Origin of the sequence: Guptibacillus spartinae, from assembly GCF_028610625.1 — a bacterium.
Lineage (GTDB): Bacteria > Bacillota > Bacilli > Bacillales > Guptibacillaceae > Guptibacillus > Guptibacillus spartinae.
Map to the genome: position 1 here is coordinate 115,343 of NZ_JAQQWU010000009.1, position 55,472 is coordinate 170,814.

66 protein-coding genes and 1 pseudogene (2 of these 67 running past the window's edge) are annotated in these 55,472 nt (G+C 39.8%); 40 read left to right on the forward strand and 27 right to left on the reverse strand.

Annotated elements, in window-relative coordinates:
* The 4 genes and pseudogenes from PQ511_RS15710 to PQ511_RS15725 all read left to right on the forward strand — a co-directional run.
* Positions 1-935: the 3' portion of a YjiH family protein gene (locus tag PQ511_RS15710; RefSeq protein WP_273852847.1), read on the forward strand. The gene continues 463 nt to the left of window position 1, outside the view; 935 of the gene's 1,398 nt are visible here — the last part of the coding sequence; its start codon lies off the left edge, out of view; it ends in the stop codon at positions 933-935.
* A 27-nt stretch (positions 936-962) separates the two neighbouring features.
* The gene (locus PQ511_RS15715) at positions 963-2,288 is read left to right on the forward strand and encodes an aspartate aminotransferase family protein (RefSeq protein ID WP_273852848.1); all 1,326 of its coding nucleotides are present in this window, start codon (positions 963-965) and stop codon (positions 2,286-2,288) included.
* 237 nt (positions 2,289-2,525) lie between these two features.
* Positions 2,526-3,137, forward strand: a complete 612-nt coding sequence (locus PQ511_RS15720; RefSeq protein WP_273852849.1) for a DedA family protein — start codon at positions 2,526-2,528, stop codon at positions 3,135-3,137.
* Positions 3,138-3,283: 146 nt separating this feature from the next.
* Positions 3,284-3,721: pseudogene (locus tag PQ511_RS15725) on the forward strand (peroxiredoxin-like family protein); the annotation flags it as partial.
* A gap of 66 nt (positions 3,722-3,787) precedes the next feature.
* On the opposite strand, the gene PQ511_RS15730 reads toward PQ511_RS15725, so the two are convergent.
* Positions 3,788-5,137: a globin family protein gene (locus PQ511_RS15730; protein WP_273852850.1), complete on the reverse strand. Its 1,350-nt coding sequence runs from the start codon at positions 5,135-5,137 to the stop codon at positions 3,788-3,790.
* 212 nt (positions 5,138-5,349) lie between these two features.
* Here PQ511_RS15730 and PQ511_RS15735 point away from each other — a divergent pair, with 212 nt between their 5' ends.
* Positions 5,350-7,455 carry a HelD family protein gene (locus PQ511_RS15735; RefSeq protein WP_273852851.1) on the forward strand — a complete coding sequence of 702 codons (2,106 nt, stop codon included), beginning with the start codon at positions 5,350-5,352 and terminating at the stop codon, positions 7,453-7,455.
* A 172-nt stretch (positions 7,456-7,627) separates the two neighbouring features.
* Here PQ511_RS15735 and PQ511_RS15740 read toward each other — a convergent pair whose 3' ends face one another.
* On the reverse strand, positions 7,628-7,819 hold the full coding sequence (locus PQ511_RS15740) for a YwbE family protein (RefSeq protein WP_273852852.1): 192 nt from the start codon (positions 7,817-7,819) through the stop codon (positions 7,628-7,630).
* On the reverse strand, positions 7,797-7,970 hold the full coding sequence (gene ytzI / locus PQ511_RS15745; RefSeq protein ID WP_273852853.1) for a YtzI protein: 174 nt from the start codon (positions 7,968-7,970) through the stop codon (positions 7,797-7,799). Before ytzI ends, PQ511_RS15740 begins: the two co-directional genes overlap by 23 nt.
* Positions 7,971-8,166: 196 nt before the next feature.
* Between ytzI and PQ511_RS15750 the strand changes: the two genes are divergently transcribed.
* The 6 genes from PQ511_RS15750 to PQ511_RS15775 all read left to right on the forward strand — a co-directional run bounded on the left by PQ511_RS15750 (position 8,167) and on the right by PQ511_RS15775 (position 12,734).
* Complete coding sequence (locus PQ511_RS15750) at positions 8,167-8,499, forward strand: lmo0954 family membrane protein (RefSeq protein ID WP_273852854.1); 333 nt, start codon at positions 8,167-8,169, stop codon at positions 8,497-8,499.
* A gap of 21 nt (positions 8,500-8,520) precedes the next feature.
* Positions 8,521-9,159, forward strand: coding sequence for a PspA/IM30 family protein (locus tag PQ511_RS15755; protein WP_273852855.1), 639 nt, complete (start codon positions 8,521-8,523; stop codon positions 9,157-9,159).
* A 90-nt stretch (positions 9,160-9,249) separates the two neighbouring features.
* Positions 9,250-9,975 (forward strand): cell wall-active antibiotics response protein LiaF, encoded by a 726-nt coding sequence (gene liaF, locus PQ511_RS15760; protein ID WP_273852856.1) that lies wholly within the window; start codon positions 9,250-9,252, stop codon positions 9,973-9,975.
* Positions 9,972-11,000 (forward strand): sensor histidine kinase, encoded by a 1,029-nt coding sequence (locus tag PQ511_RS15765; protein ID WP_273852857.1) that lies wholly within the window; start codon positions 9,972-9,974, stop codon positions 10,998-11,000. The genes liaF and PQ511_RS15765 overlap by 4 nt, the downstream gene beginning before the upstream one ends.
* A complete protein-coding gene (locus tag PQ511_RS15770; RefSeq protein ID WP_273852858.1) occupies positions 10,997-11,629 on the forward strand; it encodes a response regulator in 633 nt (210 codons plus the stop codon). Before PQ511_RS15765 ends, PQ511_RS15770 begins: the two co-directional genes overlap by 4 nt.
* 256 nt (positions 11,630-11,885) lie before the next feature.
* Complete coding sequence (locus tag PQ511_RS15775) at positions 11,886-12,734, forward strand: YitT family protein (RefSeq protein ID WP_273852859.1); 849 nt, start codon at positions 11,886-11,888, stop codon at positions 12,732-12,734.
* Positions 12,735-12,782: 48 nt separating this feature from the next.
* Here PQ511_RS15775 and PQ511_RS15780 read toward each other — a convergent pair whose 3' ends face one another.
* Together PQ511_RS15780 and PQ511_RS15785 are read right to left on the reverse strand one after the other, a co-directional pair.
* Positions 12,783-13,514 carry a TspO/MBR family protein gene (locus tag PQ511_RS15780; protein ID WP_273852860.1) on the reverse strand — a complete coding sequence of 244 codons (732 nt, stop codon included), beginning with the start codon at positions 13,512-13,514 and terminating at the stop codon, positions 12,783-12,785.
* Positions 13,515-13,636: 122 nt separating this feature from the next.
* The gene (locus PQ511_RS15785; protein ID WP_273852861.1) at positions 13,637-14,668 is read right to left on the reverse strand and encodes an NADP-dependent oxidoreductase; all 1,032 of its coding nucleotides are present in this window, start codon (positions 14,666-14,668) and stop codon (positions 13,637-13,639) included.
* Between the two features lie 236 nt (positions 14,669-14,904).
* Here PQ511_RS15785 and PQ511_RS15790 point away from each other — a divergent pair, with 236 nt between their 5' ends.
* Positions 14,905-15,621, forward strand: a complete 717-nt coding sequence (locus PQ511_RS15790) for a YqjF family protein (protein ID WP_273852862.1) — start codon at positions 14,905-14,907, stop codon at positions 15,619-15,621.
* 17 nt (positions 15,622-15,638) lie between these two features.
* Here the strand turns inward: PQ511_RS15790 and rarD are convergent, their stop codons facing one another.
* Positions 15,639-16,580 carry an EamA family transporter RarD gene (rarD, locus tag PQ511_RS15795; RefSeq protein ID WP_273852863.1) on the reverse strand — a complete coding sequence of 314 codons (942 nt, stop codon included), beginning with the start codon at positions 16,578-16,580 and terminating at the stop codon, positions 15,639-15,641.
* Between the two features lie 121 nt (positions 16,581-16,701).
* Between rarD and PQ511_RS15800 the strand changes: the two genes are divergently transcribed.
* A complete protein-coding gene (locus PQ511_RS15800; RefSeq protein ID WP_489753153.1) occupies positions 16,702-17,400 on the forward strand; it encodes a VCBS repeat-containing protein in 699 nt (232 codons plus the stop codon).
* Between the two features lie 50 nt (positions 17,401-17,450).
* On the opposite strand, the gene PQ511_RS15805 is transcribed toward PQ511_RS15800, so the two are convergent.
* The gene (locus PQ511_RS15805) at positions 17,451-17,576 is read right to left on the reverse strand and encodes a DUF2639 domain-containing protein (protein WP_084006676.1); all 126 of its coding nucleotides are present in this window, start codon (positions 17,574-17,576) and stop codon (positions 17,451-17,453) included.
* A 185-nt stretch (positions 17,577-17,761) separates the two neighbouring features.
* Here PQ511_RS15805 and PQ511_RS15810 point away from each other — a divergent pair, with 185 nt between their 5' ends.
* From PQ511_RS15810 to PQ511_RS15820, 3 genes are all read left to right on the forward strand, one after another.
* A complete protein-coding gene (locus PQ511_RS15810) occupies positions 17,762-18,130 on the forward strand; it encodes a DnaJ family domain-containing protein (RefSeq protein ID WP_273852866.1) in 369 nt (122 codons plus the stop codon).
* A gap of 138 nt (positions 18,131-18,268) precedes the next feature.
* Positions 18,269-19,213, forward strand: a complete 945-nt coding sequence (locus PQ511_RS15815; protein ID WP_273852867.1) for an ATP-binding cassette domain-containing protein — start codon at positions 18,269-18,271, stop codon at positions 19,211-19,213.
* Positions 19,214-19,217: 4 nt separating this feature from the next.
* A complete protein-coding gene (locus tag PQ511_RS15820) occupies positions 19,218-20,009 on the forward strand; it encodes an ABC transporter permease (protein ID WP_273852869.1) in 792 nt (263 codons plus the stop codon).
* A 42-nt stretch (positions 20,010-20,051) separates the two neighbouring features.
* On the opposite strand, the gene PQ511_RS15825 is transcribed toward PQ511_RS15820, so the two are convergent.
* The gene (locus tag PQ511_RS15825; RefSeq protein WP_273852870.1) at positions 20,052-20,813 is read right to left on the reverse strand and encodes a class I SAM-dependent methyltransferase; all 762 of its coding nucleotides are present in this window, start codon (positions 20,811-20,813) and stop codon (positions 20,052-20,054) included.
* Positions 20,814-20,983: 170 nt separating this feature from the next.
* Between PQ511_RS15825 and PQ511_RS15830 the strand changes: the two genes are divergently transcribed.
* A complete protein-coding gene (locus PQ511_RS15830) occupies positions 20,984-22,294 on the forward strand; it encodes a lysine N(6)-hydroxylase/L-ornithine N(5)-oxygenase family protein (protein WP_273852871.1) in 1,311 nt (436 codons plus the stop codon).
* A 45-nt stretch (positions 22,295-22,339) separates the two neighbouring features.
* Here the strand turns inward: PQ511_RS15830 and PQ511_RS15835 are convergent, their stop codons facing one another.
* From PQ511_RS15835 to ytvA, 4 genes are all read right to left on the reverse strand, one after another.
* The gene (locus PQ511_RS15835) at positions 22,340-23,128 is read right to left on the reverse strand and encodes an STAS domain-containing protein (protein ID WP_273852873.1); all 789 of its coding nucleotides are present in this window, start codon (positions 23,126-23,128) and stop codon (positions 22,340-22,342) included.
* A 65-nt stretch (positions 23,129-23,193) separates the two neighbouring features.
* Entirely contained in the window at positions 23,194-23,466 is a 273-nt protein-coding gene (locus PQ511_RS15840; RefSeq protein ID WP_273852875.1) for an acylphosphatase, read from the reverse strand.
* A gap of 25 nt (positions 23,467-23,491) precedes the next feature.
* The gene (locus PQ511_RS15845) at positions 23,492-24,256 is read right to left on the reverse strand and encodes a YwaF family protein (RefSeq protein ID WP_273852876.1); all 765 of its coding nucleotides are present in this window, start codon (positions 24,254-24,256) and stop codon (positions 23,492-23,494) included.
* A 102-nt stretch (positions 24,257-24,358) separates the two neighbouring features.
* Positions 24,359-25,261 carry a YtvA family blue-light photoreceptor gene (gene ytvA, locus PQ511_RS15850; protein ID WP_273852878.1) on the reverse strand — a complete coding sequence of 301 codons (903 nt, stop codon included), beginning with the start codon at positions 25,259-25,261 and terminating at the stop codon, positions 24,359-24,361.
* Positions 25,262-25,406: 145 nt separating this feature from the next.
* Here ytvA and PQ511_RS15855 point away from each other — a divergent pair, with 145 nt between their 5' ends.
* From PQ511_RS15855 to PQ511_RS15880, 6 genes are all read left to right on the forward strand, one after another.
* Positions 25,407-26,621, forward strand: coding sequence for an EAL domain-containing protein (locus PQ511_RS15855; RefSeq protein WP_273852880.1), 1,215 nt, complete (start codon positions 25,407-25,409; stop codon positions 26,619-26,621).
* An 86-nt stretch (positions 26,622-26,707) separates the two neighbouring features.
* Complete coding sequence (locus PQ511_RS15860; RefSeq protein ID WP_273852881.1) at positions 26,708-27,109, forward strand: secondary thiamine-phosphate synthase enzyme YjbQ; 402 nt, start codon at positions 26,708-26,710, stop codon at positions 27,107-27,109.
* Positions 27,110-27,111: 2 nt separating this feature from the next.
* Complete coding sequence (locus PQ511_RS15865) at positions 27,112-27,582, forward strand: low molecular weight protein-tyrosine-phosphatase (protein WP_273852882.1); 471 nt, start codon at positions 27,112-27,114, stop codon at positions 27,580-27,582.
* Positions 27,579-28,442: a fructosamine kinase family protein gene (locus PQ511_RS15870; RefSeq protein ID WP_273852884.1), complete on the forward strand. Its 864-nt coding sequence runs from the start codon at positions 27,579-27,581 to the stop codon at positions 28,440-28,442. Before PQ511_RS15865 ends, PQ511_RS15870 begins: the two co-directional genes overlap by 4 nt.
* Before the next feature lie 69 nt (positions 28,443-28,511).
* Entirely contained in the window at positions 28,512-28,913 is a 402-nt protein-coding gene (locus tag PQ511_RS15875) for a YtxH domain-containing protein (RefSeq protein ID WP_273852885.1), read from the forward strand.
* 29 nt (positions 28,914-28,942) lie between these two features.
* Positions 28,943-29,767 (forward strand): YihY/virulence factor BrkB family protein, encoded by an 825-nt coding sequence (locus tag PQ511_RS15880; protein ID WP_273852886.1) that lies wholly within the window; start codon positions 28,943-28,945, stop codon positions 29,765-29,767.
* Between the two features lie 119 nt (positions 29,768-29,886).
* On the opposite strand, the gene PQ511_RS15885 is transcribed toward PQ511_RS15880, so the two are convergent.
* The gene (locus PQ511_RS15885; RefSeq protein WP_420541719.1) at positions 29,887-31,800 is read right to left on the reverse strand and encodes a heavy metal translocating P-type ATPase; all 1,914 of its coding nucleotides are present in this window, start codon (positions 31,798-31,800) and stop codon (positions 29,887-29,889) included.
* Between the two features lie 302 nt (positions 31,801-32,102).
* Between PQ511_RS15885 and PQ511_RS15890 the strand changes: the two genes are divergently transcribed.
* Entirely contained in the window at positions 32,103-32,900 is a 798-nt protein-coding gene (locus PQ511_RS15890) for a VLRF1 family aeRF1-type release factor (RefSeq protein WP_224598966.1), read from the forward strand.
* Between the two features lie 29 nt (positions 32,901-32,929).
* Here the strand turns inward: PQ511_RS15890 and PQ511_RS15895 are convergent, their stop codons facing one another.
* On the reverse strand, positions 32,930-34,102 hold the full coding sequence (locus tag PQ511_RS15895; protein WP_273852888.1) for a class I SAM-dependent methyltransferase: 1,173 nt from the start codon (positions 34,100-34,102) through the stop codon (positions 32,930-32,932).
* A gap of 100 nt (positions 34,103-34,202) precedes the next feature.
* Between PQ511_RS15895 and PQ511_RS15900 the strand changes: the two genes are divergently transcribed.
* Positions 34,203-34,664, forward strand: coding sequence for a VanZ family protein (locus tag PQ511_RS15900; RefSeq protein WP_273852889.1), 462 nt, complete (start codon positions 34,203-34,205; stop codon positions 34,662-34,664).
* A gap of 31 nt (positions 34,665-34,695) precedes the next feature.
* Here the strand turns inward: PQ511_RS15900 and PQ511_RS15905 are convergent, their stop codons facing one another.
* Together PQ511_RS15905 and PQ511_RS15910 are read right to left on the reverse strand one after the other, a co-directional pair.
* Positions 34,696-35,154, reverse strand: coding sequence for a TlpA disulfide reductase family protein (locus tag PQ511_RS15905; protein WP_224598958.1), 459 nt, complete (start codon positions 35,152-35,154; stop codon positions 34,696-34,698).
* A gap of 141 nt (positions 35,155-35,295) precedes the next feature.
* Positions 35,296-36,465 (reverse strand): MFS transporter, encoded by a 1,170-nt coding sequence (locus PQ511_RS15910; RefSeq protein ID WP_273852890.1) that lies wholly within the window; start codon positions 36,463-36,465, stop codon positions 35,296-35,298.
* A 142-nt stretch (positions 36,466-36,607) separates the two neighbouring features.
* Between PQ511_RS15910 and PQ511_RS15915 the strand changes: the two genes are divergently transcribed.
* Entirely contained in the window at positions 36,608-36,997 is a 390-nt protein-coding gene (locus PQ511_RS15915; RefSeq protein WP_273852891.1) for an OsmC family protein, read from the forward strand.
* 57 nt (positions 36,998-37,054) lie between these two features.
* On the opposite strand, the gene PQ511_RS15920 is transcribed toward PQ511_RS15915, so the two are convergent.
* Complete coding sequence (locus PQ511_RS15920; RefSeq protein WP_273852939.1) at positions 37,055-37,477, reverse strand: pyridoxamine 5'-phosphate oxidase family protein; 423 nt, start codon at positions 37,475-37,477, stop codon at positions 37,055-37,057.
* A 185-nt stretch (positions 37,478-37,662) separates the two neighbouring features.
* Here PQ511_RS15920 and PQ511_RS15925 point away from each other — a divergent pair, with 185 nt between their 5' ends.
* From PQ511_RS15925 to rlmD, 6 genes are all read left to right on the forward strand, one after another.
* Entirely contained in the window at positions 37,663-39,045 is a 1,383-nt protein-coding gene (locus tag PQ511_RS15925) for an MATE family efflux transporter (RefSeq protein WP_273852892.1), read from the forward strand.
* Positions 39,046-39,137: 92 nt separating this feature from the next.
* Complete coding sequence (locus tag PQ511_RS15930; protein WP_273852940.1) at positions 39,138-39,725, forward strand: YczE/YyaS/YitT family protein; 588 nt, start codon at positions 39,138-39,140, stop codon at positions 39,723-39,725.
* Positions 39,726-39,857: 132 nt separating this feature from the next.
* Positions 39,858-40,652 (forward strand): YfkD famly protein, encoded by a 795-nt coding sequence (locus PQ511_RS15935; RefSeq protein ID WP_273852893.1) that lies wholly within the window; start codon positions 39,858-39,860, stop codon positions 40,650-40,652.
* A gap of 128 nt (positions 40,653-40,780) precedes the next feature.
* Complete coding sequence (pdaA, locus tag PQ511_RS15940; protein WP_420541720.1) at positions 40,781-41,560, forward strand: delta-lactam-biosynthetic de-N-acetylase; 780 nt, start codon at positions 40,781-40,783, stop codon at positions 41,558-41,560.
* A gap of 104 nt (positions 41,561-41,664) precedes the next feature.
* Positions 41,665-42,534, forward strand: a complete 870-nt coding sequence (locus PQ511_RS15945; protein WP_273852894.1) for a DNA-3-methyladenine glycosylase family protein — start codon at positions 41,665-41,667, stop codon at positions 42,532-42,534.
* 15 nt (positions 42,535-42,549) lie between these two features.
* The gene (gene rlmD / locus PQ511_RS15950; RefSeq protein ID WP_420541721.1) at positions 42,550-43,947 is read left to right on the forward strand and encodes a 23S rRNA (uracil(1939)-C(5))-methyltransferase RlmD; all 1,398 of its coding nucleotides are present in this window, start codon (positions 42,550-42,552) and stop codon (positions 43,945-43,947) included.
* A 301-nt stretch (positions 43,948-44,248) separates the two neighbouring features.
* Here rlmD and PQ511_RS15955 read toward each other — a convergent pair whose 3' ends face one another.
* From PQ511_RS15955 to PQ511_RS15975, 5 genes are all read right to left on the reverse strand, one after another.
* Positions 44,249-44,419 (reverse strand): YfhD family protein, encoded by a 171-nt coding sequence (locus PQ511_RS15955; RefSeq protein ID WP_226659753.1) that lies wholly within the window; start codon positions 44,417-44,419, stop codon positions 44,249-44,251.
* 79 nt (positions 44,420-44,498) lie between these two features.
* Positions 44,499-44,612, reverse strand: a complete 114-nt coding sequence (locus PQ511_RS15960; RefSeq protein ID WP_226659751.1) for a YfhE family protein — start codon at positions 44,610-44,612, stop codon at positions 44,499-44,501.
* 104 nt (positions 44,613-44,716) lie between these two features.
* A complete protein-coding gene (locus PQ511_RS15965) occupies positions 44,717-45,271 on the reverse strand; it encodes a GNAT family N-acetyltransferase (protein ID WP_273852896.1) in 555 nt (184 codons plus the stop codon).
* Positions 45,272-45,550: 279 nt separating this feature from the next.
* Positions 45,551-46,666: an amidohydrolase gene (locus PQ511_RS15970; RefSeq protein WP_273852897.1), complete on the reverse strand. Its 1,116-nt coding sequence runs from the start codon at positions 46,664-46,666 to the stop codon at positions 45,551-45,553.
* Between the two features lie 179 nt (positions 46,667-46,845).
* Positions 46,846-47,748, reverse strand: coding sequence for a TIGR01777 family oxidoreductase (locus PQ511_RS15975; protein ID WP_273852898.1), 903 nt, complete (start codon positions 47,746-47,748; stop codon positions 46,846-46,848).
* Between the two features lie 134 nt (positions 47,749-47,882).
* Here PQ511_RS15975 and recX point away from each other — a divergent pair, with 134 nt between their 5' ends.
* Positions 47,883-48,689 (forward strand): recombination regulator RecX, encoded by an 807-nt coding sequence (gene recX / locus PQ511_RS15980; protein WP_273852899.1) that lies wholly within the window; start codon positions 47,883-47,885, stop codon positions 48,687-48,689.
* On the opposite strand, the gene PQ511_RS15985 is transcribed toward recX, so the two are convergent.
* Entirely contained in the window at positions 48,676-49,347 is a 672-nt protein-coding gene (locus PQ511_RS15985) for an SDR family NAD(P)-dependent oxidoreductase (RefSeq protein WP_273852901.1), read from the reverse strand. The two genes, recX and PQ511_RS15985, sit on opposite strands and share 14 nt — an antisense overlap.
* Before the next feature lie 96 nt (positions 49,348-49,443).
* Between PQ511_RS15985 and PQ511_RS15990 the strand changes: the two genes are divergently transcribed.
* On the forward strand, positions 49,444-49,764 hold the full coding sequence (locus tag PQ511_RS15990) for a YfhH family protein (RefSeq protein ID WP_273852902.1): 321 nt from the start codon (positions 49,444-49,446) through the stop codon (positions 49,762-49,764).
* Positions 49,765-49,783: 19 nt separating this feature from the next.
* Here PQ511_RS15990 and PQ511_RS15995 read toward each other — a convergent pair whose 3' ends face one another.
* Together PQ511_RS15995 and sspK are read right to left on the reverse strand one after the other, a co-directional pair.
* Complete coding sequence (locus tag PQ511_RS15995) at positions 49,784-49,942, reverse strand: YpzG family protein (protein WP_273852903.1); 159 nt, start codon at positions 49,940-49,942, stop codon at positions 49,784-49,786.
* A gap of 24 nt (positions 49,943-49,966) precedes the next feature.
* On the reverse strand, positions 49,967-50,122 hold the full coding sequence (gene sspK / locus PQ511_RS16000; protein ID WP_273852904.1) for a small, acid-soluble spore protein K: 156 nt from the start codon (positions 50,120-50,122) through the stop codon (positions 49,967-49,969).
* A 131-nt stretch (positions 50,123-50,253) separates the two neighbouring features.
* Here sspK and PQ511_RS16005 point away from each other — a divergent pair, with 131 nt between their 5' ends.
* Positions 50,254-50,523 carry a YfhJ family protein gene (locus tag PQ511_RS16005; RefSeq protein WP_273852905.1) on the forward strand — a complete coding sequence of 90 codons (270 nt, stop codon included), beginning with the start codon at positions 50,254-50,256 and terminating at the stop codon, positions 50,521-50,523.
* 51 nt (positions 50,524-50,574) lie between these two features.
* Here PQ511_RS16005 and PQ511_RS16010 read toward each other — a convergent pair whose 3' ends face one another.
* Positions 50,575-51,555 carry a metal-dependent hydrolase gene (locus PQ511_RS16010; RefSeq protein WP_273852906.1) on the reverse strand — a complete coding sequence of 327 codons (981 nt, stop codon included), beginning with the start codon at positions 51,553-51,555 and terminating at the stop codon, positions 50,575-50,577.
* Between the two features lie 232 nt (positions 51,556-51,787).
* Between PQ511_RS16010 and mutY the strand changes: the two genes are divergently transcribed.
* Positions 51,788-52,882 carry an A/G-specific adenine glycosylase gene (gene mutY / locus PQ511_RS16015; RefSeq protein ID WP_273852907.1) on the forward strand — a complete coding sequence of 365 codons (1,095 nt, stop codon included), beginning with the start codon at positions 51,788-51,790 and terminating at the stop codon, positions 52,880-52,882.
* Between the two features lie 2 nt (positions 52,883-52,884).
* Entirely contained in the window at positions 52,885-53,646 is a 762-nt protein-coding gene (locus PQ511_RS16020; protein WP_273852908.1) for an SDR family NAD(P)-dependent oxidoreductase, read from the forward strand.
* A gap of 54 nt (positions 53,647-53,700) precedes the next feature.
* Here PQ511_RS16020 and PQ511_RS16025 read toward each other — a convergent pair whose 3' ends face one another.
* Complete coding sequence (locus PQ511_RS16025; protein WP_273852909.1) at positions 53,701-53,892, reverse strand: hypothetical protein; 192 nt, start codon at positions 53,890-53,892, stop codon at positions 53,701-53,703.
* 145 nt (positions 53,893-54,037) lie between these two features.
* On the opposite strand from PQ511_RS16025, the gene PQ511_RS16030 reads away from it, so the two are divergent.
* The 3 genes from PQ511_RS16030 to PQ511_RS16040 form a co-directional block, all read left to right on the forward strand.
* On the forward strand, positions 54,038-54,358 hold the full coding sequence (locus tag PQ511_RS16030) for a gamma-type small acid-soluble spore protein (protein WP_273852910.1): 321 nt from the start codon (positions 54,038-54,040) through the stop codon (positions 54,356-54,358).
* 116 nt (positions 54,359-54,474) lie between these two features.
* On the forward strand, positions 54,475-55,143 hold the full coding sequence (locus tag PQ511_RS16035; protein WP_273852911.1) for an SOS response-associated peptidase: 669 nt from the start codon (positions 54,475-54,477) through the stop codon (positions 55,141-55,143).
* Between the two features lie 146 nt (positions 55,144-55,289).
* Positions 55,290-55,472 carry the 5' portion of a hypothetical protein gene (locus PQ511_RS16040; protein WP_273852913.1) on the forward strand. The gene runs 42 nt beyond the window's last position, so only the first 183 of its 225 coding nucleotides appear in the window; the start codon lies at positions 55,290-55,292; its stop codon lies beyond the right edge, outside the window.

The window sequence follows — 55,472 nt, forward strand, 5'->3', positions numbered from 1 at the left end:
GGTTTCTCTTTGCGGGCCTTCTTATGCCACTCCTTCTGGAATTTGGTTTAATGGATTTCTTTGGAACAGCGCTTCGCCATGTGATGCGTCCTTTGTTTAAATTACCTGGTCGTTCCTCCATCGATGCGCTTGCTTCTTGGATGGGAGCAGGTACAGTAGGAGTATTAATCACAACAAAACAATATGAAGAAGGTTATTACACGAAAAGAGAAGCAGCTGTCATTGCCACAAACTTTTCGATCAATTCAATTGCGTTCAGTCTTGTTGTGATTAGTTTCATAGGTCTAGAAGAGATGTTTGTACCATTTTACTTTACAGTTGTTGTGGCTGGTCTAGTCGCAGCTATAGTTTGCCCACGAATCCCACCTTTATCGCGAAAAGCGGACACATACTATGAAGGGACAGGAAAGCAAATTTCAGAAGAGGTCCCCAAAGGTGTTTCTAGCTTTAAGTGGGGAATGCAAAAATCGCTAGAAAAAGCTTCAGAGGTGAAAGGGGTTAAGTATGTAGCGGGGCAAGGTGTGAATACAGTTCTAGATATTTATTTCGCATTGATTCCGCTTGTAATGGCGCTTGGTACTGTTGCCCTGATCATTGCTGAATTTACTCCTTTCTTTACTTATTTATCTATGCCGATTGTTCCGATACTAGAATTAATGCAAATTCCTGAGGCAGCAGCAGCAGCTCCAGCAATGCTCGTTGGTTTTGCCGATATGTTTTTGCCAGCTGTAATTGGAACAGGAATCGAAAGTGAACTGACGCGCTTTGTGATTGCGGCTGTTTCGTTAACACAGCTGATCTACATGTCTGAGATTGGTATTTTACTAGTGAAATCAAAAATTCCTATTTCCGTTCTTGAATTGGCGATTATTTTCTTGCAGCGTACAGTTATTACACTTCCAATTATTGTTATTATGGCTCATTTCTTTTTATAATAGTTGAACTTAAAGGAGGACATTACAGTGGCTACATCTTTTGAACAGAGATATCACAACATGTCAGACTATCTAGCACCTAGTATGGCGAAGGATCACCCTAACTTGCCTGTTGTGAAAGAAGAAGGGTGCTATTACTACGGTGCAGATGGAAAAACATACCTTGATTTTACATCAGGGATTGCAGTGGCAAACACGGGACATCGTCATCCTAAAGTGGTACAAGCCATTAAAGATGGCGCTGATTCACTTATGCACGGACCTTCAGGAGTTATTATGTATGACTCCATTCTTCAACTAGCTGAGCGGCTTCAAGGCATTATGCCGAAAGATTTGGATTGTTTTTTCTTTGCAAACAGTGGAACAGAAGCAATTGAAGGTGCAATGAAATTAGCAAAATACGTAACGAAGCGGCCTTATGTTATTTCATTCACTGGGTGTTTCCATGGACGTTCACTTGGTGCACTTGGTGTAAGTACATCAAAAAGTAAATATCGCAAATTCTTGCAGCCTAATGGACTAACTTACCAGATTCCATTTGCGGACATGGCTGGTTGTCCAGAGGGGGGAAATGTAGAAGATTACTGCGTTTCTGAGCTCGAGAAAGATTTTGAACGGCTTTTTGATCATCAAGTAACTCCGGAAGAAGTGGCTTGTGTTATCGTGGAACCAGTATTAGGAGAAGGCGGCTATATTATTCCACCGAAAGAATGGCTACAGAAAGTGAGAGAGATTTGTGATCGTCACGGTATGCTACTTATTTTTGATGAAGTTCAAACAGGATTTGGTCGTACAGGAGAGTGGTTTGCTGCCCAGACGTTTGATGTAACCCCAGATATTATGGCGATCGCAAAAGGAATTGCCTCTGGGCTACCGTTAAGTGCGACAGTCGCTTCAAAAGAATTAATGAGTCAGTGGCCAATGGGGACACATGGAACGACATTTGGGGGAAACCCGATTGCTTGTTCTGCAGCCTTAGCTACTCTTGATGTCATTGAAGAGGAAGAATTACTAAGAAATTCTCGGGAAATGGGAGCCTATGCTTTAGAAAAATTAGCGGTTATAAAAGAACGACATCAAGTGATTGGCGATATCCGGGGAGTTGGTCTCATGATTGGAATTGAAATTATTGATCCTGAAACAGGAGCACCGGATGGTAATGGCATGATGCGCATATTAGATTTATCACTTGAAAAGGGCGTTCTCTTTTATCTTTGCGGAAAACATCAGGAAGTTATCCGCATGATTCCTCCACTTATTATAACGAAAGAACAATTGGATGAAGGGCTGCGCATTTTTGAAGAAGCTGTGATTTCATTCGAACTTGAAAAGGCTGTTACTGTAGGTTCCTAATGGGAAATCCCTATCACTGTAATTGTGATAGGGATTTTTTATGATGCTTTCTCAAATATTGACGATAGATTTCAGACTATCTTTTCATTTCCGCGGAAATAGTTTAAATTTCGCGGATGAAAACAGAGGGATTTGTCGAATTGGAAGATTAAAACAGGTCTAATTCGGTTTCATGCTCGGCATTCAGGGAACTTAATAGACAGACATAATTTAAGAGTAAAGGAGATCGGATCCACTATGCTGGAATTTCTGATTCACTTCCTGAAAGAGCTTGGAATTTGGGGGCTTCTGATAAGCAATGCGATTGAAGCATCATCTTTGCCTTTTCCAGGTGGCATGATGACACTAACGTATGGTTACTTATTAAATGCTTCTGTTATCGAAATGATCGGTTTCGCATTTCTGACAAGTGTAATCTATACCATTTTCAGCTTTATTCCTTATGGGATCGGTCTGAAAGTAAAAGATAAAATAGAAAAAAAGCTTAAAAAGAAGAAAGTAGAACGAGTGCAGCGCTGGTTCAGAAAGTGTGGTTCTTGGAGTATTGCGATTACACGACCGCTTGGTGTAGGCAATTATGTATCCTATGTGTCAGGAATGAGCAAGGTAAAAGCATGGGTGTTTGGTGTTCTTACCTTTATAGGAATCTTCCCGTGGACAATCGCGATGTTATGGATCGGGAAAAATGGAAACATTAAATCCGTTCAAGCGATCTTTGGAAGTATTCAAAAATATCTCTTCTTGCTTCTAGTGGTCGCAGTTATTGGATTCCTTGGGTATCACTACTATCAGAAAAAGTGTAAAATTGAACATAAGAAGCAGGTGGTTAACACCGACCAAACGTCATAACAAGCAAGTAAGGAGAGGTTACTTTGAATCAATTAACATATCAGCTTGAAATTCCGGAAAGTACGAACGTTACGCTTGCACAGCTAATCAATCAAAAGAAATCAATGGTTGTATTTGTCCGTCATCTTGGCTGACCAGTCTGTCGAGCTTATCTTACGCAGTTGCGTAAGCGCGTTGATGAAATAGAGAAGGAAGGCTTTCAGATCATTGCCATTGCACCTTCCAATGCTACCTATATCCGTCAGTTTACAAACGCCTTCGGAGAGTTTCCATTTGTGATTGCAGGTGACCCGAAGAGGGACGCCTATCGAGGAATGGGCCACCATACAATGCCGAAATGGAAGCTACTCGGACAAGCAGCAATTGGTTTCGTCACTCGTAAAATGGAAGGGTTTATACCAAAAGAACAAAAGAAAAAAGACTTTGTGCTTAAATCAATGAAAACGCAGGATGTTTACATTCAAGGCGGAACATGGATTTATGATGAAAGAGGGAACTTAGTCTGGCATCATATTGATCAGTCTCCAGAAGACCATGCAAAAATCGATTTGGTCATCGATGTTTTAAAAAAATATAACGCATAGAAAAATCGCTTCTAACGATGTTAGAAGCGATTTTTTGTATCTATGTCGTTTACAGGCATGTACGAATTACTGATTAACGACTTTTCTGCGAATAGCAAATGCTGAACCAGCTACTGCAAGAGAACCTATTGTCATCCAAAGAGCTGATAGGTCAGATGACTGCTCACTTGCACCACCCATACCCGTTTTAGGCATATCGCCAGGCATTGCTTCACCAGCAAACTTATTAGGCATCTGTTTCACAATCGCTCCACCTAGAGATTCTCCTACACCAAACATGAATGCATAGCCTTCACGGAATTGATCTGTCGATGCTTTGAAATCATCAGACATGTACGATTCAAATGTACCTACGACTTGTTTTTCATGAGCCATAAGTGCTTCAGTCGCCGCATCCGTTGGAAGGTTTTCCTCTGTAGCTGTTCCTAGGAATGTACCGAAGTTTTCAGGGAAAGTTTTTAAAAGACGTTCTTTTGCCATTTTCATTGCTTCTTCATCTTCAGAAAGAGAGGCGACAACAAGGTCAGCTTGTGCAGCGATGTGGTCTTCTTGCCAGATCTTTTCAAACTGCGCAGCACCTTCATCTCCGTAAATTGAGCCGATCGCCGTTTTAAAGTCAGCCGTGTTTCTATCCTCTGCCCAGTTTACAAAGTCATAGTCTTCTGATTGATCATAGCCTTTTTCAAGACCAAGTGAAGAAAGAGCAAAATGTTCAGAAGCTAAACTGTTTAGAGTTGATCGTAAATCTGCAGCAGGTGTAATAGCTTTCGTGTTTTCAAATTTGTCGGGCATCTGTGTTACGATCGCACTCGATAATGCTTTACTAATGGCAAACATATGCTTATGTCCTTCGCGGAATGTTGTATAAGCTTGTTCATAATTTCCTTCTGTGTATTCATCAAATGTTGTTAGAACTTGGTCTTCATGGACTTCTAAAACATCTGCAGCAGCTTCTTTTGGAAGATTTCCTTCAGTTGCTGTATCAAGGAAAGTGGAGAATTCATCAACAAATTCATCTACTTCTTTCTCAGCTTCTTTGCGAAGTTCTGCATCATCTTCAGTGGCTGCTTTTACAAAATCAGCTGAATAATCATTATGTCCTCTAAAAATATCTTCAAATTGTTGCGCAGCTTCATCACCATAAACAGATGCGATGGCTGGTGTCATATCGGCTGCGTTCTGATCAAGCGCTTCAGTTACTTCTTTAGCATCTTCAGTGCCATCATACGATTTTGTCATCGACGTAACTGCTAGAACAAAATGTTCGGATAAGAGCTGATCAAGAGTTGCTCTTAGATCTGCTGCTGGTGTACTCACCGTTGGTTCTGGTTCAGCGGCGCCTGCAACTGTCGGGAACAATAGGGTTAGCCCTAGAGCCGGAACCATTAATTTTTTAAATGCTTTTTTCAAGTTCATTTTTTCTTCACGCTCCTTGTTTTTTTTACCGTTGTTTTTGATTACACTTAGCTAACGAGAGGATAAAGAGTTTGGATCATTTTAAGAGAGAATTCTTTCGAAAAAATTTGTTTTTAAATTTTCTAAAAATAACTTGGTTGATGGACTGTCTCTGTGGTAGTATTAAATTTCTGTCTAATTGAATGACAAATCTCATAAGGAGGTAACTGATCTTGGATCATAAGACTCAAAGTGCCTATCGAAAAGAGAAGCAGCAACTCGACCAAATCGCTGCCGAGATTACAAAACAGCAAAGAGCGTTGGAAGGATACCCGCGGTATTCAGGTGAGAATGTAACGGAACAGGTGCTTGAAAGCATTCGAGAGGAAAATCGCCAATCACTAGCTATAGCAGCGAAAGAACCATACTTTGCTCGAATGGATTTTCAAGAAGAAGAAAAGTCATCACATTCCTATTATATTGGGAAGGTTGGTGTAGCCCATGGGGAGTCACAAGATTCTCTTGTAGTTGATTGGCGAGCGCCTGTTGCCAGTATGTTCTATGCTTTTACAGGAGCGGAAAAGGATGTTTATTATTTATCACCAGATGGGGTCATTGAAGGAAATATTGAACTAAAAAGAAACATTGTGATTCGAGATAAAGAACTTCAGCGAGTGGTGGACACTTATGTCGAAGGAAGCGAAGAATTAAGTGGATCAGACGAGTTTCTTCTCTATCGGCTAAGTGAAAATAAAGACAATCGCCTTCGTGATATTGTTTCTACAATACAAGCAAAACAAAATGATATTATACGTGCAGAACGGTCGACCCCGTTAATCATTCAAGGTGCGGCCGGGAGTGGGAAAACAACTGTTGCTCTGCATCGATTAGCTTACTTATTGTACGAATATCGCGATACCATTCAGGCAGGAAGAATGATTATCTTTGCACCGAACCGAATGTTCCTAGACTATATTTCTGGCGTACTGCCGGAGTTAGGTGTTGGGGGAATTCAACAATCGACCTTTACCGATTGGACATTAAAAATGATTGAAGAAAAAATAAACGTTGATGCTTCAGAGGATGATCTTCAAAAATGGTTTGGAGAAGATCGACCTGAGATGGAGTTGGCTAGTGGAAGAGTAAAGGGATCGATCGTCTTTAAAAAATGGATCGATGAAGCTCTTTTAAGCTATAGTCAATCAGTAAGCCCAGAAGGATCGTTTACGCCATTTGAAGGAAGTACGCTTTCTGAAGAGAAAATTCAACAGTGGTTAAAAGATCTCTCTGCCTATCCAGTCGCCCGGAAGCGTGACATGTTAATGAACCGCTTTAAAATTTGGATAAAAGATGAGATTAAATCCATTGAAGGAAGTCATATTCAAAAAGAATATCGTAAGCAGGCGAATGATCAACTGAAGCGATATTTCAAAAAATGGCCGAAGCAGACAGCATTTTCTTTTTACAAATCATTGTTTCAAATAAATCCTCCCAAGTATGTAGATGAAAATGAAAGAGTTCATCTGCTTGATGAGGTGCTCATAACAGAATCGGCAAAGCTTTTAAAGAAGAAGAGGGTAGCCCCCTCTGACCTTGCTCCCATTCTCTATATACAACTTAAATTAAATGGTGTGCATAAGGATGATGTTTTTCAGCATATTGTAATTGACGAGGCGCAGGACTTCTCACCATTTCAATTAGCTTTGTTAATGGAAGTGAATCGCGCTCGCTCCTTTACGATACTTGGAGATCTGGCGCAGGGAATACACGCTTATAAGGGAATTCATCGGTGGGAAGAATTCAGAGAACTATTTGAAGGGAATGAGCTTTATATAGAATTAGAACAAAGCTATCGCTCTACATTAGAAATTATTGAGTTTGCTAATAAAGTCATTGCTCATGCCGAAATACCAGTTCAGCCGGCTATACCGGTATTTCGGAGTGGAGAGAAAGTGGAAGTTAGTGAAATGCTAGAAGACAAGCTAGTGGACTCCTTGTTTAAAACAGCGCAGGATATGAAAAGACGAGGGTTGAAAACCATTGCCATTGTTGGAAGAAGTGAAGAAGAATGCAAATGGTTGTATCAGGAGCTTGCTAAGCAGCAGGATGTCAACCTTCTATCAGTAGACGATCGGTCCTATGCAGGTGGCATTTCCGTAGTACCCATTTATTTAACAAAGGGCTTAGAATTTGATGGTGTTATCGTAGCGAATGCAAATAAAGATCATTACATGCTACATGCTGAAGATGCCAAACTGTTATACGTAGGGTGTACACGCGCCTTGCATGAGCTAAAACTCTTTTATACAGATGCTCCCTCACAATTGTTGCCGAGTTAAAAGTGGTCTTGCTTGTATAATCGACTGGGGTTGATCTTCTTATAACAAAATCAGTTTACTAGAATTCAACCGGTTTCGTTTATTTTCCATTCATTATTTTAATCATTTGCTGGCGTTAAAACCATAGAAAAGCGAAACCCCCCAGAATTTATTCCGGGGGGTTTTACGATTATCACAAGATGGTTTTGACGCGGCCAACTTGTCCGTCTTCAAGACGTACTTTAATGCCATGTGGATGAGTTGGAGATTTTGTTAAAATATCTTTCACAATCCCTCGCGTTGTTTTGCCAGAACGCTGGTCTTGTTTCAAGACGATATCAACGGTTTTTCCCGGCGTTATATTACTTCGATTCTGTCCGTTCATGTTTCCCCTCTTCCTCTGTCTCCCGATGTTCATCTGGCAACGGGTCGACAGTATGTTTGACACTGTACCCTTTTGATACAGCCATTCCAAAAGCAGCGGCAATGACAATCGTCATAATGATCACAACTATGATGGTCGTAATAATAACCATTCCCGAACTCCTTTCCGTGCTATCTGTTTTCACTTTACCATGATTCGTTTCGTTAAGATAGAAGAGGCTTTAATCGTATACTTGATACTATCTATGATTTAACTAAGGCTAAGGTCTTATGCAAAGATATAGCTCTAGCTCATTATGAAAGCTTGTGGCAAAAGATAGAATAAGGGTATGAAAGGAGGCGATCTTGATGAAGAAAGCAGGTTTATTATTATTAGGGATCATTGCTGCGATTGTTTTGCTAGCAAACCTTGGTTCACTAGTAGGCATGATCATAAGTCTTGGTATCTTATACGTGGCAGTTAAGAAATTTCTTCAAGCGGATTCAACAACCGGAAAAGTCATCTGGGGAATTATAGGGGTCATCGGTTTAAGCACGGCAGTGGCAAATATGCCAGCTATCCTTGGCCTCATAGCAGTCTATGTGCTCTATGTTATTTATAAAAAATGGGATGAGCCTGGAGAGTCAGAGGATCCATTCACTAATTTCGAAAAGCAGTGGGATGAACTTAAACGAAGCTAAATAAAAAGGAGAGAAAATGAAATGGCAAATTTACTAACCCGTATCAAACATTCAATTGAAGCTGATTTTCACAATATGCTGGACCAGAAAGAACAAAAAAATCCACTATCAATGTTAAATCACTACCTCAGACAGTGCGAACAGGAAGTGGAGAAGGCGGAAAAACTCGTTGAACGACAGTCGACACTTTTAGATGAGTTTAGAAGAGAACTTGTTAAAGCAAGAAGAAATGCAGAGAAACGAGCGGGACAGGCTGTTCTAGCGAGTGAAGCTGGAGAAACGGATTTATACGAATTTGCTAAACAAGAGGAAGTTCAGTACGAAGAAAGAGCAGACCGCTTATCTCAATTAGTAGATGAAGCAGGACTTGAGCTGAAGCGTCTTGAACAAAAACATGAAAAGATGAAGCATAAGTTGAAAGATATGTCGCTCAAGAGAATGGAGTTGATGGGAAAAGAAAATATTGTAAGAGCCCATCACAAAATGGACGTCATTCTTGAAGAGAGTCAAGTTCGCAACCAACCATTTAATCGCTTTGATGAGATGGAAAAGTATATTGAACGACTTGAGAAAAAGGTGAATCGAGATTATTATGTTTCAAGCATGGATATGAAGTTTCATGATTTAGAAAAAAAGACAAAAAAGCAAGACACTCATTAAAACTTTCAGAGGAATAGTGGTATTCTAAAAGAGGCGCATGCGCCTTTTTTGGTCATTCAAGATAGGTGGATTTAGGATGGAGGGACACCCATGTGGAGGAATTTAAATAGTGACACTATTAAAGGGCTTCTTATAATTGGAGTGATTCTAATATTACTAGAAGTTTCTTTAAATGGTGGCCTTCTATTCTTGTTAATCGTTTCTGGTGTATTGATTTACATGGGAAGAAAGCGTTTGCCACGAACTTCCGGAAAGGTGTTTTTGGGAGGCGGTATTTTCTTTTTCGTTACAACCATTATGAACATGGTGGTTGTTAAATTTTTCTTACTCGTATTGTTGGTATATCTTGGGTTTCAACTCTATCAGTCAAAACAAAAACCTAAGAAAATCCGTCCCGTTTTAGAAAGACCAGAGCAGGTGGAAGAAGGTCTGGTGCATCAGGAGACGATTTTTCAAAACAGATGGGTCGGAAAACAAAAAACACATGAACATGTGTACGAATGGAACGATGTAAACATCCAGGCTGGCTTTGGAGAAACAGTCATCGATTTAAGCTATACGGTCCTCCCGAAAGGCGAATCGATTATTATGATTCGTAACATCGTGGGTAAAATTCAAATTCTTGTTCCGTATGAGCTTGAGGTAAGCATTCAACATTCTTCTATGCTCGGATCTGCCATACTATTTCAGCATGAAGAGCCTGGCGTGTTCAATCAAGTCCTTTCTTACCAGACGAAAGGGTATGAGGAAGCTTCTCAGAAAGTGAAGCTGGTCACCTCTATGTTTGCTGGAGATCTAGAGGTGAAGCGCGTATGAGTGTGATACAGCGTCATATGTTCATTGGTGCGTTGCTTTCCCTTCTGCTCCTTTGTCTCTTCACGATGGCTTATTTGTCTGTGTATCCCATCGCTTCATTGTCTCTTTTGTTTGAAAAAGATTTAATGGATTTACCATTTGGGCTCATCGTTCCCATTATTTCTATTTTAGTTGGAGGTGCTGCAGGAGGGGTATCGGGGTTATATGTTAATAAAGAACTTCAGTACGTGGCGGATACACTTGAAGAACTAGATAAAGGCCGAACAATACATAATAATAACAGCACAAGTTTAAATGGTGTTTTTGAACAAATCAACAAGCTACAAAACAGAATGAATGAGCAGGTTAGATTAGCTCAAAAGTTAGCCAACGAAAAAGCCGAGGATCATGAAAAACGTGTTCAACAAGTTGTTTCAGAAGAACGGAATCGTCTTGCGAGAGAGTTGCATGACTCTGTTAGTCAACAGCTTTTCGCTGCTTCGATGCTCATGAGTGCAATTACCGAAACGCGAAATGAAACGGATCATCAAGAAACAAAGCACCTTAGAATGGTGGAGGAAACCATTCATCAATCTCAGCTGGAAATGCGCGCCCTTTTGCTTCATCTTAGACCAGCAGCTTTGAAAGATCGCACACTTGAAGAAGGGATAAAAGAACTTCTTAACGAATTGTCTCAAAAGGTTCCGATTGAAGTGAATTGGAAGCTTGAAACCCTTGAACTTGATAAAGGTGTAGAAGACCATCTTTTTCGAATATTACAAGAGTGCGTATCCAATACATTGAGACATGCGAAGGCAACAACATTGGAGGTCCTTCTGATACGTCGGGATGGCCGGACGATACTAAGGATTGTTGATGATGGTATTGGATTTAAGATGGATGAACAGAAAGCTGCCTCTTATGGACTTCAAAATATGAACGAAAGAGCACTGGAAATTGGTGGCGTTCTGAAGTTAGTTAGCTTGCCACAAAAGGGCACAAGACTAGAGGTGAGCGTACCGCATGTGGAAGGGGGAACGAAATGATTAACGTGTTGTTTGTTGACGATCATGAAATGGTACGAATTGGGGTATCATCTTATTTGTCAGCTCAAGCGGATATTACCGTTGTTGGAGAAGCAGACAATGGAAAGAAAGGGGTAGAATTGGCGCTTTCACTTCGTCCAGATATTATTCTGATGGATCTTGTGATGGAAGAGATGGATGGCATTGAAGCAACAAAACACATTATTGAACAGTGGCCAGAAGCAAAAATTATTATTGTCACAAGCTTTCTTGATGATGAAAAGGTGTATCCTGCACTCGAAGCTGGAGCCACTAGTTATATGCTGAAAACATCGAAAGCTGTGGAAATTGCAAATGCCGTTCGAAAAACGTTTCATGGAGAATCTGTCCTGGAACCTGAAGTCACCGGGAAGATGATGTCTCGCATGCGCAGTCAGGTTCAAACGCTACCTCATGAAGAGTTAACGGAGAGAGAAATGGAAATTCTCTTGTTAATGGCTCAAGGAAAAGCGAACCAAACGATCGCTGATGAATGCTTTATTGCTCTTAAAACAGTAAAAGTTCACGTTAGTAACATTCTTAGTAAACTTGAAGTCCAAGATCGAACCCAGGCAGTCATATATGCATTTAAACATCACCTTGTGAACTGATGATAGAAAAGCAAAAACGCCTTCTGTTTTTGCTTTTTTTGATGCATAAGAACGATGGATCAGCAACCGAAAATTAAGAATATTCTTGTATATAACTGTCGAATTAAGTAGATTTAATAGTAAAAAAGACCTGTTTATTGTTTGTAACCGTTTCAATTTAAAATCTTAGGTTTAGGTTGTTTACAAAGCTCGAAATCCCTATTATAATCCCGATTGTGCTTACGAAACGAAAACAAAACAACGGGAGGGATAATAGATGCTTCATCACATCAAAACTTATCTGCTAATTACTTTGGGTGCGCTCGGTGTTGCTACCCACGTTCATTTCTTCCTATCTCCTAATAGTCTCGCAACAGGGGGAGTCAGTGGTTTGTCGATTCTGATGAACCATCTAGTCCCAAACCTGTCAGTCGGAATGTTTATGATTATCTTGAACGCAGTTCTTTTGTTAGTTGGAATTCTTTTTCTCGGTCCTAAATTCGGTGTTAAAACCATTTATGCTAGCTTTGCATTATCGCTTGCTGTATGGGCATTTGAACGCTTTATTCCAGTAACAGAGCCATTCAGCCAGGATATTTTAATTCAATTAATTATTGGGCAGTGTATCGCTGCAGCTGGTATGGGACTTGTCTTTCATCAGAAAGCATCAACTGGCGGTACTGATATCATCGCGATGATTTTAAATAAATATTTCTCAATGGATGTCGGAAAAGCTGTTCTTATCTCAGATATCTCAATTGCCTTATTCTCAGTCGTACTTTTCGGACCTGAGATCGGTATGTATGCAATCTTTGGCGTCATTTTGAATGGATTAGTCATTGATTATACGCTTCAAAGCTTCGAGGCGAAGAAAGAGATTGTGATCATTAGTAAAGAAAGCGAAGAAATTCGTTCCTTTATTGTCGAAGTGATTGGGAAAGGCGCAACCATTCACACTGCAAGAGGCGCGTTTACTTCAGACGAAAAAGAAGTTATTACAACGATTCTTGGTAGAAAAGATCTTCTAAAACTTAAAAAGCATGTTGGCGTAGTTGATCAAAAAGCCTTTATTACAGTTCACAGTATGAAGGAAATTCTTGGTCAGGACTTTAAATCACTTGCTTAATAACAGAAAAAGCCTCGTTTCCATTTAATTTGGAAGCGAGGCTTTTATTTATTGTTTCTTAGCATTAAAAGCATAAAGGATTGTAACGATAAAGATCAGGGCAGCAAGCACGTAAGATGAAAAAACAACCAGTGGGACGTCAGCATTTTGATTTTTTACTCCGATTCCAATAAAGGCCCATACAAAAACGAGAGGATAAACCCAATCATTTTCTTTCTTTAAGAAAGTAAGAGCTAAAATGGTTGCAATTAGTAATAATATGAACGTCCATATTGAATCAGATAGGCCAAATCCATCCCAGTCGATGTAGGTTAGATAATAACTAATATTGGCGATTGTCGCTACGCTAATCCAACCAAGATAAACGGAAAAAGGAAGTAAATCAAAGAAGGATGCGTCAGCTGCCTTTGCTTTCGTGTATAGTCTAATGAGTGTAAGTAGTAGTAGAAGCATCACAATAACTGATAGGCCGAAGAATTCATAATGCCATAAAAAAATCCAAAGACTGTTTAAGATGGAGCTTAAAACAAACAGTCCGCTCGTTTCCTGATAAATTGGCAGATCGCGACGGCTTTTTGGAAATTGGCGAATAACCCAAATGCCTAATAAAAGATAAATCAGCCCCCAAATACTAAACACATAACCCGCAGGTGTGAACAATACATTGAGTCTGTTTGAAATTTCTCCAGTCGTTTGTCCATTTAGTGGTAATGCATTAGCTAGCCCATTTACCGTTACGACGACAATGAATGCAATAAGATTAAGAAGAAATCTGCCCATAGGAACCTCCTTGTTAAAGTCTATAGTACATACTATTCCTTCTTCATCTTAAAGATAACCGTCTTTTTATGTGCATGAGCACATATAAAAACCTGCTCCGTGTAAGGAGCAGGTGAGTGTGTTTAACGATTTGGAAGAGTAGCATACTCTGGATCTGCCACTTTTACAAGTTGTTTACCAAGATTTTTCCCTTCAAAGAGACCAAAGAACGCGTTAGGAACGTTTTCGAATCCTTCTACAATGGTTTCTTCGTATTTTAACTTGCCTTCTTGTAGCCATTTACCAAGTTGTTCGGCACCTTCATTAAAACGATCCGAATAGTCGCCCACAGTAAAACCTTTCATAAGAGAACTTGTTTGAATAAGTTTACCTTGGACGCGTGGACCAAGATCCGCTTCTTTCTTATTGTAAGAAGAGATGGCGCCACATACAGGGACACGTGCAAATTTATTGAGTAAGCTAATAGCCGCATCACCAATTTCGCCACCAACATTCTCGTAATAAACGTCAATGCCGTCTGGGCACGCATCTTTTAGTGCTTGATAGACGTCTTGTGTTTTGTAATTGATTCCTTCATCGAAGCCAAGTTCGTTTTTAATGTAATCAATTTTATCATCTGAACCAGCAATACCTACTACACGGCAACCTTTAATTTTAGCGATTTGTCCAACGACCGAACCTACTGCTCCAGCAGCACCTGATACAACAACTGTTTCGCCTTCTTTAGGTTGACCGATGTCTAAAAGACCAAAGTAAGCCGTTTGACCAGGCATGCCAAGAATTCCTAGGTGCGTTGTGATCGGTGCTACGTTTGGATCAATTTTGCGAAGATGCTTCTCGTTGACAACGGAGTATTCTTCCCAGTTGAGATGACCAATCACAATATCACCTTGAGTAAAATGAGAAGATTTAGACTCTGCAACTTCAGCTACAACTCCACCATTTAATGGTTCATTAATTTGAAATGGAGCTACGTATGATTTTGCATCTCTCATGCGACCTCTCATGTAGGGGTCTACTGTTAGGTAAAGTGCACGGAGAAGAACTTCTCCATCTTTAGGAGATGGAATATCCGCTTCAACAATGTTGAAGTGTTCCATTGAAGGCATGCCTTCTGGGCGTTTTGCTAGATGAATTTGTCTTTGTTTACTCATTCATAATCCCTCCATTAAATGATTGATGCTTCATTCATTTCTTATCTAAGCTATTCCACCTAAACGGTACCATAAAACATTACAGTTTATCAAAGCATTCGCCCTCTAGAGACTATTATTTGGTCATTCCCCATGAAGTATGAGTGATATTTTCAGAACAACACATTCAATTGTATCTTTATTTTGAAAAGAATCATCGCAATTGGTTATGATAAAAGTGAGAGGAGGGGAGCCATTTGAATCAAAAGAAAAGCGGATGGATGATGAAACAAACCTGGGAGGACCTCTTATTTTTGCACTGGTCCGTTGATTGCTCGTGGCTTCAATCGATGCTCCCACCTCAATTAGAAGTTGATACATTTGATGGTAAAGCATGGATTGGAATTGTTCCATTTGAAATGACGCATATTCGATTTAGAGGGTTGCCTCCCGTTCCATTTGCTTCAAGCCTACTTGAGTTAAATGTTCGTACTTATGTGAAGTACGGTGAGAAGCGCGGTGTTTATTTCTTTAGTCTTGATGCCAGTCATATGGCGGGGGTTAGTATAGCTAGGAATCTTTTTCATCTTCCATACTTTCGCGCTAAAATGGGCAAAAAGAAAGACGGAAACCAAATTAGCTTCTGGTCCTCACGAACGCATAAGGATACAAATAAAGCGGACTATCATATTATATATGAACCGGTAGGGGAAGCCTACGAAACGATAGAAGGCAATCTTGATTACTGGCTGACAGAAAGAGACCGACTATTTATTGTACGTAACCACCACGTCTATCAGGGAAAAATCAAGCATCATAAGTGGCCACTTCAAAAAGTAGATGTTGCCGTACTTCGTGATACGCTCTCTCAGCCCTATCATTACCATGAGGCATTTATTACTCACTTTTCTAGATCTGTGACAACTTATTTATGGCCGTTTGAAAAGCTAACAAAAACACCAGGCTCCGCTTAGAGTAGCCTGGTGTTTTGTTATGATTCGAATGAATGTTTTCTTTGAAAGTAGCGAGGTTCAATCCTGCGAAATAATTTTGTGCGAGCAAAAGTGAAAAGAACAAGCGCTGCCCAGATTAATGTGAAGCTAACGAGGTGTACAGAGGTGAACGACTCTCCATACAAAAAGACACCTTGTATGAGCATTAAGGTAGGTGCGATGTACTGCAAAAAGCCAATCATCGAAAGAGAGATGCGGTTAGCTCCGCTTGCAAACAGTAGCAGTGGGACAGCCGTTACAATTCCTGCTCCCAGCAATAGGCTGAAAGTAACTGGATTCTGAATATATAAAGCGTCAGCCACGCTAGAACGTACTGTAAACAAGTAAATGAATGCAAACGGCGTGATGAGCAGCGTTTCAATCGTTAATCCAGTTAGAGCACCGAGTCTCGCTTTCTTCTTCAATAAGCCATATAAACCAAAGCTCATTGCAAGAATAAGAGAAACCCACGGTATTTCTCCAAAACGAAAAACAAGATTTAGTACGCCAATTGTCGCAAGCAAGAAAGAAATCAGTTGCCAGAATGACAGTCTTTCTTTTAAAAATAGGATTCCAAGAAGAACACTAATGAGTGGGTTAATGTAGTAGCCGAGACTTGTTTGAATCACATGATCATGATTAACTGCCCAAATAAATGCATACCAATTAATAGTGATAAATAAGGAAGCAAAGGCAATGGCTGCAAGTTTCTTAGGCTGACGGACGATTGTGTTCAGTTCAATTTTAAAGGAAGACATTTTCCTCATTACAGCTAAAACGATCATCATAAAAACAAACGACCAAATGATACGGTGAGCAAGTACTTCTTCAGATGGAACACTTCCGACAAGCTTCCAATATAGCGGGAGAATGCCCCATAAGAAGTAAGCGCCGGCACCAGAAAGTATGCCAATTGTTTGTTCATTATCTAAGTTTTTCATAAGTACATCCTCTTTTCCCTCATGTTACTCTTACCAGTTTAGCTTCCTTTCCAAATCATTACAACGATAAAGAGTTCAGGGTACAACATACATTGTAGAAGAGGGGGAGGATGAAAAGGTGATGAGGATTGAGCGAATTTTACTAGACCAACAAATTGGAGACGTAACGGGTAATGGGCTTCCGGATCTTGTTCGTCTTACTGGTACGAAACCATATGGACCCGACACGCCGTTTGTCGATAACGTGATCTTAACGATTCAGAATGATGGTTCAGGGATAGATGTTTCTTTCGCACTGCCTGGGAGTAGCGGCTATCATCCTACTCTCTATTTGGGGGATTTTACAGGAAATAAGGTAAAGGAAATATTAGTGCGTACAGATTCAGGAGGAAGTGGAGGAATCACATATGACTTCCTATATTCTTTTCTCAATCAAACTTTAAGATTACTTTTCAATCAACAAAGCTTTTTTGAAGCTTTTACGTATGAAGTAAATTATTTGGATTACTATCAAGCGAAGGTGGAAAATAAAACATTAAACCAGAGTTATGTTCTCAATTTGCTTTATAAAGGAAGAGAATACCTGGCTGAAATCTATAAGGAGAATGGTCAATTAAAAGCACCGATAGCAGGTGACGTGTTACCACCAGGAGGCGTCTATCCAATTGACTTGCAGCGCGACGGTATTGATGAATTATTAGTCTATCAAAGAGTGATTGGGAGGTATAATGCAGATGGTCTCGGCTTTCTTTCAACACCGCTTCAGTGGAAGGAAAACCAGTTCGTTCCGATGTATCAAACGTTATGTATCTTTGGGTAGGTAGTATGTAAAAAGGGGAATGGTTTCCCCTTTTTTAATGAATGTTTGATTTATTGTTTTTCAAGAAGAGCTGCAAGTACGTGTTTCTTAAATTTCTCTGTCTTGCGTCCTTCAATGTAACGTACATCATGTTTTTTAAGCTGTTCAACGTACCAGCCTTTGCTTGCGTAATGCATCGAACCATCCTTTCTCTAGTGAAAATTCTATAAGGAGTATTCTATAAACCTTAACCGTGAACCATGTTAACATCCATTGGATTTATTGAAAAGGGTAAAACAGTCATTTTTTTAATAGAATTCCTTCTTCTTATTCATGACAAAATAGAAAGCGAAATAGATAATAGAAGAAAGGAGGGATACGTATGGATTTTGCCTGGCTTGTCGCAGAAGATAAAATTAAAACAGCATTGAAAAATGGTGATTTTGACAATCTGCCTGGTAAGGGAAAACCGCAAAAAATTGAGGATTTATCGACGATTCCAGAGGATCTAAGAATTGCGTACAAAGTTATGAAGAATAGCGGCTATCTTCCTGAAGAACCTGAATTGAAAAGTGAGATTCAATCTTTAGAAGAGCTCCTAGCTTTATGTGAAGATGAAGCAGACAGGAAGGGGTTAAAAAAACGTCTTTCGGAGAAACAGATTCGATATAATCAACTTACCAATGATCGACGTACAAATTATCCTTCAGAGTATCAGCATAAAGTGAATAAGAAATTTTCTGAATCTTAACATACCCCTTCATTTAGTTTGAGGGGTTCTTTTTTTTACACATTCGCTTAAAGGAGAAGGTTCCTTTTAAGCGAATGTATGTATAACAGTATGGAAGAGTGAAACTCATAGACGCACTGAAAAAGAGGGGGAGCACGAATGGATGGTTCAATTTCAGTTCATGAGTTAGTAAAGACGTATAAGGGAGACGTGAAGGCTGTACAGGGCGTCAGTTTTGAAGTGGGCGAGGGAGAGTTTTTTGCTTTTCTCGGTCCGAACGGGGCAGGTAAATCGACCACTGTTCAAATTCTAACAACACTCGTCAAACCAACAACAGGCACGATTCGGATTGGCGGTGTAGACGTTGGAAAAGAACCAGAACGCGTCCGCTGGAATATCGGAGTAGCTTTACAGGAAACGGGAATTGACCCGGTTCTCACAGGAAGAGAATTAATTGAAATGCAGGCAAGGTTATTTGGCTTCAGTAAAAAAGAGGCGAAAACAAGGGCCGATGAGTTACTTACTCTAGTTGATTTAAATGATGCGGCTGATCGCCCATGCGGAAAATATTCTGGAGGAATGAGGAGAAGGCTGGATCTCGCCTTAACGCTTGTTCATAAACCAAAAATCCTTTTTCTTGATGAACCAACAACTGGACTCGATCCTTCTAACCGACAAGCGATTTGGAAAGAAATTAAACGGCTAAATCGAGAGGAAGGAACAACAATCTTTCTTACTACCCAATACCTTGAAGAAGCTGATCAACTAGCAGATCGCATCAGTATTATTAATCAAGGTAAGATTGTAGCCTCTGGAAGTGCTGAAGAACTAAAAAGGACACTTGGATTTGATGCGATTCAACTCGTTTTTGAATTGGATGAAGAAGCAGAGCGAGCAAGTCAAATTCTAACAGGTCTCGGTGAAAACATTGAACGTTCAAAAGATGAGGTAACCTTGTATACGGAGAATGGTACGCAACTCCTTTCAGAACTTGTACGAAAACTTGATGAAAACAACCTTTCACCTAAAACACTTAATGTAAAACCTCCTTCTTTGGATGATGTATTTATTAATGTGACCAACGAGCAAAAGGAAAGGGCGTGAGGGCATGAGTGAACAAAGAAAGGGCTCTTTCTTAGTTGATACACTCGTTTTTACGAAAAGAAGTATCATCACAATTATCCGAAACCCATTGATTTTTATCCCAAATTTAATTATTAGTCTTTTCTTTTTGTTTGTTTATGAAGGCGGTTTAAGCGGGATCTCAGAGCTTCCGGCATTTGAAGGGGCAAACTACCTTGCGTTTATTTTACCAGTATCAATCGTTTCAGCAGCGATTGGAGGCGCGGGTGGTGCAGGGCAGGCACTTGTGAAGGATTTAGAAAACGGGTATTTCTCACGTCTCCTTCTTACCCCTTCTTCAAGACTTGCGATTGTTCTCGGGCCAATCATTGCAGGAATGCTACAGCTGCTTATTCAAACAGTGTTAATTCTAGTTGTTGCTTATTTTCTTGGTTTAGAAGTGGCTGCTGGATTTGGGGGAGTAATCGTTGTTTTATTGTTGACGCTCGGTTGGGGGCTTGCATTTGCAGGGTATTCAGTTGGTGTTGCGCTGAGAACAAAAAATGCGCAGTCTGCACAGGCTGGCACCTTCGTGTTCTTCCCACTCATTTTTTTAAGTACAACTTTTGTCCCTTACGAATTGATTGAAGCGGGGTGGTTAAAAGTAGCTGCAACGATCAATCCAACGACCTACTTATTTGAAGCGATGCGCTCGGTATTTATTGATGGGTGGGAAGCTTGGCCACTTGTTAGGGGATTTTTAGTCATTGCGTTGCTTTGTGCGATAACGATTAGCTTCTCAGCAATCAGTGCTTCAAAAGCTGTAAGTGCTGATTAAGGAAAGAGTGGGTGGCGCCACTCTTTCTTTGTGTCGGTTTTCCTAATCGGCTTTCGTAGCGTGAATAAGAAACCGGTGGGATGGGATATCGATATAACCATTCTTCTCTATTGTCTTGTGAAGACGATAGAGGGCAGTGTGATAGAGGTTAGGTGAAAAATCAGGAATCTGCCACGGAATCGCTTTCAAATAATAAATAATTGCACCAATGTCATAAAACCTTGTCGATGGGAATGCTTCTTTTGCTTCAACAATCCTAAAGCCTGCTGTTTCAAGTTCTAGAACGGCATACTTTAAATTCCAATGGTCATATTCAGATTTCAAAGGAGCATCTAGTATGCGATTTAGTTCTTTCATATCCTCGCCTCCAACTTGCTGTGTAATGAAAGATCCGTTTGAGGTAAGAATACGATTAACCTCTGTTGGTGAGTAGGAATCATGTTTATTTATTACAAATTGGAATTCTTCTTTTTTAAACGGAAGGGCGTGATCGTCTTCAAATCCTTTAACGGTTACTCCCTGGGGCTCAAGACGCGCTTTTGCAATGGGAAGGTTAGGTAGATAGCCTTCTGTAGCTGCTAGCTTCTTCGGAAATGGCTTTAGTGTTTCAAGAAATTCTCCCCCGCCAGTTCCCATATCTAGAACGCTTTCGCTTGAACGAAATTGTCTAAGCACTAAGGAAGTATATGACCAAGGAAGCGGAGCAACATTCATTCGTTCAGTGACTGTAATATAAGAAAAGTCCCATCCTGAAAAGGGTTTATCAACATCTGCTAGGTAGAATTCAAATGCGGAATCTGTCATTAGGAAAATCCCCTCCTGTTAGTTATTACCATTATAGCAGGAGAATGATAAGAGAATCTGCCCTTTAAGATTTAAAAATGAAAGAAATAGGGTAAAACAAGATATGCGAATATTCGACCGAGAAAGCAAATCAATTGAATCTGTAATGTAGATTAAAGGACGTGGAAATAGTGGATACAACAAAACGATATGATTTAGTAGGAATTGGGATTGGTCCATTTAACTTAGGGATGGCAGCCTTAGCAGAAGATTCAGAAGTAGACGCCGTTTATTTTGATCAAAAAGAAGAATTTAATTGGCATCCAGGTATGTTGATCGACGGAGCGGACCTTCAAGTGCCGTTTCTAGCTGACCTTGTCACAATTGCAGATCCTAAAAGCCCATATACATTTATTAATTATTTACATGAGCATGATCGTCTTTACCAATTTTATTTTTTTAATAAATTAGATATCCCGAGAAAAGAATATAATGCCTATACGCGCTGGGTAGCCTCTAAATTATCAAATTGTTTCTTCGGTAAAAAAGTCACCGATGTAAATTATGTTAAAGAAAAAGAATGCTATGACGTTACCATTGAGGAAGTAAAAACGGGAAGCACAGATGTTATTCAAGCGAATCACGTTGTACTTGGTACGGGAAGCGTGCCCAATATTCCGGAAGGTTTCGAAGCTTATCCGGTAGAAGACGTTCTTCATACGAATCATTACCTCTTCCATGAGAAAGAGTTAAAAAAATCAACATCTATTACTGTTGTAGGATCGGGACAAAGTGCTGCAGAAGTATTTTATGATCTTCTTCACGATCAAGAGCGATATGGTTACAGGATAAATTGGCTAACGCGTTCTGCCGGTTTCTTTCAACTAGAATCAGCGAAATTAGGTCAGGAAGTATTCTCTCCTGATTATGTTAGTTACTTTCATGGTCTTTCGTTTGACGAACGTACAGATGCTCTTTCAACTCTTGGTACATTGCGAAAAGGAATCGATCCGTCTACGTTAAAAAACATTTATCATCTTCTTTATCACCGCTCTTCTGAGCAGCGGCTAGATCTCATGATTCAACCTTTAACAGAAGTAAATGGCGTGAAAAAGATCGACGAGCACTATGAGTTAAACTGCAGGCAGTGGCAAGAGGATCACGAGTTCCAGGTAAATACAGAAAAAATGGTTCTTGCTACTGGATATAAGCCTCATTTTCCTGAATGGTTTAAACGAATCGAAAACGAAATTGAGTGGGAAGATGAAAAGCGATTCAAGGTGGAACGAGATCAGCAGCTTGTTTTTAAAGATGGACGAAAAAACCACATTTTTTCATTAACGAATCTGGATCATTCACATGGAACAGGCGCAACAAATCTTGCCCTTTCTGTCGAAAGAAATAAACGAGTGTTAAATGCTATAGCAGGAAAAACCCTTTTTAAGGTGAACACCAATACGGTCTTTCAACAATTTTCTAGTAAGAAAGGTAACGCCAAATAAGGAGAAAAGTAGCAAAAAAAGAAGCTGAACGATTCAGCTTCTTTTTTATTTTCTTTCATAAACGAGCGAGTAACCTTCAAGAGTGACAACATGGTTAATGCCCTGACGAAATGTTGCGAAAGTTGGAATGGTTGGATCTAAGTCAAGGTTCATTAGCCACTGCACCACTTGCTTTGTAATGCCTACATAAACGACGAAAACCCCCATCAAAGTAAGCGATTTGGTCATCGTTTCACACAATACTTGTGCTGAGCTATTATCGAGTTCAGACAACCCGGAGAAGTCCAGTAATACATAGTCTGTATTGTTCGTTACACAGTAGGTTAAGGTGCTTTGAACGAGTCTTTCTGTTCGTTCTTCATTCATTGTGCCGATCAGGGGGATAAGGATAGCATTATCAATCACCGTTGGAATAATGACAGTAGACAATTCATGGACAAGCTTTTTATTTTCCTGAAGCTCTTTTTGTTTTTCCGTAACATCACGCCAGACAAGCAAATAGCCTACCTTTTCTCCTGCATCATCTTTATATTCGGATATCACAATACTAGCCGCAAAACGGTCGAATAAAGTAATGGTACTTTCAAATGGAAGAAGATGTTGCAAAATATTTCTTTGGTGTGAAGGATTTTGATGAAATTCATCAATGCTTTTTCCAATCAGATCTAACGGCTGATGAATAGGCAAATAAGAAATGATTGAGTTTAATAAAATTTCGGCCTGGTCATTAAACCACACGACTCTTAAATCTAAATCGCATACAAATATATTATCTCCTAAACTGTTAAGCGCCATAGCTGTTTCACGATGTGAAAAAAAAGTTGTTTCGACCAACTCATTACCTCCGTAGTTCAACTAACGTTTCCTTTTATTATAGTGGAAAAAGGTTAGGATGCCTATTAATATCGAATGGAAAAGGAGCGCTCGTGATCATGAACTTGTTTCTCGTGCGCCTGAACTTCATCAACGGTTGAAAAGGGACTCCCTTTTTGTAAGGCAGATTGGAATTTTATAAGGGTGTTTTCCTCTCCCTGTGCCTCAATTTCCACAGAGTTATCCATTTGGTTCATCACGTATCCCGTTAGTCCATATTGGGCTGCTTTTTGCTGTGTGAAAGCTCGAAATCCAACTCCCTGCACTTTTCCTTTCACGATAAACTGATATCGTTTCATTTTAAGTCATCCTTTCCGTAAAGTCTTATAACGTTCTTTTCCTAATTTCTCTGTTCTTAAACGGAGGAGAATGGTGAAAATGCTTGAGTAGAATAGGGAAAGGAAGGTAGAGAATGTGAAAAACAAGAATTGTCATTACTTCAAGTGAAAGTAAGTAGAATGGCCAGGGACCAAGATAAGAGATGAGCGTTTGACTGGCTGGTTCTTTCATTAGGAACATATAGTTGGAGCCTAATGTAAGGTTAAGCGGAAATAGTAAAAGAACATATAGGTTTAATCCGGCAAATGACATCCATAATGACCGATAAGAAGGGTGAATTTTTTCAACGGTAATCATAAACCAAGTGGCAAGAACGATTCCACCATGAGCAATAAAGAAATGAAAGAAACGAAAGTGCGGAAAGTCATATGGACCTAGATCTGGAGTAATCATAGCAAGTAAGGCACTAGCGGAACCAGCAAAATAAGTGATTGGAAGTAGTGTTTTACTTTTGGTCAGAACGAGTGCAATAGCTAGAAACAGAGATAGACTACTAAGCTGTAGTGGCAAAGTGGTTGTGATGCTCCACTTCTTATAGTAGGCAAACCAGGCATGAAAACTTATCTCTGATAGAAGTAAGAGAAAAGCAATCATTAGTCGAATAACAAGGTTGGGAAGTTTGTTTCTTAAGGTTTTTCTAGAAAGAAACATTCCAATTAGACAACTTCCTATTATAAAGAGTGCCATAAGATGTGAATAAGAAAACAGAGTAAAAGAACTCTCGGTATACCATGAAAAATATCTCCCCATTGTGAACACCTCTATTTTTGAAAAAGGAAGATTTAGCTTTCTATATTATAATGAAATAAGCTATCGAGGCCATTATCGACAGCTTATTAATCATCGTCAGTCTTATTCGCTTGCACTTGAATCATCGATGTTTTTTAAGGCAAGTTTAACAGATGGAAAGCTTTTCACAGATGATAAAGAAAAATCTGCTTGAATTCCTTCTAGTACAAAATCGGGGCGTACGCCTGTTATGCGCAATTCAGCACCCATTAATTTAATGAGTTGATGTAGCTGATAAACTCCTTTGTGAAGTTCAGAAGTGAAATGACTAACCCCGGATAGATCGAGGATAAGGAATTCATCTCCGCTTTTTTGAATATGAGAACTTACATGATGCAGAAGAAGCTCAATTCGTTCTTCATCAATTTGTCCGACGAGCGGGACGATGGAAATATTTCGATCAATCGGTACAATCGGCGTGGATAATCGCTTGACTTCATCGAGATAGTGATCCGACCGTTCTTCCGCTTCTTTTCTTTTGGTTATATCTTGTTGTACACCGACAAAGTATGTTTGATTCTCACTTTCAATGTGTACGGGGTAGATTTGAAGTTCGTTCCAAAAATATTGGCCGTTTTTTTTATAGTTTTTAATTTCAATTTTAATTTTGTTCTTGTTCGTAATCGCTTCTCGTAACTCAGCGATTGTCTCTTGACTCGTATCTTCTCCCTGCAAAAATCGGCAATTAAAACCTAGGATATCTTCTGTTGAATACCCAGTTAATTTCTCAAAACCTTCATTCGCATACACAATTGGATTGTCTGGCAACTCCGGATCTGTGATAACAACTCCAGTATCCACGTATTCAATTGCCGTTCTGACAAATTCATTTTTTTTCATACGCTTAAATTGTTCTTTATTCACTTTCATGAAAAACAGCTCCATACCATTATCTTTCTCAATTTCATCATCACCTTTTACATTGGATAGTACTTCTAGTATAAAACGCTCATGTAGAAAATCCAATAAAAACCCATCTCTCACATGTATGGCAAGAGTGATGAGGAGATTTTTCTGAAAAATGAACAAAAGAGGTTTCGGGAATAAGGGGGAATCTGATATACATGGTATAATAAAAGCATTTATTGTGATCGAATGGGAGGGCCTAGTTATGGATGCACTTGATGTAATGGGAAAGAAGGATGAAATATTCCCTTACTTCCAGCCGATTGTTAGCGCTGATAAGCAGCAAATTATTGGATATGAAGTTCTTGGGAGAATTAAAACTGAAGAAGGAATAAGGAGCCTCGGCTTTTTCTTTCGCGATCAATCAATACCTGAAGAGTACATATTGGAAATTGATTCACATATTCGGAATTGTGCCATTGATATCTTTTTGGAGCGCGAAACGAGTCAGTGCCTGTTTTTTAATGCTAGCGCAAGACACTTACTGTTTGACCATGGTGAAACGTTGACGCATTCTCTAGAAGAATATTTTAATAAAGGCATTGCTTATGACCAAATTGTGATTGAAGTATCGGATTATGATATGGGGGATGATGAGCTCCAGAAGTTGCAACATATTCTCACCTACTACAAAAGCCTCGGAGTTCAGGTTGCCGTGAGTCATACCGGTAACTCGATGAGCAATATTGAAAAAATCGCCATCCTGAATCCGAACATCATCAAGGTAGGATTAGTGAACTTAAAAGATAAAGGGATGCCACCTGAGTATCGCGAAGTACTCTATGCTTTGTCAATGCTAGGAAGAAAGATAGGTTCAACATTATTGTTTGAAGGTATTGAGGGAATTGGCCAATTAAAGTACGCGTGGGAGAATGGAGGAAGGTATTACCAGGGGTATTATCTGGGTAAGCCTGCGGCAGAATTTCTTGATGTGAATAGGTATAGAGAACTTCTAACTAAAGAATTTCAACATTTCATTACTCATGAAAGAAAACGCCTTCTTTCACTTTACGAACTTTCGCAAAATTTCAACCGTCATTTACAGCAGCAGATCAAGCGATATAAGCAAAATGATTGGAATACGATTGTGAGCGAAGCTGCTCACTCTTTAGGAAATGCGTGCTTTAGAGGATATATTTGTGATGAAGATGGTCACCAAGTTTCAGCTAACTATTATCGAAATGGCGATGGAAATTGGGAGTTTCAACCTGAATACGAAGGGGACAATTGGAGTTGGCGACCCTATTTTCTTGAAAACATTGTAAGGATGAAACATGACCAGGTAGGAATCCTTTCTGATCTTTATAGCGATATCGAAACAAATGAACTCATACGCACGTATTCTTATCCTATTAATGAATCTTACTACTTGTTTCTCGACATTCCTTATCTTTATCTCTATGAAAGAGATGATTATTGATGTTCCACGTGGTTATTCCGTTTGAAACTAGAATGAAATGCCGCGATGAAGGGTAGAAGTAAAAGAGTAATAAGAGGAGGGATAGGATGCTTAAACGAATTTCTGTGAAAACAAGTAAGCGAGATGAAATGATCGATATTACGAGGGAAATAAAAGTGGCCATTCACGAAGCGAAAATTGAGCAGGGAGTTGTAATGGTTTATTCTGCTCATACAACTGCTGGGATTACAATCAATGAAAACGCGGATCCTGATGTCAAACACGATATGCTAATGAGGTTGGATGAAGTCTATCCGTGGGAGCATCCGAAGTACCGTCATGCTGAAGGGAATTCTGCTTCTCATTTGAAGACAAGTACAGTTGGAGCTTCCCAAATAATCATTATTGAAGAGGGAGATTTGGTTCTTGGCACGTGGCAGGGAATTTATTTCTGTGAATTTGATGGGCCACGGAACCGTACAGTTTACATTAAAACGATGGAGGGATAATCATGATCCGAGTTCTATTCGTATGTCTGGGGAATATTTGCCGTTCACCGATGGCAGAAGCTGTTCTCCGGTCGAAAGTAGCGAAAGCTGGATTAGATGATCAGATCGAAATTGACTCTGCTGGTACGGGCGATTGGCACGTTGGTGAGCCTCCACACGAAGGCACAGCGGAGATTTTGTCGAAACAAAATATCTCAACAGAAGGTATGAAAGCCCGGCAAGTAAAGGAAGCTGATCTGTTGCACTATCACTATGTCGTGGCCATGGATGCTGGAAATCTTGGAGAACTTCATGAAATGGCAGGAGTCAAACCCACTACCTCACTGTCGAGGTTAATGGATTATGTGAGTGAAAGTGAAATAGAGGACGTTCCAGATCCTTACTTTGATGGTAACTTTAAAGAAGTTTATGAAATGGTAGAAGTCGGTTGCGAGCGATTGTTGGAACATATAAGAAATGAAGAAGGCATATGAAAAACATCGAGGAAGCAATTAGAAAAGCGGGTGACTTCACCACGATCGTGAAGGTAAAACGCGTATCAGGTGGATCAATAAATGACGCTTTCTATGTTCAAACACAAGAGCGAGAGTACTTTGCCAAAAGTAATCCTTCAGCACCAGCAGATTTTTTTCGTGCTGAGAAAGAAGGCTTAGAGCTGCTTTCGAGTCATAAAATATCGGTTCCTAAACCACTCTTGTTGCTCCCAAAAGGGGAAAGTGACATGGTTTTCCTTATGGAGTGGATACGGTCTTCCCCCTCAAGTAAGGAGGGGGATCGAGCACTCGGTAGTCTAGTTGCTAGGATGCATCGGAACAAGGTTCAGTTCGCTGGTTTAGAACAAGATAATTATATTGGCGAATTAGATCAAAAGAATCAACCCTCCACTGACTGGGTATCTTTTTTTAGAGACCAGCGACTTGGAACCATGCAGGAGCTTGCTCGAAATAAGAGAAAGCTTTCTGTCGAGCGTGACCACCGCTTAACCGCTCTGCGAGAACGTCTCGATACGATCATTGGGCATCACCCGGATTTTTCCCTCTTGCATGGTGATCTTTGGGGAGGTAATTGGCTGATGGATGATAAAGGAGAGCCTTATCTCATTGATCCTGCCGTTTATTATGGAGACCGAGAAATCGATATTGCATTTACATATCTATTTGGGGGGTACTCGAAGGAATTTTATCAGCAATATCAAGCTGACTTACCGTTAGAGAAGGAATTCAAGGATCGAATTCCCATCTATCAATTGTATTATTTACTTGTTCATCTGATCCTATTTGGGGAAAGCTATGGAAGCGCAGTGGATCGTATTCTGCAAAAGTATACGGTTTAACTGCGGTGGTTTCGGAGTGAACGATTAAGGGAAATAAAGCTCATCTTAATCTAACGAGGAGGAATTGAAATGAGTCAGACATATTCAGGCGGTAGTCAAAATAAACTGTTTAAGGCAGTCCTTATTGGTGGACTGGCCGGTGCTCTTATTTCACTTCTAGATCGAGGCACACGAGAATCTATTCAGAATGGTTCGAAAAAAGCTGGTAGTATTTTGCGAGATGTTAAAAATAATCCATCTTATTATACGGATAAATGGAAGCAAACCGTGGATGATGCTAGCGAGCTTATGAAGGAAGTGCAGGATGATATTTCCACATTGTCAGAGAAATTTAACGGACTGAAAGAAAGTTCAGTGGAAGCATTTAACCTTGTGAAAGAAACGCAACACGATCTTAAAGAAATAGGCTCAAGAGTGGTTGAAGCTGGTGAAGAGCTCACTAGTAACAACGGCGATAAATTAACACATTAATCGAGCGTACAGCGTCAGGAGGGTAAAGAGTGGATGCATCGTTAGGACAATTTTCAAAACAGCTTATTTCAAGAATAAAAGAACATCAGGTGACTGATTTATCAGCACAACTTGCTTATTATTTCTTGTTATCGCTGTTTCCTTTTCTAATATTCGCTATTACTCTCCTGACTCACTTTGATTTCTCGCAGGATCAAATACTTGATTTAATCGCTCAATATGCACCATCAGAATCATTTGTTACAATTCAAGAAAACATTATACTGGAAGATGGCGCGCGTAAAGGGCTCTTATCATTCGGGGTTATTGCGACCATCTGGTCTGCTTCCAATGCGATTAATGCTATTATTAAATCCCTAAACCGGGCTTATAATGTGCAAGAAAGTCGACATTTTTTACTAGCAAGAGGATTATCGGTTCTTTTGTCATTAGCGATGATCTTTGTTATTGTTGTGGCGTTAGTATTACCTGTCTTCGGTGAAGCGCTTTGGCGCTTTTTTGTGACAATTTTTGAGTTACCTGAGTCGTTAGGCTTCATGTTTGGAATCATCCGGTGGATTTTGAGCCTGTCTATTATGATTGTGGTGTTCATGTTTATTTATTACTACGCACCAAATAAGCGATTATATTATAAAGACGTGCTACTTGGGTCTATATTTGCTTCAGTATTATGGCAGCTTGTGTCTCTCGCTTTCTCCTATTACATCAATAATTTCAGTAACTACTCTGCAACGTATGGAAGCCTTGGAGGGGTAATCGCACTGATGCTCTGGTTTTACCTTACTGGGCTAATCATTATTATTGGTGGGGAAGTGAATGCCACCTCAAATTATTTTAGAAAAAAAGCCCAATAGCGTTAGCTGCAAGGAGCTAATTCTATCAGGCTTTTTTGTTTTGATTTTAAGCAAAGCTGAAAGGCGAGTGTCGAATGAGAAAAAAATCGAGAAATCAACAATATAAGCTAACATAGCCTTTATTTTAATAAACGGAGTCCGTTTAAGATGACGAGAATGGTACTTCCCTCATGCCCGAGTACCCCTAAAGGAAGGGTTAAGAACTGAAAAAAGTTAGAAGCGATCAGAATAAGAATAACGGAAATGGAGAAAATTACATTTTGCTTAACGATTTTGTTTAACCGGTTAGAAAGGTTTACAGCTCGAGTCAGTTTGCCGAGGTCGTTTTTCATAAGAACCACATCTGCTGTTTCAAGTGCAACATCAGTTCCCTGACCCATTGCAATTCCAACATCCGAAACGGCGAGCGCTGGTGCATCATTGATCCCGTCCCCAATCATGCCGACCGTTTGATATTTCTTTTTTAGTTCTTTCAATCGTTTTACTTTATCTTCTGGAAGACAATTAGCATAATAAGAACTTATTCCGACTTCTTCAGCAATAGCTTTTGCTGTTTGTTCGCTGTCCCCAGTCAACATAATTGGTTCAATTCCTCGCCTTTTTAGTGCTTTCACCATCGTTGCTGATTCACTGCGAACTTTATCTTTTAAAGCAATCATTCCAGCGATTCCGTGGTTGTCTGCAGCAAGTACGATGGTTTTACCACTTGATTGCAGGTGACGATAGTTTTCTTCGAATAAATCAAACCCCTCGTCTTCAGAAAAGAACGCTAATTTACCGACCTTCCAGCTCGTTCCCTCAATGGAAGCTTTTATCCCCCATCCAGAATGGTCCATCATATCTTCAGGCTCTAGAAAAGTGACGTCGCCTGCGTGATCAACAATGGCCTTGGCAAGTGGATGTGTTGATTGTCGCTCAATGGAAGCGACGATGTTAATAAAGGTTTCCTCGCTCATATCTGCTCGAGTATCAACATCCGTTACGACTGGCGAACCCTCGGTTAGTGTTCCCGTCTTATCTAGCGCAACTGCTTTCATTGAACCAAGCTGTTCAAGATGCACGCCACCCTTAAAGAGAATGCCATTCCGTGCACCTGCGGAAATAGCAGAGAGTGTGGCTGGCATAATCGAAGCTACTAAAGCACATGGAGAAGCTACAACGAGAAAGACCATGGCACGATAGATTGTCTCCTCCCATGTCCAACCAAATAGAAAATGGGGGAGGACCATAAGAAGCGCGCCAACTACTAAAACAATCTTTACGTACCAACCTTCTAATTTTTCAATAAAGAGCTGGGACGGTGCTTTTTGATCTTGTGCTTCTTGTACAAGTGAAATTATTTTCTGAAACACTGTGTCTTCGCTACGTTTCGTCATTTTAATTGTTAAATGTCCCGAAATATTTAACGTTCCAGCAAACACCTCTTCGTCAATCCGTTTAATAACAGGGATAGATTCACCTGTAATAGCTGATTGATCAAGCGACGTTTGCCCTTTCGTAATGACGCCATCAACAGGTACGCGCTCTCCTGGTTTAATTAAAATAACATCACCAATGGAAAGAGAAGCGGCCGGAACAACCCGTTCTTCTCCATTTGAAAAGATCGTTGCCGTTTCTGGTTGTATTTCCATAAGGGACTCAAGTTCACGTTCACTTTTATTGAGTGTGTAAGTTTCGAGTGCTCCGCTTAGTGCGAAAATAAAGATTAGAATGGCGCCCTCTGTCCAGTAACCTATACTCCCTGCCCCAATGGCTGCAATAATCATAAGAAGCTCGACATTCACATCTTTTTCGGCAATAGAATCCTCGATTCCTTCTTTCGCTTTGGCGAAGCCTCCGATAACAAATGCGATGATATATAGCATTGATTCAATAGTAGAAGAATAGGTGCCCTCTGTGATCCAAGTGAATGCAATAATGAGTCCACTGAACAGGGCAGCTCCGAGTTCCGCATGTTTTTTTATCGCATGCCACCAAAAAGAGGTGTGTGAGGGAAAGGTATTTGAGTTTAAATTTACTTGTTCCATTATCATTCCTCCCTTTTCTAATTGAGAATAATAGTCATCATCATTCCCCTTAAAAACGTGCAATGCTGCGACCAATTGAAGGTCACAGCAATATAAACGCCCGCAAATATGTTATTTAAACTGTTTATTGAGAATGAATTTCATTAGATTAGAATTATTATTATATTTTAATGATTTTATTCTATCACATCCTTCGGTTTTTGACTATATTAAAAATCACAATTGGGCTGAATGATTTTACGTTTAAAAATGGGAAAAGTGTGGGAATTGGAAGAGTAATAAACAAATGAATGACAAGGAGGAGAACAATGTTATTAAAAGAAAAGCTAGATCAGTTAAAACATGCGCAGGTTCAAAAGCCGGATAAAGTGATGACTTTGTATTTGAATACCGATCGTCGTGACGCTGACCGACAAAACGGAGAATGGAAAATTCAGTTGAAAAACGGCTTTCGTAATTTTGAAGACTACTTAAAGCAAAGCGATAATAAAGAAGAACTTGAAAAATATGAGAAAGTAAAAGGGAAAATTCAAGAAGAAATTGATCGTATTGAGAATGATTTGAAACGTGGACTTATTATTATTGCCTCTTCCGATGATCAGATATGGCTTGTGGAGCGTACTCAGGTACCAGTTGAAACGAATATATACTGGGAAGAAGAAGCCCATCTTGAAGCATTAGAAAAGTTACAAAGTGATTATCCGAACACAGGCATCATTCTTGTTCATCATGATTATGTTCGCATTCTTGAAACAGAGCTTGGGTTTTTAACAAAGAGTGAAGAGTATGCTTGGGATCCCGATGAAGACAACTGGAGAATCTATGAAGGAACAACAGGAAACGAGAATATTTCTGGAAATGGGAGTACCGCACAGCGAGAACTTTATGAAGATCGCATAAAAGCGAACCGTGAAAGATGGTATAAATCAATGGCTGCGAAGCTTGATAAAAAAGCAAAAAATCGTCAGTGGGAAAAAATTTATGTAGCTGGTGAAAAAGAAGAGGCTAATGAGTTAAATGACTTAATGAATAAGCAGTCAATCGTTGTCGGAAAAAATTATGCAGATAAACGAGATGATGAAGTGATTGAGTCGCTCGTATCGTAATGAGAAAAGCACCCAAACGGGTGCTTTTTTTATTCCACATGTTTCGTTGCATTAACAGTAAAGATTTTTGGAATGCCTCGATCATGCAGTTTGATATTTGGTTCTTCGGTTAACTGTTTTAGAATAAGCCCTTCATCGGCCATACTTGTTAGAATTTCCCCTAATGTCCACTTTCGCTGCAAAACCACACTGTCTTCCATATCGTCCGTGAGGTGCTTTTCATAGGCAACCACAGTTTTGTTTATGGTAGGATCAAAATAATTACCATCTACTTTGTGCTTCTTTCCTTTGGAAGTAATCAGCTTTATTGAAATCGGATGAAAGTCTTGAAGGACAAAGGTGCCGCCGTTCTTTAAGAGGCGAGACACTACTCTAAACAACGGGTGAAGATCAAGGAAATAATGTAATATCCCTAGCTCCATTACAATAACATCAAATTCTCCATCGTGAGAATCCATCTTTAAAATATCAGCTACAATGTAAGTAAGATCAATCCCACAATGGTTGGCTATTTCTTTAGCGTACCGTTCATTTTCATACGAAAAATCAATGACTGTGACATTGGCTCCCATAAGACTCATTGCTGTGGCTTTCATCCCATGTGAACCCATGAGGTTGGCTACTTTCTTTCCCTGTAAAGAAGGAAGATAGGGCAACAATGATTTAATGCGCGAAGAAGGATTATCTTTAAGCTTTGTGGCTGCTTCTTCTGGAGTACCGAATCGATTTAATAAAGCCTCATAGGTTTTTTGGTTCCAGGATTTTTTATTTTGCTCTGTAACGCTTTGCTGAACGTTCCTTAGGTGTGTCTCAACAGCCACTCGCCACTCTGGAAGCTGCTGATAATAGTAAAGAGAAAGGCATGGAACGCTCGTATCTCTTAGAGAAACGTTGACTAAGTAAGGGTTTGTTCGAATGACGGTATTGTATGTACATTCAACACGAACCGACGTATTTGCGATCTGATAGATGGCATACGACATGTCTGAACTGTGTTCAGGTTTTGCGGTCCCGTATGTTTGGTTGAATCTATGAATCACGGACTCAAACCCATCCCATTGAACCGAAACGGATATAGTATGAGGTGTATCTACTGCACCCTGAAGCCATAGGGCAGTTTCATTTATATAAAAATAAGGAATGTTATAGTTGTTCAGGGCTGAAGATAATTGCAATAAGACGTTTTCTTTGGAGCTCGACATTGTTTCACCTCAATTTTGTTACATGAACATATTTTGTATAGAATACTATAGCATATAGACAGGCCATAAGGCATCTGAAGAATAGGGAGAGACAGAGATTATGCAGACTCAGAATGAAGGTGCGTCAACACAAAAGTGGGTGAGGAGGGGTGGCTCCTTTGCGTTAGGTATCTACTTACTTGCGCTTTTCTATGCGACATTGTTTATTTACAATTACTATCCGTATGGGAAGTCAGTTAATCTTGTCCTATTTGATAGTATTAAGCTGATGTGGGAAAGCGGAAGCTATTGGCTAATCTTAAAGAATATTATAGGGAATATTTTATTGTTTATGCCGCTTGGTTTTTTGATGCCATGTGTGAGTAAAAAGGCTGGATCAGTACTTATCGTTGGTCTCATTGGTTTTTCAACAAGTACTGTTATTGAATTGCTTCAGTATTTTGTCGCTCACCGTATTTTTGATATAGACGATATTCTACTAAATGCCCTTGGAGCAATGGTAGGATATGGCGCTTTTCGAATCGTACTTGGTACTTATCGAAAAATAAAAATGAGAAAATAAAAGAGGCAGCGAAAGCTGCCTCTTTCTTACTTTAATCTTCTTTTTTTGCTTTATCGAGAAGTTTTGTGATTCGTTTCGTGAGCATTTTACGTCCTTCTCCACCAGCCTGGAAATGGCGTAGCTTACCTTCTGAATCAAATACATAGTAGGCAGGAACGTACTGATTATCAAACGCATCAGTTAGTTTGTGATCGCTATCGACAAAGATTGGTTGGCTAATATCATGCTCATCCGCCACCTTCTTAATTTCGTCAAGATCTAGATCTTTTTCAGAACGCGGCATGTGGACAGCGACAACGTTCATGTCCTCACTATACTCGTCCCGAAATTCATTTACCATTGGCATCGCTTCTTTGCATAAGCCGCAGCTAATTGACCAGAAATGAATAAGTGTAAGTGGTTTATTGCCAACGAGATCACTCTTCTTTACTTCACCGTTAAACCATTCTTTCGCACCTTCTAATTCGGGCATTTCTTCGCGTAGTTTCATTTAGTATCGACTCCTTTAATCGGAATTAATTATAATCATTATCAGATAATCACAGTTATCATTATAGTACATATCCATCATAAGTCAATGAAAAGGGTTCATTCTATATAGTATTAAAATGGCTATAAAACGTTTCTTTACTCATAAAGTAGAATATTCTCTAATGGGTTGAGGGTTTTTATGAACAGCGGTTGCTATGAATAAGGTTAGCAACATTCCGCTAATCGCATAAAAAATACTTCCTTCTGCAAACCAATCAATAAAGACGCCGCCAAGATAGGGACCGAGTATACTGCCAATTCCAAAGAAAATGCCAGCTAGAATGTTTCCTGTCGGTAGTAGGCTATTTGGAAGTAGGTCTGCTAAGTAGGTGATACTTAAGGAAAAAAGCGATCCAACCATCATGCCAGCTAGGAAAAACAGAGTGAAAAGTAATGGGATAGATGTTGTGAAGATGGCTCCTGAAAAACAACCCCATCCAATTAGGATACTAATAAGTAAAACGTTTTTACGACCGAACTTATCACTCATGATTCCAAGTGGCATCTGAAAAATAAGGCTGCCTACGACAAACGCAGGAAGCAGAATTGAAACGGCTTTGACATCTAGTCCTGCTCGAAGCGCATAAACTGGAAAATTACCGTGAAGAGATGCTTCGAGGAAGCCGTAACCAAAAGAAGGCAAGAGGGCGACCCAACCAATTTTTAAAACGTGAGCATATTTTGAGAGCACTCGCTCAGAACCGTGCGCTAATGGATCTGGAAACTCATTTTTAATTTTTGAGAGCAATAACCAGGTAACACAGGCGATCCCGGAAGCTAGGAAGAACGGAAGAAACAAAGAATACTCAACGAGAATGGTCGAGAGTGGTCCAGCAGCAAATCCAAGCCCAAAAGCAGATCCATAAATGGCAATGTTCCGCCCCCGTTTTTCTTTAGGAGTTGTCGTTGTAATCCAGAGCTGAGTTGCAAAGTGAAGAAGGTTATCCCCTATTCCGACAATTACCCTTAAAATAAACCAGAACCAGAATGCCTGCCAGATTGGAATTAACATAATGGAAACCATTACAAGGAAAAGTCCGACGGCAATGGCCGGTTTGTATCCGTATTTTCGAACGGGTTTCTCGATAAATGGAGAGGCAAACAATATACCAATATAGAGAGCAGAAGCATTTAACCCATTCATACTTGACGAAACCCCAGCTTCCTCTAAAAGGATGGATAATAGGGGTAGTAACATCCCTTGAGAATAGCCTGAAATAAAGACAATTGATATAAGAATAAGGAAACGATAGCGTTTTGATTCAAACAAATTGTTCACACTCCATCTGGCCAAAAAAGGAAATTCTTATCAGTGCCATTATAATAGAATGGCAAGAAAAGGGCTACCGTTCGCAATTTTCTCTTTCCTGATTTAAAATAAGAGCAACGTCTACTTACGAGGAGTGAGCATGTTGGAATTTAACATGAAAAAAGAAGAAACAGGTTTTACTGCTGATTTTGATTATGGAACACTTCATATATCTGGAGATGAACAGTTTGGCTTTCGCCCTTACCAGCTCCTTGTTTCGTCTGTAGCAGTTTGTAGTGGTGGTGTGCTTCGACAGATTCTTGATAAAAAGCGAATGAACTATGAGGATATTAAAATAAATGCCGACGTTACACGTAATCAAGAAGAAGCAAACCGTGTTGAAAAAATTCATCTTCACTTTACGCTTTACGGTGACCTAGATGAAAAGAAAGTAGAAAGAGCGCTTGAATTAACGAAAAAACACTGCTCTATGGCCCAATCCGTTATTGGCAGTATAGACTTGGAAGAATCTTTTGAAGTTGTAACTAAATAAGAAACGAAAGAAGGGGCGCCGTAGGCGTCCCTTCTTTCGTTTTATTAACTTTCCCCTCTATAGTTCTAGCGTTTCTGGAGTATTTTCTCCTTCGTTCATAAGGCGGATTGTATCCGGTTTGATTCTAAGAACGATGTAGTTCGGATCTTCAGGAGAATCAAACCAGCGCTTTAGTTGGTCTCCCCATAGCTTTTCCTTTGTTTCTTTAGAATCGTCGATTGTAACCTGACCCTGTACTTCTACGAAACGATCATGCCAACCTTCTCCATCATAACCAAGAAGCACATGAACATTTTTATTTTGCTCAATATCTTCCACTTTGTGCGTTTCCTTACTAGTTGGTGTCATTAGCGTAAGCTCATCATGGAAGAAAGTCATAAAACGAGAGTGAGGTTTATTATCCTTCACTGTGCTTAATGTACCAACATAGTGAGAATCGAAAATGCTTAAAACCTTATTTTTAAGTTCAGTTTGAGACATTGCCATTACAAATTCTCCTTTCGAATTTAACGCTAGTCTTAATCTTCCTCTATTTTCAAATTCTAAAACGCCTGAATATGCCATTATTTCTTTCAAACGATTCTAGCGCATTCCATCGTTTTTTAAACCAATACTAGGGGTATACCATAGTGAGATTTTAAATTGACAGGTAAGAAGGTAATTAAATGAACAAAACATATGATTTTACTCAGGGAAATATTGCGAAGCAAATGGTCTTTTTTTCGTTCCCTATCTTCCTAACGAACTTATTGCAAACGTCTTATCAGTTCATTGATAGTATCTGGGTAGGAAATTTACTTGGTGCCAATGCGCTTGGAGCGATTTCAATTGCCGCTCCGGTCATATTTACAGTTCTATCCTTCATCATAGGTGTAAACAGTGCAACGTTAACAGTATTGTCTCAGCAGAAGGGAGCATCCGATCAGAACGGTCTAATTGAATCGTTAAATGCATTTGTTGTCGTTTTAACAATGCTGTCCGTCTTCTTTGGTATCATCGGTTTTCTATTCACGGATCAGATCCTAACATTTTTAGGAACACCAGATGAAATTTTTGAAAGCACGAAAGCGTATTTGCGAATTAATTTCCTGGGTATTCTTTTTTTGTTTGGTTATAACTTTATCGGAACGGTTTTAAGAGCGCTTGGAGATAGTAAAACACCGATTCGCTTTGTGTTGTTTGCTGTTCTTTTGAATACCGCTTTAGATCCATTGTTTATTTCTTATTTTAACTGGGGAATTGAAGGGGCAGCATATGCGACAATCCTTTCTCAAGGGGCAGCCTTTTTATATGGCGTTATTTATTCGATATGGAAATCTAAAATTCCATTTACTTTACCTCATCTCCCTGACTGGAAAGAAATTAAGCGGATTTCCAAACTCGGAATCCCTGCAGGATTGCAAATGATGACCGTTTCTGCCGGAGTGACAGCGATTATGGGAATAGTAGCGAGCTTTGGCACGCAAGTTGTCGCAGGATTTGGCGCAGCCCAAAGGCTTGATCGTATCATCATGTTGCCCGCGTTTACTCTTGGAGCAGCAGTAAACAGTATGGCTGGACAGAATATTGGTTCTGGGAAATGGGAAAGAGTTTCTTCCATCTCCAAAAATGGCATTATCTTAATTCTTTCCGTCTCTTTCACTATAAGTGCCATTATCTTTTTCGCTGCGGAATCAATGATTCGTCTATTTATTGACGATCCAGCGACCATTGCTTTTGGAAAGAGTTACTTAAAAACGGTAGCCTTTTTCTATCCGTTTCTTGGCATTAACTTTGTGTTAAACGGCGTCGTGAAAGCCGCTGGAGCGATGGTTCAGGTGCTTGTCCTTAATATCATTTCGTTCTGGATCCTTCGAGTACCGCTCACTTATCTATTTTCAAGATGGCTAGGAGAAGAAGGAATTGCATACGGAATAGGTGTTAGCTTTATTATTTCAAGTCTATTCGCCATTGCTTATTATCGTTATGGAAAGTGGCGTGAAATTGAATTATTTGAAGAAAATCCAAACCATGGAAAAAGGAATATTCAAACGAAAAATAATGCATAATTGCTAAAGGAAAGGGTCGTCCTTTTACCGATTTCTGCGTTACAATGGACAATAGAGTCTATGCAGTTAGAGAGAGGATGCCAGATTTGAAAATGAAGCGCTTTTTGTTCTATGTGATTGGCCTTTTCGTGTTGACGGCTGGAATAACCTTAACGATTAAATCAGATATAGGTGCAGGAGCATGGGATGCTCTTAACGTAGGATTATCGGAAACAATCGGTTTTACAGTTGGTAGTTGGGTCATCATTGTTGGGATTATCTTGATTATCGTTAATGCATTACTAATGAGAGCTTGGCCGGATTTCTTTGCTCTTATTACAATCATTGTAACGGGTTTGTTTATTGATTTTTGGTTATTAACTTTGTTTGCAAATTGGACGATTACAGATGTCTTTCTATCCTATGCTGTTTTTGCAATTGGGATGGTTCTCATTGGACTTGGAATCGCAATCTATCTTCAAGCCAAGTTTGCTGTTATTCCAATTGATGGACTAATGCTGGCCATCCATCATAAAACAGGACTAAGCATTCGAACTTCAAAAACCATTGGCGAACTCCTTGCCCTACTTGCGGCGGTAGTTTTAGGAGGACCAATCGGAATTGGGACATTGGCCATTACCTTTGGAATTGGCCCGCTTGTACAGTTTTTCTATCCTACTTTTGAGAAAATGAACGCGTAAGCGTTCATTTTTTTGTGTAAGGATCGATCTGAAATATCACACTTTGTTGGATAAAAGACAGGTTTCTAGAAAAAATACAAATAAGAGTCTAAATGATCCTGTATGAACAGTTCCGAACAAAGGAGAATAAAAATGAAGAAATTAGTCTTAATCATCCTGCTCTTAACCGTCATCTCGCCACTAAATACGCTAGCTGCGGAGGAGAAGAAAGCGGGAAACAACCAAGCGTTACAAGTTCCGGATTCTACAGTCAATATTTCAAAGGAAAACACTTACCCAAATCCGGCGCAAGATTTACCGACTTTACAGCCGAGTGAATTAACGAAAGAGTTAACCGGTTCCGCTGAGGTTCAGATTGAGAATCCTGAGCTTATCCAGATATTAAATGATTCTTCGATTTCACCTTCTAAGCTTGCAATAGGCTATCGTGCGAGTATCTACTTAGGTAAGTGGGCGTTGAATTATGATTCTTCTGAAACGAATGTTAACTGGCAATATAAGCAGGCAAATGTAAATCGAGTGGATAATCGAGGTGGCAGTGGTCCTGTTCAAATGACTTATCGTCAAGAAGAAGAGAAAAAAGTTAACGGTGGTTTAACCGCTTCTATTCCTGATAGTGAAGATGTAAAGAAAATGATGATGATGAAGGCATCAGAGAAAACAAAGCTCTCTCTCTCTTTTCAAACAATGATTGGGAAAGATACAAAAAAAGGAAATGTTTATAATGTTAGTGCAAAGAATTATGGGACACTAACGAGCTATGTCCCTGCTGTTAATGAAAAAGGAAAAGTCACCTATGGGGAAGTATATCTTGTGCTAAAGGGCAGCAAGATGAAACTGGAAGTGCGCAATGTAACGCAACAGGGAATCGGCGCGTGGATTCCGGTTCAAGATTATTTGAGTTTTGAATTCAGTACTCGTCAATAACCAGCTTATGCTGGTTATTTTTTGGGGATTTAGGATGGCGATAATTTCCTAAAACGATCGATAAGAATGAAGAAAGAAAACAGGTTAAACATCACACACTAATACGGGGACAAAGAAGGAGGGATTCGATGAAAATAATGGTATTAACGCTCACTCTATTTCTTGGAACGATGACTGGAGCATTTGCGATGGACAATCAGTCGCATGATTGGTATTTTAAACGGAGTAAAAACCATTCACCTGCTACGACTGAACCTGAGTTTCAAGAATTACTGAAGCCATATGACAGCTACTTTATTGGTGATTCTAATCAAAAAGAACTTTATATGACTTTTGATAATGGATATGAAAACGGCTATACGGATGAGATCTTAGATGTTTTAAAAACAGAAAAGGTGCCTGCTACATTTTTTGTAACGGGGCATTATTTGAAAGATCAACCTGATCTTGTGAAGCGAATGGTGGAAGAAGGGCATATTGTTGGAAATCACTCCTGGAGTCACCCTGATATGACAGCTATTTCAGATGAGAAAATCAGAACTGAATTACGAAAAGTTAAAGAGGAATATACACGTTTAACAGGGGATGAAACAATGCACTATTTACGCCCCCCGCGTGGCGTTTTCAGTGAGCGGTCTCTCGCAATTTCCCATGAAGAAGGTTATCATAACATCTTTTGGTCACTTGCTTATAAAGATTGGGAAACGAATAAGCAAAAGGGTGGTCAATATGCTTACGACTCCATTATGAAACAGGTACATCCAGGAGCCATCCTGCTTCTGCATACCGTCTCAAAAGATAATGCAGAAGCACTTGAAAAGGTTATCCAAGATCTAAAGAAAGAGGGCTATACATTTAAAAGCCTTGACGATCTTGTCTTAAAGGAGAAAATCCCGACTATGCCTTAAGAAAGACTGCCAGAGATGGCAGTCTTTTGCGTGTGGCCGGTGTAACTAGTAATCAAGTGTCGGATTTGCGATAATATACAGGACATGACGAAGGAGGCGGTACTGTGTGGACTGAGAAAGTTTTTCCTCAAAAACCGTACGACGTGGATCGACTTTTCAGAAGGTTGAGCATGGATCCGCTTCAGTACGTGGATGATGATAACAAAATCCTGAAAGTTCCATTAAGGATTAAACGTCATAAAGGTGTTTATTCTGTTCAATTCATAGGAACGGATGAACAACCGTGTTTTGAGATAAGTGGAAAAGATGAGAATACCAAAGGAGAAGCTGTCACTCGAATTCGTGAAATGTTTGACCTTCAGATGGAGCCGTGTAGCATTTACACTGCGTTTAGGAAAACAAACATTTCATCACTAGTGGAGAATTATATTGGCATGCCTCTTATTGGCGAACCTGATGTTTATAGTGCTTTAATAAAGAATATTATTCATCAGCAGCTGAATATGAAATTTGCTTATACACTCACGTATCGCTTTGTGTCACGATATGGGACAGAGATGGATCACGCGTGGTTTTACCCTCAACCTGAAGTAGTAAGCAAATTGAAAGTGGAAGAACTGAGAGAGCTACAATTCAGTAAGAGAAAAGCCGAATACGTTATTGGAATTGCTAAAAAAATAGTGTCAGGTGATCTCGATTTGGAAAAACTTTATACACTCACGAATCAAGAAGTGTATGAAGAGTTGCTTCCGGTCAGAGGTGTTGGACCCTGGACGGTGGAATGTGTACTTCTCTTCGGGTTAAGGCGAAAGGATATTTTGCCAGCAGGTGATGTAGGAATCCAAAATGCCATCCTGAAGTGGTATCAGCTGTCAACGAAGCCAACGAAAGAAGAAGTGAAGGTGTATCAAAAGAATTGGTCACCGTATTCGAGCTATATTTCCATGTATTTATGGGAAAGCTTAAGCGGTTAAATAGAAGGAGAGATCGTGTTGGAGAACAAAAATGTGAAAGGGACGGGACTTACGAACGGTCAAACGATTCCATTAACAATTAAACGGCTAGGTATTAACGGAGAAGGGGTTGGATTTTTTAAGAGAACAGTTGTCTTTGTTCCAGGCGCGCTTCCTGGAGAAGAAATTACAGCAGAAGTGACAAAAGTTTTTCCGAACAGAGCAGAAGCTAAAGTAAAGCGTCTTCGTAAAAAATCGAAGGATCGTGTCACTCCTCCTTGTCCTGTTTATGAAGAATGTGGAGGATGTCAGCTTCAACATATGAGCTATCAGGCTCAATTACGTGAGAAGCGAGATATCGTCATTCAATCGTTCGAGCGGCATGCCAAATTAGGTGAGAAGGATTTGACTATAAAACCCGTGATTGGGATGGAAGATCCATGGAACTATCGAAATAAAAGCCAGCTTCAGGTTAGAAAGCAAAAGGGTAAGGTCATTGCCGGTTTATACGGCGCAGGCTCCCATGAACTTGTTGAATTGACAAACTGTCTGGTTCAACACCCAGAAACTAACCGCGTTACCCGGCAGGTTGTGAAGATCCTCGAGGATTTGAACATTTCGATTTATCATGAAAAGAAGCGTAATGGTCTTATTCGTACAATCGTGACAAGAGTTGGGTTTGAAACGGGAGAAATTCAGCTAGTGCTGGTGACTTCAGAAGAAGCAATTCCTAGAAAAGAGTTGCTGATCAAAGAAATTAAGAAACGACTGCCTGAAGTGAAATCGGTTATCCAAAATGTAAATGGAAAACGTACTTCTCTTATATTTGGAGAAAAAACTTTTGTATTAGAAGGGGAAGAAGTGATTCAAGAGTCATTGGGGGATTTGAATTTAGAACTATCAGCTCGTGCTTTCTTCCAACTTAACCCACTTCAAACGGTGAAACTGTATGATGAAGTGAAAAAAGCTGCAGAGCTTACGGGGAATGAGAATATCATTGATGCTTACTGTGGCGTAGGTACAATTGGTTTATGGCTTGCTGAAGAGGCTAAAGAAGTTAGAGGAATGGATGTGATTAAAGAGTCAATTGAAGATGCCAGAAAAAATGCCCGAACACATGGTTATGAGTCAAAAATGACATATGATGTAGGGAAAGCAGAAGAGGTTGTCCCTAAGTGGATTAAAGAAGGGTTTAAGCCCAATGTTGTTGTAGTGGATCCGCCGAGAACAGGCTGCGATGATACCTTGTTAGCAACGATGGTGAAAGCAAAACCTGATCGCATCGTTTACGTTTCATGCAATCCATCTACATTGGCTAAAGATGCTAACTACTTAATGAAAAAAGGGTATGAGCTAAAGCAATTGCAACCAGTTGATATGTTCCCGCAAACAGCGCATGTAGAAGTTGTTTCTGTTTTTAAGAAAAAGAAATAGCAGCCGGCAACGAGATATAGCTACGATTCGACTGGATTGCAATACTAGTCATCAACAATTTCCACAGACTTATACACATGATGATTAGAGGTTATATGCGTTACTAACAATTTTATTAACATTATCCACATTCACAACCTATTTTATCAACAGGTTAAGGTGTTTATAACTTAACCATGCTATGAAGAGGATTGGACGATTTTGTCCACACTATTCACAACTTGTGGATAATGTGTTGTTAACTTCTGAATTAAATATCTTTTCTGAACTTAAAAAGGGACCGATCTGGTCCCTTTTTGAGTTATTTGTTTTTCTTATTACGCTGGTCAGCTGCTTTTGCTCTTTCTGCTGCTTTCGCATCAGCTGCATCGAATTCACTAGCGAATTCAACATCTTCGTTTTGTGCTGATGGAATTGGGTTTTTAGCTTGACGTTTCTGTTTACCTTCTGAATAATTTGGACGTTTTGCCATCTTAATCAGCTCCTGTAAATGGTTTGGAGAAGATCTCTCCACTCATTATAATGGCTTTTTGTCGCTTAATTATTCATGCTTATTTATGACCAGCCCGATCAGCACGTTTAAATTCCCTTCCAAAAAGCACATCTTGTGTTTTAGTTAATGTCATCTTTGATTCTTTGTTTTCTCTACCTTTCCGCTTATCCACAAAAATCCCTCTCTTCTTTAAGATGCTACTAGCATTGCCATCCAAATAAGTTCTATGCACATGTGGATAAGAGAATAAAGAGAAGCATAGGCCTCTTTAAGGACCTATGCTTCCATTTGAACCTCTACCGTTTCCAAACCTTCACGCATGACATGAAGATGGTAATTGTCACGTTCGATTTCATATAAATGATAGGACTTTTCACCCGTGTTGATTTTTTGGTAAACTTCAGGCCATTTTTCATCGGCTTTTTCAACATAAGGGATTTTTTCTGCCGCTTTTTGCGAGCGGATGTTGTCCTTGTTAATTCGCATGAAAATAGTTTTAATTTGCTTATCAAAAAACAATTCATTGAAAAAAGCTTCTTTTGCAATTTGATTATACCCTTTTCCGTGAAAAGGAGTGCCAATCCAGGTGCCAAGAAAACCAGTTTCCTGTTCAATGTCGTATAAATTGATTGTGCCGATTGGATTACCCCATTCATCGATTATGGTCCGGGAGATTAATTCGCCTTGCTCTTCTGCTTCAATTAGCTGTTTTGTTAAGAACAAATATTCCTCATATGAATTTGCTTTATGACGCACGAATGGGAAGACAGCTGGGTCAACCATTAAATCAAATAGCATATGACATTCCGACAGGTCACGATGTTTAATCATGAGTTTCCCTCCTGTCGAGGGCAGACGGATCCCCACCCTCGAATAATAGTATGTTGAATTATTATTCGGGGTGGGAATCGAACCCACTAGGACCAGTCATTGCTGGTGGCGCACCAATTGCCTTCCCATTTTCAAATATGAAGTTGTTAGTTCATTTTATTGTAATTACAAAAGTATCATACTCGATTTATTCAAAAAAAGATACTAGTTTTTTGCGTATTTTTTCGACAGAATGTAAACTTTTTGTAAGCTGTCTTGTGCTCGGAAAATCAAGTTACTTTATCGAATGATTTCGCCGTTGATCATGGTGTAAAGAGGGCGAGCATCGTATTGAAAAGGATGGTTCGACCAGAGTACTAAATCGGCATCTTTTCCAACTTCAATACTACCAATACGATGGTCAACGCCAAGACTCTTTGCAGGATTAAGTGTAATCCCTTCGATGGCTTTTTCTTCACTTAATCCTTCTCTAACCGCAAGTGCTGCACAAATGTTTAAGTATTGGATCGGAACGTACGGATGATCAGTTGTAATCGATACTTCAATGCCATGACTATTTAGAATGCCATAAGTAGCCCATGTTTTATTTTTAAGCTCAATTTTAGAGCGTCTTGTCATAGATGGGCCAACAGTTACCTTTAAGTTTTGTCCGCTCAGTTCATCCGCAATCAAATGTCCTTCTGTACAATGTTCAATTCTAAGATCGAGATTAAATTCCCTGGCAAAGCGAACGGCAGTTAAAATGTCATCTGCACGATGAGCATGTATTCTTACAGGGATTTCTCGATTTAGTGCTGCCATAATAGGGGCAATACGTGGATGCTCTTTTTGATTTGAACGACTAGCATCGTAGAATGCTTCACGTAGTAAACCCATAATTCCCATCCTGGTAATGGAATCATTGTTTGAATGACTGTGTACACGCTTTGGGTTCTCTCCGAGAGCAATTTTTAGTCCAGCCGTTTCTCTTACAATCATCTTCTCTACATTTTTTCCATTTGTTTTCAAAACGGTTGTGATGCCTCCAATAATATTGGCGCTACCTGGCATTACCTGAACAGCGGTGACACCAAAAGCGATGGCGTCTTTAAAACCTACATCAAGCGGGTTCACACCATCCAGTGCTCTCACGTGTGGTGTTAGTGCTTCTACCGTTTCATTTGCATCATTTCCAGCCCATCCTGTTCCTTCATCATATAGACCTAAATGGGTATGAGCATCTATAAATCCTGGAAGCAGATGATATCCTTTTCCATCAATAACTGTCATTTCAGGTTCTTCAGGTATACAATTGGAGACTTGGTGGATAAGACCATCCTTTACTAAAACATCTGCACATGGCAGGATCGACGAGGAAACGGGGTAGACGCGTGCCTGTTTAATCAATATTGTCATCTTATTCACCTATTATCTATTATTGTTTTAGTGATCGACTTGGCTGTTATGAGTTTGTATATATTATATCCATTCCCTAAGAAGGTTGCTATACAATCGAGTGTGGACAGAGAAGAATTGTTTTAATCGCTCTTAACGACAATTCGTATCGATGCGAGAGGTATAAAAAACCTGCTGATTTAAACCAGCAGGTTCTCGAGAGCATCTTTTAATTTAATGTAGCGGAAAGGATAGCCAAGTTCCTTAGCCTTTTGGGGGAGAACACATTGACCTTTTAAGACAATGCCACTTTTTTCTCCGAGTGCTGCTTGAACAGGTGCTTCCGGAACTGGCATCCAGTGTGGTCGATTCAAAACTTCTCCTACCGTTTTACCAAAATCATTCATTCTTTTCGGTTCTGGTGCAGTAACGTTTAATGGGCCATGAACAGATTCATGGTCAACTGCGAATCTAATCATTCCAACAACGTCCATGATATGTACCCAAGAATACCATTGACGTCCGTCACCAAGTTTTCCTCCCATAAATAATTTGTAGGGGAGTACCATTAATGGAAGGGCACCCTGTTCACCAAGAATAACGCCGAAGCGGGCAAGAACAGTTCTTACCCCATGATTTTGTGCTTTCATCGCTTCGTCTTCCCATTTGCGTGAAACGTCAGCAAGAAAGTCAGAGCCAGGCTCTGTATCATTTTCAGTAAAGGATTGATCAAGAGAGGAACCATAATAGCCAATTGCCGAAGCGTTTACAAGGACGCGAGGCTTATGATCAAGTTTTTTAATGATGGAGATAATCTCTCTCGTTGAGGAGATACGGCTATCTAGAATGCGCTGTTTCCGTTCTTCTGTCCAACGTCCGCTATTGATCGATTCACCCGCCAAATTAACAAAAGCATGAATGTTTAGTAGTTCTTTTTCTGGCTCAGCGTCTTCCTGCAACCATTTCACATATGTAACGCCTTTTTTCACAGGTTTGTTTGCAGGATTACGTGTTAGGATATAGACAGAATGCCCATCATTCACAAATGACTCCGTAAGAGCACTTCCGACAAACCCAGTTCCCCCAGTGATCGCAATGTTCATTTTTTTTCCTCCTAAGCGTGCGCGATGTATTTCTTTAATACTTCTTTACCCGTAATCATATTCCTTTAATCAAATGCTCTAACTTCATAGCTAATTCAAGAAAGTGCTACAATAGATCTGGAGGTGAGTGCATCGTGAAGGTTACACGAATTACGACTCAGAAAAATAATAATGAGCGTTTCTCCATATTTATCGATAAAGGATCAGGTGAAGAGTTCGGATTCGGAGTTGATCAAGATGTGTTGATAAGCTTTGGACTCCGCAAAGGTGTAGAATTAAGTGATGAAATGCTTGAAGGTATTCAGTTTGAAGACCAGGTAAAGAAGGGAATGAACTATGCTTTAAATTATCTATCCTATCGGATGCGCTCAGAAAAAGAAGTGAAAGATTACCTTCTGAAAAAAGAAGTGCCTGAAGAAGCATTTCCGAAGATCATTGAAAAGCTTAAACGCTATGGATATGTAAATGATCTAGAGTTCGCCATTGCATTTGTAAGAACCAAAATAAATGCGGGTGCAAAAGGTCCGTTTGTACTTGCACAAGAACTTAACCAAAAAGGGGTTGCAAAACCAATGATTGATCAATCACTTGAAGAATATTCTTATGAACAGCAGCTTGAGATTGCTACTAAGTTAGCTGAGAAGAAAGCGTCAAAGCTGAAGAAATCTTCAGCAACAGAGCAAAAACAGAAAGTGAACCAGGAGCTCAGAGCAAAAGGATTTGACCGAGATATCATTCAAGAAGTGATGGAGCAAATCAACTTAGATAAAGGCGATAACGAAGAATGGGAAGCCCTCGTTATGCAAGCTCAAAAGGCCGAACGTCGATATAGTAAGTTAGACCGTAGAGAATTCGATCATAAAATGAAGCAATTTTTATATCGCAAAGGATTCCCTTTTCCACTTATAAATAAGTACCTAGAAGAACTTAACTATCAATAAAAATTTCTTTCTGCCCCATATCTTCCTCAATAATTTGTTTTGCCTTATCGGAAGCAGATTTCAACCTTGTAGAATCAGCTATATGATCTGATTCAGACCAGAAAGGGGTATTCATTCCTCCCATATAAACCGCTGTGGCACTAACCCCTGTGCCTTCAAGTTCTTTCCAGAGGCTCTCTGTAAATCCTCTCACAGCATATTTTGAAGCAACATAAACCGTTTCGTGATTTTTTCCTTTAAGGCCAGCCGTTGAAATGATGTTCATGATTCGTCCTTTTTTTTCTTTTAACATCGGGAGAAAGGCCTGCGTTGTAAAAATTGTCCCCTTCACATTCGTATCAATAACATCATGAATGTCTGAGATCATCAGGCTTTCCAATGGTCCAAATGTACCGATTCCGGCGTTGTTAACAAGAAGATCAATTTCTAAACGATTATCTACCATTTTCTTTACAAGACACGACACTTCTTCAGGATTGGAGATGTCGCATTGAAAAATTGTACACATTTTGTTTTCTTGCTCAATATGGCGGCAAATGGATTCAAGCTTCTTTTTTGTTCTACCTACTGCTATGATGTGGTGCCCTTCATTTGCCCAGTGTTTCGCTAGTTCTGAGCCAAGACCTGAGCCGGCACCAGTGATTAAGATGGTTTTCATGATCAATCACTCCTTGGTGTAAGCGTAGCATATTTTTGTCAGGAAGTAGAAAATGAACTATACTTGGGGGGAAGAAAAGAGTAGTGGAGGTCAAGAATGGAAAAGCGTTTCAGTGAAATGAATGAGCAGGAATTACGAAGTGAAATTGCACTTCTTAGTGAAAAAGCACGTCGAGCTGAGCAAATGGGGATGGTGAATGAATTTGCCGTTCATGAACGCAGAATTGCTCTTGCGAAATCCTATTTATTGAATCCCGAGAACTTTGTTCCGGGTGAGAAGTACGAAATAGATGGTGACCCAGGTTCGACATTTACAATCGACTATATGAATGGAACGTTTGCCTGGGGATATCGTGAGGGAAATGAGAATATTGAAGCATTTCCTATCTCGATGCTCATTGAAAAAGAGCAGCAGTAATGCTGCTCTCTTCCCGTTTCTAAGATCGTTTTCGCGTTTGCACTTGGAGAACGATATCGTTATACGTTTGCTTCGATTGTCCATTGACCTGATTGTGTGCGTGTTTTGGATTTGCAGTTGGAGATTGGAATGGATCCTCATAGTTCGAGTGAAGCCGATTTCGGTTATTTTTACCCATAGCTGCTGCCTCCTATATGAGAAATTATCCCTGACGGTTGCCTGTACGATTAGACGCGCTCATGCGCTCCTTTGGCTGAGTGTTAATGGAACCGTCAGCTCGCTTTGAAGCAAATTCTTCTTTTGCACGTGGTTCACCAGAAAATTTCGCATCTGGAAAACCTGTTTTTTTGTTTCTCATTTTTGTGCGCCCCTTTCCAATATCGTCTTGTGAAGCAGGCACACATTTAGTATGCGAAACGGTGACGTATGTTATGTGTGTTTTGTATTGATTAATATAGCTGGAAGTACAACATGAAAGGAGCATGCCTCATGGAAGACCTTTTTCAAAGGCTTACTCATAACCTTCTTGAGAAAAACGATCATCTTTCTTACGGACAGGCAAGAACGATGGTGGAATTATTATGGGAAGATTTCGAATCATCAAGAGCAAAGGCTGGAAGAGAATATAAAGGTCATGATGTGACGGAAAAAATCGTGAAACAGTGGATTGACTATTATGGCCCAGTTTTACATGATTTTATGATGAATAATCCGAAATATAGAGACTATTTTGGAGACGATAGAAGTATAAAGCATTAACGAAAAAACCGGCTGGACAATGGTCCAGCCGGTTTTCATATATGGAAATTATTAATCCACAGCGGGATCTAATTTCTTTCTTAGCGTGTCTTCACTGTATACCCAACCTGTATAGGAACTTGTGATCTCTAGCTGATCCTCCATCTGTACAACGGCCACAAATGGATAGTGGCCTTTATTCCGATAGCGCAAATCAATAAATCGTACTTCGTATCCTTCTTCTTTTTCTTCAATTTCCCATCGATAAACGGGTGAAAAAGAAAGGAAGGCACTTAAATTTGGGTCTTCCTTGGCCGATTCGAGTACAGGCGTTTTCGGGACAGGAACACGTTCAAACTCATCTTGAACGTGTATTGTTGTACCTTCAGCACGAGCAACATAAAACTGCGTTTCTGATTTAATCGCAATATGCCATCTGCTCCAGCGAATCGTAGGAGAGACAATCACTTCCACGGCATCAGGAATACGCTCCTTAACAGCACGAATCACTTTTCTTTGTTCTGAAATCCTCCATAGATAATAGAAGAGGAGAATGCCGTATATCGTTAAAAAGGTATATCCAGGGTTCGCACCAATATACCACAGAATTAATCCTGCAATATGACTGAGGAAAATAAATGGATCAAAAATATTTATTACCCCGAGGGCGACCCAACGGTTTGAAAATGGCCGAATGGCTTGTGTACCATAAGCGTTGAAAATGTCGACAAACACATGAATGAAGACGGCTAAAAATGTCCATAACCAGAGATGAAGCCAGTTTGTTTCTGGGTAGAATAGCATAATACCGCTACTAATAATGATTGGCCATAGAAGAACAGCAGGAATGGAGTGAGTAATTCCTCTGTGATGACGTATATAGACAGCGTTATTTTTTAATTTTAGTACAGTATCAAAGTCCGGGGCCTGCGATCCGATCAGCGCTCCAATTAGAACGCTTTGAGCGGTAATGGGGTCCTGTGCAATCGCTGGATCTAATGTTGCAAGAGCTCCAATCCCCAGTCCCATGACCACATGTGTCCCAGTATCCATAGGGTAAGATCCTCCTTATGAAGCAGATCGATTAAGTTAACAACCTTATATCGCATAAAGTTTAGCGTTCTCTATTTAGTTATACCCAATTAAAACAAAAGTGAAAAGTTAAAAGATGAATGAAAAGGTATGATGAGTTATTATATGTGATAGATGAAGATAGAGGAAGTTTATAAGTGAATTTTAATATTGTTTTAACACCATTTACTATATCATATCGGAGAGTTGATGCATGACAGAGAAAGTGACAGACCTTTTACATTTATTTGACGAACAAAAATTCCAGGAAGACCTCATTTCTTGGTTTAAAAAAGAACAGCGAATCCTTCCGTGGCGTGAGAATAAAGATCCGTATCGTGTGTGGGTTTCTGAAATTATGCTTCAACAAACAAGGGTTGATACTGTGATCCCATATTTTGAGCGATTTATGCGCCTTTTTCCTTCAATAGAGGCACTGGCCGAAGCTGAAGAATCGGATGTTTTAAAAGCGTGGGAAGGGCTTGGATATTACTCAAGAGCCCGAAATTTACAGAGCGCTGTTCGCGAAGTGGCAGAGTCTTATAATGGAATCGTGCCAAATCACCCAAGGGAAATTTCAGGTTTGAAAGGGGTCGGTCCATATACTGCCGGTGCTATCTTAAGTATTGCTTATGATATTCCGGAACCAGCGGTTGATGGAAACGTAATGCGCGTATTATCAAGGGTTGTTGGGATATGGGAAGATATCGCAAAACCTTCAGCTCGAAAGACATTTGAAGAAGTAACCCGCCGAATTATTTCAAAAGATGATCCATCCTCATTTAATCAAGGAATGATGGAATTAGGAGCGATTGTATGCACGCCTCGCTCCCCTTCTTGTCTCTTGTGTCCAGTTCAGGAGCATTGTCGCGCTTTTGCGGAAGGCTCACAAGAAGAATTGCCAATTAAATCAAAGAAAAAGGCGCCACGCCCTGTGCCGATTGCGGTAGTTGCACTTGAGGATAGTACAGGGAAATTCCTTATTAGGCAGCGACCCGAAACAGGTCTTCTAGCAAGCTTATGGGAATTTCCTAATGTTGAATTAAGTGAAGGCGGATTAAAACAAGAGCAGATTAAAAAGCATTTGAGGGATGAATATGAAATCGATAGTGAAGTTGAAAAAGAGTTAGCTTCCTTTAATCATATTTTCAGTCATCTTAAATGGCAGTTAACCGTCTATAAAGGATCTTATCAAGGTGAATTAGCTTCTAAGCATTTTAAAATGGTGGACAAAAACGAGTTGCAGAACTTTGCATTTCCAGTAGCTCATCAAAAAATCACACAATTGATTCTAGAAAGTGAGGGATAATCGTGAATTTGAATTTAGAGAATAAACGCGTATTAATTACTGGTGGCTCAAAAGGCATTGGCAAATCAATTGCTAAGACCTTTTATGAGGAAGGGGCAAAGGTTGGGATATGTGGAAGAAATCGTGAGGCTCTTGAGATTGCGAAAGAAGAAATTGGTCCAAACCTTGCTTTATTCGAAGCGGATATAACAGATGAAAGAAAACGTGTGCAGCTATTGGATTCTTTTATCATGGAGTTTGGTTCAATTGATATTCTCGTGAACAATGCCGGTGGAAGCAATGGAGGCGCTATTATGGAAACGGACCTTACTGAGTTTCATAAAGCAATGGATCTTAATTTCTACTCAGCTGTCCACCTTAGTCAGCTATCAGCTGAAAAAATGAAGGAGCAGGGCAACGGGGCAATTATTAATATCTCCTCTATTTTCGGGCGTGAATCTGGGGGCAAACCAACTTATAATAACTCAAAAGCGGCCATGATTAGTTTCACTAAAGCGTTGGGAGATGAATTAATTAAGGACGGAGTACGTGTAAATGGAATTGCTCCAGGTGCCATTCTTCACCCATCTGGGAATTGGCAAAAGCGGTTAGAGGATAACCCGGAGAAAATTGAAGAGTTTGTAGAAAAAGAAATTCCAGGAGGGAGATTTGGTACACCTGAGGAAGTGGCGAATGCTGTGGTATTCCTTGCTTCTGACAAAGCATCCTGGATTGTTGGCGCAACCATTAATGTTGATGGCGGTCAATCAAAATCAAATTTTTAATTTGTATTTAACAAAAGCCCTCTGGAAATTCCAGAGGGCTTTTGTCTGTGAAGGTTAATCTGGCATAAAGGCAGACAAGCCTCCACGCTGTTCAATTTCCTTCATAATTTCTCGGTGAATGGCAAGGCCCTCACTGTTTAAATAAGGCGCAACTTGTTGCAAGCTGTGATGGAAAAAAGAAAGTTCTTTGTCTGCCCACTCCTGTTTTGACATCATGGATAGCTCAGTCATATCTCGATGATCCATTGTTCCCCTCCTTTTTGTTTTATTTTGTTACAGGAACTTGTGTAGTATGAGGGAAGTTTTTCTCAGAAAGATTTTTTTATTTTTTTAATGGATACATAAGAATAGGTGATCTGGATATTCTATTGTTTGTGGGAGGTGATAAGCCATGGCAAAGAAACCAGGACAAACTCAATCTGGTACAAGTATTCAACACGTAAAACAGCAGAATCAACAAGCTTCTGCTGGTAAAGCAGGTCAGCAACAATACGGTGCTGAATTTGCAAGTGAAACGGATGCTCAAGAAGTAAAAGCTCGCAATGCGAAGTCTGCTCAAAACAAGCAGCAAGCATCTGCTGGACAAGCAGGTCAGCAACAATACGGTGCTGAATTTGCAAGCGAAACGGATGCTCAGCAAGTAAAAGCTCGTAACGCGAAGTCTGCTCAAAACAAGCAGCAAGCATCTGCTAAAAACCAGCAGCAACAATAATTGATCTCCCGAGCAGGACTGACTTAGTCAGTCCTGTTTTTCATTCAATAGGGGTAAGCTAATAGGGATTCCAAGAGAAGTACCGAACTTCTTACAAATAAGAAAGGAGGCTTTACATGTGTGGACGTTTTTCTTTAACAACAGAACTTGACGTTTTACTTGAACGATTTCAAATTGAGCAAACGCGTATTGACATTGATACGCCGAGGTTTAATATTGCACCAACGCAACAGGTCCCAACGGTCATCCGAGCGGGGGAGAGTAATCGAATGGGTACATTGCGTTGGGGGCTGATTCCGTTTTGGGCAAAAGATCCTTCGATTTCAAATAAATTAATTAATGCAAGAAGTGAAACAGCTGATCAAAAAGCGAGTTTTAAGCATGCACTAAAAAAACGGAGGTGCCTGATCTTATCCGACGGCTTTTACGAATGGAGACGAACGAAGGATAGGAAAATTCCTATGCGTATTCAAGTTAGAAATGGTGAGCCGTTTGCAATGGCAGGGTTATGGGAAAAGTGGCACGACAATACCAGCACGATTTATACGTGTACGATTTTGACAACTGAAGCCAATGAGTTAATGGCAGAAATACATAATCGAATGCCTGTTATTTTGACGAAGGAAACGGAATCAATCTGGCTTGACGCTTCACTAAGTGATTTAAAAGAATTAAATAAATGCATGAAGCCATTTCCTTCTTCTGAAATGAATGCATATGAAGTCTCAACACTTGTAAATTCACCAAAAAACGAAGAACCTGAATGCATTCTGCCTGTTAATTAGCAAGAAGTCATAAAATATCGCTTTTGACAAAAACACCTACTTCTCTACAGAACTTTCCAAAGGTATTTTTCAATGTATATGGAATTTGTTTTCTGAAGATTATTCGTTCATTGGATTTAATACTTTAGTTTGAAAGGAGAGGTTAGATGACGAAGTTTGATGAGTTAATTCAACAACAGCTCAAGCTTGCTGATCAAATGATTTATACAAGGGAAGAAATACAAAAGTTAGAGGTAAAGCTATCTGTTTCTGATGAAACAACGAAAACCATTATGTTAGAGAAAAAAGAACGGTTAATGCTTTTAGAAGAAGAGTTTGAACGACTCATT

Bases quoted from the DNA above. Each gene is read 5' to 3' on its own strand.
- PQ511_RS15720 (WP_273852849.1), top strand. From the start codon at position 2,526: ATGCTGGAATTTCTGATTCACTTCCTGAAAGAGCTTGGAATTTGGGGG.
- PQ511_RS15730 (WP_273852850.1), bottom strand. From the start codon at position 5,137: ATGAACTTGAAAAAAGCATTTAAAAAATTAATGGTTCCGGCTCTAGGG.
- PQ511_RS15740 (WP_273852852.1), bottom strand. From the start codon at position 7,819: ATGAACGGACAGAATCGAAGTAATATAACGCCGGGAAAAACCGTTGAT.
- ytzI (WP_273852853.1), bottom strand. From the start codon at position 7,970: ATGGTTATTATTACGACCATCATAGTTGTGATCATTATGACGATTGTC.
- PQ511_RS15750 (WP_273852854.1), top strand. From the start codon at position 8,167: ATGAAGAAAGCAGGTTTATTATTATTAGGGATCATTGCTGCGATTGTT.
- PQ511_RS15755 (WP_273852855.1), top strand. From the start codon at position 8,521: ATGGCAAATTTACTAACCCGTATCAAACATTCAATTGAAGCTGATTTT.
- liaF (WP_273852856.1), top strand. From the start codon at position 9,250: ATGTGGAGGAATTTAAATAGTGACACTATTAAAGGGCTTCTTATAATT.
- PQ511_RS15765 (WP_273852857.1), top strand. From the start codon at position 9,972: ATGAGTGTGATACAGCGTCATATGTTCATTGGTGCGTTGCTTTCCCTT.
- PQ511_RS15770 (WP_273852858.1), top strand. From the start codon at position 10,997: ATGATTAACGTGTTGTTTGTTGACGATCATGAAATGGTACGAATTGGG.
- PQ511_RS15775 (WP_273852859.1), top strand. From the start codon at position 11,886: ATGCTTCATCACATCAAAACTTATCTGCTAATTACTTTGGGTGCGCTC.
- PQ511_RS15780 (WP_273852860.1), bottom strand. From the start codon at position 13,514: ATGGGCAGATTTCTTCTTAATCTTATTGCATTCATTGTCGTCGTAACG.
- PQ511_RS15785 (WP_273852861.1), bottom strand. From the start codon at position 14,668: ATGAGTAAACAAAGACAAATTCATCTAGCAAAACGCCCAGAAGGCATG.
- rarD (WP_273852863.1), bottom strand. From the start codon at position 16,580: ATGAAAAACTTAGATAATGAACAAACAATTGGCATACTTTCTGGTGCC.
- PQ511_RS15800 (WP_489753153.1), top strand. From the start codon at position 16,702: ATGAGGATTGAGCGAATTTTACTAGACCAACAAATTGGAGACGTAACG.
- PQ511_RS15805 (WP_084006676.1), bottom strand. From the start codon at position 17,576: ATGCATTACGCAAGCAAAGGCTGGTACGTTGAACAGCTTAAAAAACAT.
- PQ511_RS15810 (WP_273852866.1), top strand. From the start codon at position 17,762: ATGGATTTTGCCTGGCTTGTCGCAGAAGATAAAATTAAAACAGCATTG.
- PQ511_RS15815 (WP_273852867.1), top strand. From the start codon at position 18,269: ATGGATGGTTCAATTTCAGTTCATGAGTTAGTAAAGACGTATAAGGGA.
- PQ511_RS15820 (WP_273852869.1), top strand. From the start codon at position 19,218: ATGAGTGAACAAAGAAAGGGCTCTTTCTTAGTTGATACACTCGTTTTT.
- PQ511_RS15825 (WP_273852870.1), bottom strand. From the start codon at position 20,813: ATGACAGATTCCGCATTTGAATTCTACCTAGCAGATGTTGATAAACCC.
- PQ511_RS15840 (WP_273852875.1), bottom strand. From the start codon at position 23,466: ATGAAACGATATCAGTTTATCGTGAAAGGAAAAGTGCAGGGAGTTGGA.
- PQ511_RS15845 (WP_273852876.1), bottom strand. From the start codon at position 24,256: ATGGGGAGATATTTTTCATGGTATACCGAGAGTTCTTTTACTCTGTTT.
- PQ511_RS15855 (WP_273852880.1), top strand. From the start codon at position 25,407: ATGGATGCACTTGATGTAATGGGAAAGAAGGATGAAATATTCCCTTAC.
- PQ511_RS15860 (WP_273852881.1), top strand. From the start codon at position 26,708: ATGCTTAAACGAATTTCTGTGAAAACAAGTAAGCGAGATGAAATGATC.
- PQ511_RS15865 (WP_273852882.1), top strand. From the start codon at position 27,112: ATGATCCGAGTTCTATTCGTATGTCTGGGGAATATTTGCCGTTCACCG.
- PQ511_RS15870 (WP_273852884.1), top strand. From the start codon at position 27,579: ATGAAAAACATCGAGGAAGCAATTAGAAAAGCGGGTGACTTCACCACG.
- PQ511_RS15875 (WP_273852885.1), top strand. From the start codon at position 28,512: ATGAGTCAGACATATTCAGGCGGTAGTCAAAATAAACTGTTTAAGGCA.
- PQ511_RS15885 (WP_420541719.1), bottom strand. From the start codon at position 31,800: ATGATAATGGAACAAGTAAATTTAAACTCAAATACCTTTCCCTCACAC.
- PQ511_RS15890 (WP_224598966.1), top strand. From the start codon at position 32,103: ATGTTATTAAAAGAAAAGCTAGATCAGTTAAAACATGCGCAGGTTCAA.
- PQ511_RS15895 (WP_273852888.1), bottom strand. From the start codon at position 34,102: ATGTCGAGCTCCAAAGAAAACGTCTTATTGCAATTATCTTCAGCCCTG.
- PQ511_RS15900 (WP_273852889.1), top strand. From the start codon at position 34,203: ATGCAGACTCAGAATGAAGGTGCGTCAACACAAAAGTGGGTGAGGAGG.
- PQ511_RS15905 (WP_224598958.1), bottom strand. From the start codon at position 35,154: ATGAAACTACGCGAAGAAATGCCCGAATTAGAAGGTGCGAAAGAATGG.
- PQ511_RS15920 (WP_273852939.1), bottom strand. From the start codon at position 37,477: ATGTCTCAAACTGAACTTAAAAATAAGGTTTTAAGCATTTTCGATTCT.
- PQ511_RS15925 (WP_273852892.1), top strand. From the start codon at position 37,663: ATGAACAAAACATATGATTTTACTCAGGGAAATATTGCGAAGCAAATG.
- PQ511_RS15930 (WP_273852940.1), top strand. From the start codon at position 39,138: ATGAAGCGCTTTTTGTTCTATGTGATTGGCCTTTTCGTGTTGACGGCT.
- PQ511_RS15935 (WP_273852893.1), top strand. From the start codon at position 39,858: ATGAAGAAATTAGTCTTAATCATCCTGCTCTTAACCGTCATCTCGCCA.
- pdaA (WP_420541720.1), top strand. From the start codon at position 40,781: ATGAAAATAATGGTATTAACGCTCACTCTATTTCTTGGAACGATGACT.
- PQ511_RS15955 (WP_226659753.1), bottom strand. From the start codon at position 44,419: ATGGCAAAACGTCCAAATTATTCAGAAGGTAAACAGAAACGTCAAGCT.
- PQ511_RS15965 (WP_273852896.1), bottom strand. From the start codon at position 45,271: ATGATTAAACATCGTGACCTGTCGGAATGTCATATGCTATTTGATTTA.
- PQ511_RS15970 (WP_273852897.1), bottom strand. From the start codon at position 46,666: ATGACAATATTGATTAAACAGGCACGCGTCTACCCCGTTTCCTCGTCG.
- PQ511_RS15975 (WP_273852898.1), bottom strand. From the start codon at position 47,748: ATGAACATTGCGATCACTGGGGGAACTGGGTTTGTCGGAAGTGCTCTT.
- PQ511_RS15985 (WP_273852901.1), bottom strand. From the start codon at position 49,347: ATGAAAACCATCTTAATCACTGGTGCCGGCTCAGGTCTTGGCTCAGAA.
- PQ511_RS15990 (WP_273852902.1), top strand. From the start codon at position 49,444: ATGGAAAAGCGTTTCAGTGAAATGAATGAGCAGGAATTACGAAGTGAA.
- PQ511_RS15995 (WP_273852903.1), bottom strand. From the start codon at position 49,942: ATGGGTAAAAATAACCGAAATCGGCTTCACTCGAACTATGAGGATCCA.
- sspK (WP_273852904.1), bottom strand. From the start codon at position 50,122: ATGAGAAACAAAAAAACAGGTTTTCCAGATGCGAAATTTTCTGGTGAA.
- PQ511_RS16005 (WP_273852905.1), top strand. From the start codon at position 50,254: ATGGAAGACCTTTTTCAAAGGCTTACTCATAACCTTCTTGAGAAAAAC.
- PQ511_RS16010 (WP_273852906.1), bottom strand. From the start codon at position 51,555: ATGGATACTGGGACACATGTGGTCATGGGACTGGGGATTGGAGCTCTT.
- mutY (WP_273852907.1), top strand. From the start codon at position 51,788: ATGACAGAGAAAGTGACAGACCTTTTACATTTATTTGACGAACAAAAA.
- PQ511_RS16025 (WP_273852909.1), bottom strand. From the start codon at position 53,892: ATGGATCATCGAGATATGACTGAGCTATCCATGATGTCAAAACAGGAG.
- PQ511_RS16030 (WP_273852910.1), top strand. From the start codon at position 54,038: ATGGCAAAGAAACCAGGACAAACTCAATCTGGTACAAGTATTCAACAC.
- PQ511_RS16035 (WP_273852911.1), top strand. From the start codon at position 54,475: ATGTGTGGACGTTTTTCTTTAACAACAGAACTTGACGTTTTACTTGAA.